This is a genomic window from Kribbella ginsengisoli (genome assembly GCF_039537185.1).
GTDB lineage: Bacteria > Actinomycetota > Actinomycetes > Propionibacteriales > Kribbellaceae > Kribbella > Kribbella koreensis.
On record NZ_BAABAA010000013.1, the window covers coordinates 115,203 to 171,729 of the forward strand.

The 56,527-nt window shown below is 68.5% G+C and carries 57 protein-coding genes (2 of these 57 only partly in view); 30 read left to right on the forward strand and 27 right to left on the reverse strand.

Features of this window, described 5'->3' with window-relative positions:
• Nucleotides 1-1,820, forward strand: the 3' portion of a protein-coding gene (locus ABD768_RS33695) for a choice-of-anchor D domain-containing protein (RefSeq protein ID WP_344847611.1). 1,216 nt of this gene lie to the left of the window's left edge; only the last 1,820 of its 3,036 coding nucleotides appear in the window; the start codon falls outside the window, past its left edge; its stop codon occupies nt 1,818-1,820.
• Between the two features lie 46 nt (nt 1,821-1,866).
• Here the strand turns inward: ABD768_RS33695 and ABD768_RS33700 are convergent, their stop codons facing one another.
• A complete protein-coding gene (locus tag ABD768_RS33700) occupies nt 1,867-2,682 on the reverse strand; it encodes an MBL fold metallo-hydrolase (RefSeq protein WP_344847613.1) in 816 nt (271 codons plus the stop codon).
• 171 nt (nt 2,683-2,853) lie between these two features.
• Between ABD768_RS33700 and ABD768_RS33705 the strand changes: the two genes are divergently transcribed.
• From ABD768_RS33705 to ABD768_RS33740, 8 genes are all read left to right on the forward strand, one after another.
• Nucleotides 2,854-3,450 carry a CGNR zinc finger domain-containing protein gene (locus ABD768_RS33705; protein ID WP_344847615.1) on the forward strand — a complete coding sequence of 199 codons (597 nt, stop codon included), beginning with the start codon at nt 2,854-2,856 and terminating at the stop codon, nt 3,448-3,450.
• Nucleotides 3,447-4,277, forward strand: a complete 831-nt coding sequence (locus ABD768_RS33710) for an alpha/beta fold hydrolase (protein ID WP_344847617.1) — start codon at nt 3,447-3,449, stop codon at nt 4,275-4,277. Before ABD768_RS33705 ends, ABD768_RS33710 begins: the two co-directional genes overlap by 4 nt.
• Before the next feature lie 180 nt (nt 4,278-4,457).
• Nucleotides 4,458-4,838, forward strand: coding sequence for a succinate dehydrogenase, cytochrome b556 subunit (sdhC, locus tag ABD768_RS33715; protein WP_328334359.1), 381 nt, complete (start codon nt 4,458-4,460; stop codon nt 4,836-4,838).
• A gap of 2 nt (nt 4,839-4,840) precedes the next feature.
• Nucleotides 4,841-5,296 carry a succinate dehydrogenase hydrophobic membrane anchor subunit gene (locus ABD768_RS33720; RefSeq protein WP_343969008.1) on the forward strand — a complete coding sequence of 152 codons (456 nt, stop codon included), beginning with the start codon at nt 4,841-4,843 and terminating at the stop codon, nt 5,294-5,296.
• A gap of 12 nt (nt 5,297-5,308) precedes the next feature.
• Entirely contained in the window at nt 5,309-7,051 is a 1,743-nt protein-coding gene (sdhA, locus tag ABD768_RS33725) for a succinate dehydrogenase flavoprotein subunit (RefSeq protein WP_344847619.1), read from the forward strand.
• Nucleotides 7,051-7,755: a succinate dehydrogenase iron-sulfur subunit gene (locus ABD768_RS33730; protein WP_343969012.1), complete on the forward strand. Its 705-nt coding sequence runs from the start codon at nt 7,051-7,053 to the stop codon at nt 7,753-7,755. The genes sdhA and ABD768_RS33730 overlap by 1 nt, the downstream gene beginning before the upstream one ends.
• A gap of 61 nt (nt 7,756-7,816) precedes the next feature.
• Nucleotides 7,817-8,329: an RNA polymerase sigma factor gene (locus ABD768_RS33735; RefSeq protein WP_343969013.1), complete on the forward strand. Its 513-nt coding sequence runs from the start codon at nt 7,817-7,819 to the stop codon at nt 8,327-8,329.
• Nucleotides 8,322-9,494, forward strand: coding sequence for a beta propeller repeat protein (locus tag ABD768_RS33740; protein ID WP_344847622.1), 1,173 nt, complete (start codon nt 8,322-8,324; stop codon nt 9,492-9,494). The genes ABD768_RS33735 and ABD768_RS33740 overlap by 8 nt, the downstream gene beginning before the upstream one ends.
• Here ABD768_RS33740 and ABD768_RS33745 read toward each other — a convergent pair.
• Together ABD768_RS33745 and ABD768_RS33750 are read right to left on the reverse strand one after the other, a co-directional pair.
• Nucleotides 9,491-9,916 carry a DUF2000 family protein gene (locus tag ABD768_RS33745; protein WP_344847624.1) on the reverse strand — a complete coding sequence of 142 codons (426 nt, stop codon included), beginning with the start codon at nt 9,914-9,916 and terminating at the stop codon, nt 9,491-9,493. The genes ABD768_RS33740 and ABD768_RS33745 overlap by 4 nt on opposite strands.
• 45 nt (nt 9,917-9,961) lie before the next feature.
• Nucleotides 9,962-10,363, reverse strand: a complete 402-nt coding sequence (locus tag ABD768_RS33750) for a MarR family winged helix-turn-helix transcriptional regulator (protein WP_343969019.1) — start codon at nt 10,361-10,363, stop codon at nt 9,962-9,964.
• A gap of 54 nt (nt 10,364-10,417) precedes the next feature.
• On the opposite strand from ABD768_RS33750, the gene ABD768_RS33755 reads away from it, so the two are divergent.
• Nucleotides 10,418-11,158 (forward strand): alpha/beta fold hydrolase, encoded by a 741-nt coding sequence (locus ABD768_RS33755; protein ID WP_344847626.1) that lies wholly within the window; start codon nt 10,418-10,420, stop codon nt 11,156-11,158.
• Here the strand turns inward: ABD768_RS33755 and ABD768_RS33760 are convergent.
• On the reverse strand, nt 11,114-11,944 hold the full coding sequence (locus ABD768_RS33760; RefSeq protein ID WP_344847628.1) for a M55 family metallopeptidase: 831 nt from the start codon (nt 11,942-11,944) through the stop codon (nt 11,114-11,116). The two genes, ABD768_RS33755 and ABD768_RS33760, sit on opposite strands and share 45 nt — an antisense overlap.
• Nucleotides 11,945-11,967: 23 nt before the next feature.
• Between ABD768_RS33760 and ABD768_RS33765 the strand changes: the two genes are divergently transcribed.
• Nucleotides 11,968-12,762 (forward strand): helix-turn-helix domain-containing protein, encoded by a 795-nt coding sequence (locus ABD768_RS33765; protein WP_344847630.1) that lies wholly within the window; start codon nt 11,968-11,970, stop codon nt 12,760-12,762.
• On the opposite strand, the gene ABD768_RS33770 is transcribed toward ABD768_RS33765, so the two are convergent.
• The 8 genes from ABD768_RS33770 to ABD768_RS33805 all read right to left on the reverse strand — a co-directional run bounded on the left by ABD768_RS33770 (nt 12,734) and on the right by ABD768_RS33805 (nt 22,756).
• A complete protein-coding gene (locus tag ABD768_RS33770; RefSeq protein WP_343969023.1) occupies nt 12,734-12,970 on the reverse strand; it encodes an SCO4848 family membrane protein in 237 nt (78 codons plus the stop codon). The two genes, ABD768_RS33765 and ABD768_RS33770, sit on opposite strands and share 29 nt — an antisense overlap.
• Nucleotides 12,971-12,974: 4 nt before the next feature.
• Nucleotides 12,975-15,734, reverse strand: coding sequence for a helix-turn-helix transcriptional regulator (locus tag ABD768_RS33775; protein WP_344847632.1), 2,760 nt, complete (start codon nt 15,732-15,734; stop codon nt 12,975-12,977).
• Between the two features lie 387 nt (nt 15,735-16,121).
• Entirely contained in the window at nt 16,122-17,636 is a 1,515-nt protein-coding gene (locus tag ABD768_RS33780; RefSeq protein WP_344847634.1) for an amino acid permease, read from the reverse strand.
• A gap of 94 nt (nt 17,637-17,730) precedes the next feature.
• Complete coding sequence (locus ABD768_RS33785; RefSeq protein ID WP_344847636.1) at nt 17,731-18,447, reverse strand: FadR/GntR family transcriptional regulator; 717 nt, start codon at nt 18,445-18,447, stop codon at nt 17,731-17,733.
• 95 nt (nt 18,448-18,542) lie between these two features.
• Nucleotides 18,543-19,319 carry a 3-oxoacyl-ACP reductase gene (locus tag ABD768_RS33790; RefSeq protein ID WP_343969027.1) on the reverse strand — a complete coding sequence of 259 codons (777 nt, stop codon included), beginning with the start codon at nt 19,317-19,319 and terminating at the stop codon, nt 18,543-18,545.
• Between the two features lie 17 nt (nt 19,320-19,336).
• On the reverse strand, nt 19,337-20,689 hold the full coding sequence (locus tag ABD768_RS33795; RefSeq protein ID WP_344847639.1) for an aldehyde dehydrogenase family protein: 1,353 nt from the start codon (nt 20,687-20,689) through the stop codon (nt 19,337-19,339).
• Nucleotides 20,686-21,411 (reverse strand): gamma-glutamyl-gamma-aminobutyrate hydrolase family protein, encoded by a 726-nt coding sequence (locus ABD768_RS33800; protein ID WP_344847641.1) that lies wholly within the window; start codon nt 21,409-21,411, stop codon nt 20,686-20,688. Before ABD768_RS33800 ends, ABD768_RS33795 begins: the two co-directional genes overlap by 4 nt.
• A complete protein-coding gene (locus tag ABD768_RS33805) occupies nt 21,392-22,756 on the reverse strand; it encodes a glutamine synthetase family protein (RefSeq protein WP_343969030.1) in 1,365 nt (454 codons plus the stop codon). The genes ABD768_RS33800 and ABD768_RS33805 overlap by 20 nt, the downstream gene beginning before the upstream one ends.
• A gap of 167 nt (nt 22,757-22,923) precedes the next feature.
• Here ABD768_RS33805 and ABD768_RS33810 point away from each other — a divergent pair, with 167 nt between their 5' ends.
• The 4 genes from ABD768_RS33810 to ABD768_RS33825 all read left to right on the forward strand — a co-directional run bounded on the left by ABD768_RS33810 (nt 22,924) and on the right by ABD768_RS33825 (nt 27,867).
• On the forward strand, nt 22,924-24,567 hold the full coding sequence (locus tag ABD768_RS33810) for a hypothetical protein (protein ID WP_343969032.1): 1,644 nt from the start codon (nt 22,924-22,926) through the stop codon (nt 24,565-24,567).
• A gap of 25 nt (nt 24,568-24,592) precedes the next feature.
• Entirely contained in the window at nt 24,593-25,543 is a 951-nt protein-coding gene (locus tag ABD768_RS33815; protein WP_344847643.1) for a hypothetical protein, read from the forward strand.
• 161 nt (nt 25,544-25,704) lie between these two features.
• Entirely contained in the window at nt 25,705-26,646 is a 942-nt protein-coding gene (locus tag ABD768_RS33820) for a zinc metalloprotease (RefSeq protein WP_343969036.1), read from the forward strand.
• 33 nt (nt 26,647-26,679) lie between these two features.
• Entirely contained in the window at nt 26,680-27,867 is a 1,188-nt protein-coding gene (locus ABD768_RS33825) for a D-alanyl-D-alanine carboxypeptidase family protein (protein WP_343969038.1), read from the forward strand.
• Here the strand turns inward: ABD768_RS33825 and ABD768_RS33830 are convergent.
• From ABD768_RS33830 to ABD768_RS33865, 8 genes are all read right to left on the reverse strand, one after another.
• Nucleotides 27,864-28,940: a YihY/virulence factor BrkB family protein gene (locus tag ABD768_RS33830; RefSeq protein WP_344847646.1), complete on the reverse strand. Its 1,077-nt coding sequence runs from the start codon at nt 28,938-28,940 to the stop codon at nt 27,864-27,866. The genes ABD768_RS33825 and ABD768_RS33830 overlap by 4 nt on opposite strands.
• A gap of 28 nt (nt 28,941-28,968) precedes the next feature.
• Nucleotides 28,969-29,481 (reverse strand): 2'-5' RNA ligase family protein, encoded by a 513-nt coding sequence (locus tag ABD768_RS33835; RefSeq protein WP_343969042.1) that lies wholly within the window; start codon nt 29,479-29,481, stop codon nt 28,969-28,971.
• Between the two features lie 6 nt (nt 29,482-29,487).
• The gene (gene trpS / locus ABD768_RS33840) at nt 29,488-30,552 is read right to left on the reverse strand and encodes a tryptophan--tRNA ligase (RefSeq protein WP_343969044.1); all 1,065 of its coding nucleotides are present in this window, start codon (nt 30,550-30,552) and stop codon (nt 29,488-29,490) included.
• Nucleotides 30,553-30,623: 71 nt separating this feature from the next.
• Nucleotides 30,624-30,917, reverse strand: a complete 294-nt coding sequence (locus ABD768_RS33845; RefSeq protein WP_344847649.1) for a hypothetical protein — start codon at nt 30,915-30,917, stop codon at nt 30,624-30,626.
• Between the two features lie 231 nt (nt 30,918-31,148).
• Entirely contained in the window at nt 31,149-32,039 is an 891-nt protein-coding gene (locus ABD768_RS33850; protein ID WP_343969048.1) for a carbohydrate ABC transporter permease, read from the reverse strand.
• The gene (locus tag ABD768_RS33855) at nt 32,036-33,028 is read right to left on the reverse strand and encodes a carbohydrate ABC transporter permease (RefSeq protein WP_343969050.1); all 993 of its coding nucleotides are present in this window, start codon (nt 33,026-33,028) and stop codon (nt 32,036-32,038) included. The genes ABD768_RS33850 and ABD768_RS33855 overlap by 4 nt, the downstream gene beginning before the upstream one ends.
• A gap of 2 nt (nt 33,029-33,030) precedes the next feature.
• Nucleotides 33,031-34,449 (reverse strand): N-acetylglucosamine/diacetylchitobiose ABC transporter substrate-binding protein, encoded by a 1,419-nt coding sequence (gene ngcE / locus ABD768_RS33860; RefSeq protein WP_343969052.1) that lies wholly within the window; start codon nt 34,447-34,449, stop codon nt 33,031-33,033.
• A 23-nt stretch (nt 34,450-34,472) separates the two neighbouring features.
• Nucleotides 34,473-35,273, reverse strand: coding sequence for a sugar isomerase domain-containing protein (locus ABD768_RS33865; RefSeq protein ID WP_343969054.1), 801 nt, complete (start codon nt 35,271-35,273; stop codon nt 34,473-34,475).
• A gap of 257 nt (nt 35,274-35,530) precedes the next feature.
• On the opposite strand from ABD768_RS33865, the gene ABD768_RS33870 reads away from it, so the two are divergent.
• Nucleotides 35,531-36,520 (forward strand): N-acetylglucosamine kinase, encoded by a 990-nt coding sequence (locus ABD768_RS33870; protein WP_343969056.1) that lies wholly within the window; start codon nt 35,531-35,533, stop codon nt 36,518-36,520.
• A gap of 93 nt (nt 36,521-36,613) precedes the next feature.
• On the opposite strand, the gene ABD768_RS33875 is transcribed toward ABD768_RS33870, so the two are convergent.
• A complete protein-coding gene (locus ABD768_RS33875) occupies nt 36,614-36,991 on the reverse strand; it encodes a YciI family protein (protein ID WP_343969058.1) in 378 nt (125 codons plus the stop codon).
• 89 nt (nt 36,992-37,080) lie between these two features.
• Here ABD768_RS33875 and ABD768_RS33880 point away from each other — a divergent pair, with 89 nt between their 5' ends.
• From ABD768_RS33880 to ABD768_RS33895, 4 genes are all read left to right on the forward strand, one after another.
• Complete coding sequence (locus ABD768_RS33880; RefSeq protein ID WP_344847653.1) at nt 37,081-37,908, forward strand: alpha/beta fold hydrolase; 828 nt, start codon at nt 37,081-37,083, stop codon at nt 37,906-37,908.
• Between the two features lie 39 nt (nt 37,909-37,947).
• Entirely contained in the window at nt 37,948-39,219 is a 1,272-nt protein-coding gene (locus tag ABD768_RS33885) for a serine/threonine-protein kinase (protein ID WP_344847655.1), read from the forward strand.
• Between the two features lie 66 nt (nt 39,220-39,285).
• Nucleotides 39,286-39,900 (forward strand): helix-turn-helix domain-containing protein, encoded by a 615-nt coding sequence (locus tag ABD768_RS33890; protein ID WP_344847657.1) that lies wholly within the window; start codon nt 39,286-39,288, stop codon nt 39,898-39,900.
• The gene (locus ABD768_RS33895) at nt 39,897-41,162 is read left to right on the forward strand and encodes an MFS transporter (RefSeq protein ID WP_344847659.1); all 1,266 of its coding nucleotides are present in this window, start codon (nt 39,897-39,899) and stop codon (nt 41,160-41,162) included. Before ABD768_RS33890 ends, ABD768_RS33895 begins: the two co-directional genes overlap by 4 nt.
• Here ABD768_RS33895 and ABD768_RS33900 read toward each other — a convergent pair.
• Nucleotides 41,159-42,478, reverse strand: a complete 1,320-nt coding sequence (locus ABD768_RS33900; protein ID WP_344847661.1) for a hemolysin family protein — start codon at nt 42,476-42,478, stop codon at nt 41,159-41,161. The genes ABD768_RS33895 and ABD768_RS33900 overlap by 4 nt on opposite strands.
• 178 nt (nt 42,479-42,656) lie before the next feature.
• Here ABD768_RS33900 and galT point away from each other — a divergent pair, with 178 nt between their 5' ends.
• A complete protein-coding gene (gene galT, locus ABD768_RS33905; RefSeq protein WP_343969068.1) occupies nt 42,657-43,706 on the forward strand; it encodes a galactose-1-phosphate uridylyltransferase in 1,050 nt (349 codons plus the stop codon).
• On the forward strand, nt 43,703-44,833 hold the full coding sequence (gene galK / locus ABD768_RS33910) for a galactokinase (RefSeq protein ID WP_343969070.1): 1,131 nt from the start codon (nt 43,703-43,705) through the stop codon (nt 44,831-44,833). The genes galT and galK overlap by 4 nt, the downstream gene beginning before the upstream one ends.
• Here galK and ABD768_RS33915 read toward each other — a convergent pair.
• Entirely contained in the window at nt 44,789-46,036 is a 1,248-nt protein-coding gene (locus tag ABD768_RS33915) for an MFS transporter (RefSeq protein ID WP_344847664.1), read from the reverse strand. The two genes, galK and ABD768_RS33915, sit on opposite strands and share 45 nt — an antisense overlap.
• Entirely contained in the window at nt 46,033-46,839 is an 807-nt protein-coding gene (locus tag ABD768_RS33920; protein WP_343969074.1) for a DeoR/GlpR family DNA-binding transcription regulator, read from the reverse strand. The genes ABD768_RS33915 and ABD768_RS33920 overlap by 4 nt, the downstream gene beginning before the upstream one ends.
• A gap of 110 nt (nt 46,840-46,949) precedes the next feature.
• Between ABD768_RS33920 and ABD768_RS33925 the strand changes: the two genes are divergently transcribed.
• The 6 genes from ABD768_RS33925 to ABD768_RS33950 all read left to right on the forward strand — a co-directional run bounded on the left by ABD768_RS33925 (nt 46,950) and on the right by ABD768_RS33950 (nt 52,602).
• Nucleotides 46,950-48,086: a GNAT family N-acetyltransferase gene (locus ABD768_RS33925; protein WP_344847666.1), complete on the forward strand. Its 1,137-nt coding sequence runs from the start codon at nt 46,950-46,952 to the stop codon at nt 48,084-48,086.
• A gap of 114 nt (nt 48,087-48,200) precedes the next feature.
• Nucleotides 48,201-48,860: a GNAT family N-acetyltransferase gene (locus ABD768_RS33930; protein ID WP_343969078.1), complete on the forward strand. Its 660-nt coding sequence runs from the start codon at nt 48,201-48,203 to the stop codon at nt 48,858-48,860.
• 226 nt (nt 48,861-49,086) lie between these two features.
• Nucleotides 49,087-49,944, forward strand: a complete 858-nt coding sequence (locus ABD768_RS33935) for a CAP domain-containing protein (RefSeq protein ID WP_344847668.1) — start codon at nt 49,087-49,089, stop codon at nt 49,942-49,944.
• Between the two features lie 175 nt (nt 49,945-50,119).
• Nucleotides 50,120-51,112: a CAP domain-containing protein gene (locus ABD768_RS33940; protein ID WP_344847670.1), complete on the forward strand. Its 993-nt coding sequence runs from the start codon at nt 50,120-50,122 to the stop codon at nt 51,110-51,112.
• Nucleotides 51,113-51,319: 207 nt separating this feature from the next.
• Complete coding sequence (locus tag ABD768_RS33945; RefSeq protein WP_344847672.1) at nt 51,320-52,201, forward strand: hypothetical protein; 882 nt, start codon at nt 51,320-51,322, stop codon at nt 52,199-52,201.
• A 140-nt stretch (nt 52,202-52,341) separates the two neighbouring features.
• Nucleotides 52,342-52,602, forward strand: coding sequence for a hypothetical protein (locus ABD768_RS33950; protein ID WP_343969086.1), 261 nt, complete (start codon nt 52,342-52,344; stop codon nt 52,600-52,602).
• On the opposite strand, the gene ABD768_RS33955 is transcribed toward ABD768_RS33950, so the two are convergent.
• Nucleotides 52,599-53,534, reverse strand: coding sequence for a GlxA family transcriptional regulator (locus ABD768_RS33955; RefSeq protein WP_344847675.1), 936 nt, complete (start codon nt 53,532-53,534; stop codon nt 52,599-52,601). The genes ABD768_RS33950 and ABD768_RS33955 overlap by 4 nt on opposite strands.
• A 70-nt stretch (nt 53,535-53,604) precedes the next feature.
• Between ABD768_RS33955 and ABD768_RS33960 the strand changes: the two genes are divergently transcribed.
• On the forward strand, nt 53,605-54,387 hold the full coding sequence (locus ABD768_RS33960) for an MBL fold metallo-hydrolase (protein ID WP_344847677.1): 783 nt from the start codon (nt 53,605-53,607) through the stop codon (nt 54,385-54,387).
• A gap of 120 nt (nt 54,388-54,507) precedes the next feature.
• Entirely contained in the window at nt 54,508-54,969 is a 462-nt protein-coding gene (locus ABD768_RS33965) for a lamin tail domain-containing protein (protein ID WP_343969092.1), read from the forward strand.
• Nucleotides 54,970-54,980: 11 nt separating this feature from the next.
• Here the strand turns inward: ABD768_RS33965 and ABD768_RS33970 are convergent, their stop codons facing one another.
• Nucleotides 54,981-56,210: an MFS transporter gene (locus tag ABD768_RS33970; protein ID WP_344847679.1), complete on the reverse strand. Its 1,230-nt coding sequence runs from the start codon at nt 56,208-56,210 to the stop codon at nt 54,981-54,983.
• A gap of 1 nt (nt 56,211) precedes the next feature.
• Nucleotides 56,212-56,527, reverse strand: partial view of an MOSC domain-containing protein gene (locus ABD768_RS33975; RefSeq protein ID WP_344847681.1) — the 3' end only. Its footprint extends 551 nt past the window's final position; only the last 316 of its 867 coding nucleotides appear in the window; its start codon lies beyond the right edge, outside the window; it ends in the stop codon at nt 56,212-56,214.

The following is a 56,527-nucleotide window of genomic DNA, read 5'->3' on the forward strand; positions in this document are numbered from 1 at the left end:
ACGCCGGTTCGAGCTGGGCGGGGTGGATCACGGTCACCGAGACCGTGCCGAAGCCAGGGACGGAGTACGCGCTCTCGGTCGTCAACGAGATCGGCGACGGCCCGATCGGGGCCCGGGTGAAGGCGGCTCGCCCGACAGCGCAGATCGCCCTCACCGAGGGACCTGCCGGGACTCGCGAACTGACGGCTGCCACCCTGGACGGCACTGTCGTCGGGTTCGCGGTCGGCCCCGACTCGGTCACGCCGAAGGCGGCCCTCGCCAGTGCGCCGGACGGCCGTTCGCTCGCCTTCGTGACGAGCAACACGGACAAGGTTTTGTGGGCCCAGCGGGTGGCTCCGGGCGGAATCGGCGTGCCGCTGAAGTTGTGGACGTCCCAGGCAGCGATCACCCATCTGTCCTGGTCCCCGGACGGCACTCGGATCGCCTTTCAGACACCGGAGAACGGCACGCCCTGTGTCTCCGTCATCTCGGCGGCCGGTGGTACGCCGGAGAAGGTCGCGTGCGACGTCACCAGCCCGAGCTGGATGCCGGACGCGCAGACCCTGATCGTCGTCGACCGGCGGCTCGCTGGTGACGACCGGTTCGCCCGGATCCAGGCGAAGGCGGGCGGCGCGCGGGTGGCGACGTTGGCGGCGCCGACGGCGGCCGCGGACGGTATGCCGGTCCGGGTCTCACCCGATGGCAGGTTGGTTGCCTTCGGCTCCGGCAGCACCGTGAGGCTCATCGACTTCACCTCGGCGTCGGTACTGACGAGCCCGCCGCTACCTGCGCCGATCCGCTCGCTCAGCTGGGACCCGGACGGCGAGCAGTTGCTCGCACTCGGTGTCGACGACCAGGTCCACAGGCTCAACCCCGGGCGGCTGGAGCAGACTCCGACCAAGCTGCCCGGCGGCCCCGCGGGCCATCGGCTGGATATCGCCTGGCAGCGGCTCGGACTGACGATCGCGCCGACAGCAGGTGTCCTCGGCCCTCAGGTCTCCATCGGCTTCGACGCTTCGGCCTTGTTGCCGGGGACGACGTTCACCTGTGCTGTGGACGGAAGTACGCCGGCCGCGTGCACCTCGCCGTATGTGGCGACGAACCTGCGCTCGGGAGAGCAGACCCTGACGATCACTGCCACAGAACCCGACGGCCGGGTGACCAAGGCGTTCCGGACGTTCACCGTCGACGCCACTGGTCCGGTGGCGCGGACGCTGGCGCCGGCGTACCAGGGGTCGACGGCCACGACGGCCGCGGTGAAGGTGACGGCCACGGATGCCAACGGGGTCGCGACGTACGACGTGCGGTACCGCCGGGCGTCGTACGCCGGGGCATACAGCGCGTATGTGCAGCCGTGGACGAACACGACCGCGACCTCGATGAACCTCGCGATGGCGGCGGGCTACGAGTACTGCGTCTCCGTCCGGGCGAAGGACAAGCTCGGGAACGTCGGCCAGTGGAGTGCGGAACGGTGTTTCTCACGGCCGATGGACGACCGGTTGTTGACCTTGGCAACGACTGGCTGGACGCGGGCCTCGGGGTCGGCGTTCTACCTCGGCACGACGACGCAGACCTCGGCGTACGGGAAGGCTCTCACCCGGAGCGTGCAGGGCAAGCGGTTCTTCCTGGTCGCGACCCGATGCCCGACCTGTGGGTCGGTCGCGGTCTACGCGGGCAGCAAGTACCTGACCACGCTCAATCTGGCCTCTCCGACCACACAGCGGCAGGTGCTGCTCGGACTGCCCGTGCAGACCACGCTCTTCAGCGGCACGCTGACCTTCAGTACCCGCTCGACGGGCAAGCTCGTCCAGATCGACGGTCTCGCGGTGGGCCGCACCTGACCAGGCGCCGGAGGCCCCGTCGTACGGCGGAGCCTCCGGTCAGCACTCAGGTCAGGTGGTCGTAGTGGCCGCGGGCCCAGGCTGCGTGCCGGTCCGCGGAGAAGCGGACGACCGCGCGGGCGTCGACAGGGATGGATGCCCCGAAGTTGCCGTACAGCCGGTCGTACTCGAAGACGTCGAGGGCCTTGGCGACCCGGTCGACGACGGCGCCCGAGAGCGGGATGCGGTTCGGGTAGCTGCGCATGAAGCTCACCGACGTACGGTCCGGGTTGGCGAAGATGGTGTCGCCGGCCAGGATCACTCCCTTGCCCTCGGCCCCTTCCGCCCAGTGCACGACCGCGCTGCCCGGGAAGTGCCCGCCCGGCTGGATCAGCGTGACGCCCGGCAACAGGTCCAGGGTGCCGGACCAGAGCTTGATCGCCTCGTCGTCGCGCGCCACCCACTGCTTGTCGGCCTCGGACACATACACCGGTACGCCGCCGAGCCGCTTGCTCCACTCGACCTGTACGCCGTACATGTGCGGGTGACTCGCGATGATCGCCTTGACCTCGCCCAGCGCCCGCACCTGCTCGACCGCCTCGTCATCCAGGTACCCGATCGGGTCCCACAGCAGGTTGCCCTCAGCGGTCTGCACAACCATCGACTGCTGCCCGATCCCCGCACTGGGCGTCGAGGTCACCCCGTGCAACCCGGGCTCAACCTCCTTGACCTCCACCTTGTACCCCGCCGCGGACAGCGCCTCGAGCGTCGTCCAGTGCTGCCCATCAGCAGGCACCCACTGCCGCTCGTCCGCGCAGATGGCACACACCTCGACCTGCTCGGAATGCTCCACCGCACAGGTCTCACAGATCCAGAAACTCACTGTCGTCCCCTCTCCTGTTGTCACCGATGCCCACGCTAGGCCCGAAAAGGTTCGCCGGCACGGGCCAATCCGCCTCCCGGAGCGCGGTCCACTGGATCGTCGAGCTTCAACCACGCTTGAGGTCAATCGCTCCTCTTGCCTGTAACCTGCTCAGCCGGTTACATTGCGGAGATGAACGCGCTGGAGTTCCGGTTCCAGACCGGCAGCCTGTCCACGGATCTCGTGGCGACCGTCGGCCGCCGGCTCGCGGGCGGGCTCGAGCGCCTCACGAGCACGACCCGCCTGACCGACTGGCTGACGGAGGCAGAGCTGCTCGAGGCCGGCCCTGTCGCCGCCAGCTCCGAGCGGCGGCAGGTCGTTGGCACCGAGCTCCGGCAAGCCCAAGAGCTGCGCGAGGCGACGTACCGGCTGATGCTCAGCCGGATCACCGGTCAGCCCGCCACGGCGGCTGACTGCCGCGTGCTCAACGGGTGGGCGCGAAAGCGTCGACCGCCACCTCAGCTGCGCGAGGACGGGTCACTCGCTCCGCAGCGGGCTGCCACCGACGATGTCGCGATGGCCCTCGGAGTCATCGCGCGCGACGCGATCGACGTGCTGACCGGCGACCGCGCACAGTACCTGCGGGCCTGCGAGGCGGGCGATTGCGGGATGCTCTACCTCGACCACTCTCAAGGCCGGACCCGGCGCTGGTGCTCGATGAAGGAGTGCGGCAACCGAGCCAAGGTCGCCGCCCATCGGGCCCGCCAACGGGAAGGCGCCACCTCATGATCCAGCATCTGCGAGTGACAGTCTCCAGTACTACGTTGCACACCGTCATCGCCGGCGACGGCGATCCCGTCGTACTCCTGCACGGCTGGCCGGTGACCTGGTACCACTGGCGCCACCTCATTCCAGTGCTTGCCCGCAAGCACACCGTGATCGCCCCAGACCTGCGCGGACTGGGTGACTCCGACCGTCCACTCGGGGCCTACGGCAAGGAAGCGCTCGCCGCGGACATCGCCGAACTCACCGACCAGCTGACTATCGGGCGGTTCGCGCTGATCGGCCATGACTTCGGCGGCTCCGTCGCCTGCGCACTGGCTGCCGCCCATCGGGACAAGGTGAGTCGACTGGTGATCGAGGAGGAACTGCTGGCGGGGTGCCCAGTCGACCCCGATCTGGTCAGCCTGCGGTACCCGCGCTGGCATAACGCGTTCCACGCCGTTCCCGACGTACCGGAGTTGCTGATCACGGGTAAGGAACGTGAGCATCTGGGCCTCTTCTGGAGCCTCACCGGGAGTGGCAGACCGTTCTCGCGGTCCGTGATCGAGGAGTACGAGCGGACCTACCTCACCCCCGGCGCTCTGCGGGTCGGACTGTCCTACTACCGATCAGGCTCCGAGGACGCCGAACTCAACCGCCGGACGGCCCTTCAGCCGCTGGAGTTGCCCGTGCTCGCGATCGGTGGGGACGAGGGCATGGCGACCGCGGTCGAGGCTTCCGTGCGGCAGATCGCCTCCGACGTCTCAGGGGTGGTCGTCGACCGTTGCGGCCACTATCCGGCCGAGGAGCATCCGGACCAGGTCGCGGGGCTGATCGAGGCGTTCCTGTCCTGAGGAGGCGGTCGAGAGCGATGTCACACGTGGGCGGCGCTGTGGTGGGGTGGGGCGGGGATAACATCAAGAACGGCCTGGTTCCCTGCCGGGTCGAGCCGATCGCGGCCCCTTTCGCTGAACTGACGCCCCGGAGTCGCCGCGCCTACCGGCTCTGGTCTGTCGTCCGATCGGAGGATCGGTTTGCCCAGCAAGCCAGTCGGCACCCTGTACCGCGGCCACGAGGGCATGTGGTCGTGGGTGGCGCACCGGATCACCGGCGTCGGGATCTTCTTCTTCCTCCTCGTGCACGTGCTGGACACCGCGCTGGTCCGGGTCTCCCCGGAGGCGTACAACGAGGTCATCGGCACCTACAAGAACCCGATCGTCGGCCTGATGGAGGTCGGGCTGGTCGGGGCGATCCTGTTCCACGCCTTCAACGGCATCCGGCTGATCCTGATCGACTTCTGGGCCAAGGGCCCGCGGCACCAGCGCAAGCTGATGATCGGCGTCGGCGTGGTCTGGGTGCTGCTGTTCGTGCCGTTCGTGATCCGGCACCTGAGCCACGTCTTCGGCGGGGAGTGACCATGTCAGAGATCGCAGCCCCACGCTCCTCCAGCCGGTCCCGGTCACTCAAGGGCGGCGGCCGCAACCGGTCCGGCCAGACCAACTTCGAGCTCTACAGCTGGCTGTTCATGCGGCTGTCCGGCATCGCCTTGGTGGTGCTGGTGCTCGGCCACCTGTTCACCAACCTGATGCTCGGCGGCGGGATCACCGCGCTCGACTTCGGCTTCGTGGCCGGCAAGTGGGCCAACCCGCTGTGGCAGGTCTGGGACCTGCTGATGCTCTGGCTGGCGATGCTGCACGGCACCAACGGGATGCGCACGATCATCAACGACTACGCCGAGAAGGACCAGACCAGGTTCTGGCTCAAGTCGCTGCTGATCACCGCGGCGATCGTGATCGTCGTGCTCGGCACCCTGGTCATCTTCACCTTCGATCCCTGCCTAGACCCGGACAGCACGCTGTCGGTCTGCAAGTAAGGACAGTTCAAGATGCAGCGGCATCAGTACGACGTAGTGATCGTGGGCGCGGGTGGCGCCGGTATGCGCGCCGCGCTCGAGTCGAGCAAGCGGACCCGGACCGCGGTGCTCACCAAGCTCTACCCGACCCGGTCGCACACCGGCGCGGCCCAGGGCGGCATGTGCGCCGCGCTGGCCAACGTCGAGGAGGACAACTGGGAGTGGCACACCTTCGACACGGTCAAGGGCGGTGACTTCCTGGTCGACCAGGACGCCGCCGAGGTGATGTGCCGCGAGGCCGTCGACGCGGTCCTCGACCTGGAGAAGATGGGCCTGCCGTTCAACCGGACGGCCGAGGGCAAGATCGACCAGCGCTTCTTCGGCGGTCACACCCGCAACCACGGCGAGGCGGTCGTCCGCCGGTCCTGCTTCGCGGCGGACCGGACCGGCCACATGATTCTGCAGACGCTGTACCAGCAGTGCATCAAGCAGAACGTGGAGTTCTTCAACGAGTTCTACGTGCTGGACCTGCTGATGGTGGCCGGCAAGGCGACCGGCGTGGTCGCGTACGAGCTGGCCACCGGTGAGCTGCACATCTTCAACGCCAAGTCGATCGTGTTCGCCTCGGGCGGCTTCGGCAAGGTCTTCCGGACCACGTCGAACGCGCACACGCTGACCGGCGACGGGATGGGCATCGTCTGGCGCAAGGGCCTGCCGCTGGAGGACATGGAGTTCTTCCAGTTCCACCCGACCGGCCTGGCGGGCCTCGGCGTACTGCTGTCGGAGGCCGCTCGTGGTGAGGGCGGCATCCTGCGCAACAGCGACAACGAGCGGTTCATGGAGCGGTACGCGCCGACGGTGAAGGACCTCGCGCCGCGCGACATGGTGGCCCGCGCGATGGCGAACGAAGTACGGGAAGGCCGTGGCTGTGGGCCCGACAAGGCCTACGTGATGCTCGACCTGACCCACCTCGAGCCCGCGCACATCGACGCCAAGCTGCCGGACATCACCGAGTTCGCCCGCACGTACCTGGGCGTCGAGCCGTACACCGAGCAGATCCCGGTGTTCCCGACCGCGCACTACGCGATGGGCGGCATCCCGACCAACATCAAGGGCGAGGCGCTGGCCAACAACGACGACGTCATCCCCGGCCTGTACGCCGCGGGCGAGGTCGCCTGCGTCTCGGTGCACGGCGCCAACCGGCTCGGCACCAACTCGCTGCTGGACATCAACGTGTTCGGCCGGCGGGCCGGGATCGCGGCCGCGGAGTACGCCGAAACCGTCGACTACGAAGAGCTGCCGGACCGCCCCGAGACCTTCGTGGTCGAGCTGATCGAGGGCATGCGGAACGCGACCGGCACCGAGCGGGTGGCCGCGATCCGGGCCGATCTGCAGGCGACGATGGACATCAACGCGCAGGTGTACCGGACCGAGGGCTCACTGAAGCAGGCGCTCACCGACATCGAGGCGCTGAAGGTCCGGTTCGCGAACGTTTCCGTGCAGGACAAGGGCAAGCGGTTCAACACGGACCTGCTGGAGGCCGTCGAGCTGGGCTTCCTGCTCGACCTGGCCGAAGTACTGGTGGTGTCGGCGCTGGCCCGCAAGGAGTCCCGGGGCGGGCACTTCCGCGAGGACTACGACAAGCGCGACGACGTGAACTTCATGCGGCACACGATGGCCTACCGGTCGATCGATGCCGAGGGCAACGTCAATATCCGGCTGGACTACAAACCCGTCGTACAGACCCGTTACAAGCCGATGGAGCGGAAGTACTGATGGACGTCAAGGTCAAGATCCTTCGGTACAACCCCGAGGTGCTCGACGAGACCGAGTGGGTGACGTATGCGGTCACCCTGCAGCCGGGCGACCGGGTGCTGGACGCGCTGCACAAGATCAAGTGGGAGCAGGACGGCACGCTGACCTTCCGGCGGTCCTGCGCACACGGCGTCTGCGGCTCGGACGCGATGCGGATCAACGGCCGCAACCGGCTGGCCTGCAAGACGCTGATCAAGGACCTGAACCCGGACAAGGAGATCACCGTCGAGCCCATCAAGGGCCTGCCGGTGCTCAAGGACCTGGTCGTCGACATGGAGCCGTTCTTCGACGCGTACCGCTCCATCATGCCGTTCCTGGTCACCGACGGGCACGAGCCGAGCCGGGAGCGGATCCAGTCGCAGTCCGACCGGGAGCGCTTCGACGACACCACCAAGTGCATCCTCTGCGCCGCCTGCACCACGTCCTGCCCGGTGTTCTGGTCCGACGGCCAGTACTTCGGCCCGCAGGCGATCGTCGGCGCCCACCGGTTCATCTTCGACAGCCGCGACGAGGGCACCGAGCAGCGGCTGGAGATCCTGAACGACAAGGAAGGCGTCTGGCGCTGCCGGACCACCTTCAACTGCACCGAGGCCTGCCCGCGCGGCATCGAGGTCACCAAGGCCATCCAGGAAGTGAAGCGAGCCCTGATCTTCCGCCGGGTCTGATGCAACCGAACCCACTCCCCGGGAGTCGTGCTGACAAAGGGGTCCGAACTGGGGAGTGGTGATGGTTGACGACGAGACGACGGTACGGGAGCTGTACGAGGGGTGTTATCGGCGGCTGGTAGGGCAACTGTTCGCCGTCTGCGGGAATCTCGGTGAGGCCGAGGACGCCGTCCAGGAGGCGTTCGTCAGGGCGGTCGAGAAGCCGCGGCGGTTCGCTCAGGTCGACAACCCGGAGGCGTGGCTGCGGACGGTCGCGCTGAACGTAGTACGCAGCCGCTACCGCCGCGCCACCCGCTTCCACGGGCTGCTCTCGCGACAGGTCGTGCCACCGACGACCACCGCCGGTATGTCCGCCGACCGGGTCGCCCTGGTCGAGGCGCTCCGGCAACTCCCGTACGAGATGCGCGAAGCGATCACCCTGCATCACATCGCCGACCTCCCGATCCGCGAGATCGCGGCCCAGCTCGGCGTCGCCGAGGGCACCGTCAAGGCCCGGCTGTCCCGCGGCCGGGCGCGCCTCGCCCCACTGGTGCAGGAGTTCGCCGACGAAGCCGAGGAGGTCAACCATGTCTGAGCTCAAGGAACTGTCCTGGGAGATCCAGGAGGACGTCCAGCCGCTGCCGTTCGAGCAACTGGAGCGCCGCGGCCGCCGCCGCCGTCGCCGCAACCAGACCCTGGCCGGTACCGGAGTCGCCGCGGCAGTAACGATCGCCGTACTGGCCGCCTTGCTGCCGCTCCGCAACGTGACCGGCACGGAGAAGCCCCCGGTGGCCACCCAGACCGTGCCGATCGCCGTCGACAAGGCAGCCGAAAGCCTGGTCGGTGGGCACGCGAAACTGTCGGAGACCGTCTTCGCCTCCCCCACCCGCTGGGTTGCTTCCTGGGACGGCTCCGGCGAGAAGCAGCGCTACGCGGCGGTGCTGAGCCGGGACGGCGTACGGACGACCACCCCGGTCCGGGACATGTGGTTCTCGGCTCTCCGGATCGGTGGCGACCCGGCCGCCGTGTCCGGGCCCAAGGGCACCGGTGACAAGTTCGATCCGAGCTGGGCCCAGACGCTGCTGGTCCGGCTGACCGCCGACGGCAAGGTCGAGAAGAAGCTGCACTGGGCCGCGCCGACGACGACCTTCGGCAAGAACGAGGTCCTCACCTATGACGTGATCCACGACCACGTCCCGCTGATCCTCGATCCGGACGCCGGCACGTTGCGCAGACTCGTGATCGACGGGACGGAATACCTCTCGTCCCCGGTTCAGGACGGCACCGGACGCTGGTGGCTGGTGGGCGGGAAGTACGAGGGAACGAGCTACATCTTCTGGACCGACGACGGCGGCAGGACGTGGGGCAAGACGGTCATGGATCCGAAGTCCCAGGCCGGCGACATCCACGTCAGCGCTGATGGCAACACCGCCGTCGCCTACTCGACGGGCGGGGGCGCGGGCTCGCTGCTGAGGGTGTCGACCGATCGCGGGGCGACCTGGACGACCGTCGGCCCCAGGGAACGCACCTGGGCCAGGGGGCCGGTTGCGTTGAACGGCGGCCGCGTCCTGCTGCTGGAGGGCGAACTCGTCCTGCTGGGCGGCGGCCGGCTCGGCACCGCGCCACCCAAGGACTCGTACGAGCTACGCGGCGACGACAACCTCCTGTACGTGACGATCTCGCGCCCGGACGGAACGCAGCAGTCGATCGCGACCAGCACCGATCTCGGCAAGACGTGGAAGGAGTTCGAGCCCCGCTAGGGGTGCATGCGGGCGCCCTTGAGGATCTTGTCGACGGCGTTCTTCGGTCCGTGCAGAGCCAGTCCGACCAGGTCGAGCTGGCTCTGCTGGACTGCTTTGACGGCTGCGCGGTTGTCGCGGTCGTTGCCGGTGGCAAACAAGTCCTGGGTGAAGACGGAGATGGTCAGGCCGCGGCTGAGGGCCCGTTGGTGGGCGGTCGGCATGAACTCCTTGGCCGCCTCGAAGACCAGCACCGGCTGGCGGAACATGGGGAGGTACCGGGTCCCGTCGGCGTCCTCGTAGGGCTCGCCCACCAACTCGGGGCCGGTCGCGGCGATACCGCTGACCAGGAACGCGGTGACGTTCAGCCGTTGCCAAGTGGGGAGGTCGTCCCGGAGCAGGACGGCGAGCTTGGTGTCGAAGCGAATCGGTTCGTTGTCCACAGACCCCAATCTGCCGTCGCCGGCGTACCGGGGTCTTGTACGTTCCTAACCGAGAGCCTTGGTCAGCAGGCTCAGCAGGGTCTCGCGTTCGGCGGCCGAGAGCGAGCCGACCGACGCGGTGAGGACCGAGTCGAGGGCGTCGGCGCCTTGGCGGCGGATCTGCTCGCCTTCCGGGGTGGGTTTGTGGCGGATGGCTCGGCCGGGGCCTTCTACTCGGGTGATCAGGCCTCGGGCGATCATCCGGGTGGCCAGGGAGCCCATGGACTGGTCGGTCTGGAAGGTCAGTTGGGCGAGGTCGTGCAGGGATGCCTCGGGGTGTTCGTGGAGGCGGCGGAGGACGTCCCATTGGGGGAGGGAGACACCCAGTGGGGCCAGCAGCTTGGTGGCTTCGGTGTGGTGTTGCCATTGGAGGCGCTTCACGGCGATGCCGATCTCCTGCAGGGTCACAGAGGTCAGATTACCAGGTTGTTTATATAAGGATATTGATCTAAGGTTCCTTATATGACTTCCTTTACGGCTCTGGGCACTGGTCCGAATGTTCTGCTGTTGCACGGTGGGGGTGGGCCGCAGACGGTGGCTGGGTTTGCTGAGTTGCTCTCGGCGGACCACCACGTGGTGACGCCTACTCATCCTGGGTTCGGAGGTACGGCGCGGCCGACCGGGCTGACTACCATCGCTGGGCTGGCTGCGGTCTACGCGGAGCTCCTGGATGAGCTGGAGCTCGACGAGGTGACCGTCGTGGGCAACTCGATCGGTGGGTGGATCGCGGCGGAGCTGGCGTTGCTGCGGGCCGATCGGCTGAAGGCCGTTGTGCTGGTCGATGCGGTGGGGATCGAGGTGGACGGGCATCCGGTGGCGGACTTCTTCGCGCTGGACTTCCCGACGATCGCCAGGCTGAGCTACTTCGCCCCGGAGAAGTTCCAGATCGACCCGGAGGCGCTGCCGCCGGCGGCGCGGGAGGTGCTGGCGGGCAACCGGGCGGCGCTGGCCGTCTACGCCACCGAGATGACCGACCCGACGTTGCGCGGGCGGCTGGCTGGGGTCAAGGTGCCTACCCACGTCATCTGGGGTGATTGCGACCGGATCGTCGATCCCGAGTACGGGCGCGCGTTCGCCGAGGCGATTCCGGGGGCGACTTTCGAAGTACTGGAGAACACCGGGCATCTCCCCCAGCTCGAGAGCCCGGAGCTGCTTGCGTCAGCAGTACGGCGGGTTGCTGGTGATCGCGGTCGCGACGCGTAGGAAGAGGTTGAAGAGGCGGTAGAGGTCAGGCATCGGCGCCTCGACCAGAACCGTGCGATCGTCGGTGCGGGTGACGCCCGGGATGGCCGGCAGGTGCGAGGCGACCGACGCGTTCTGCCAGCGCACGGCCAGCCGGTGAGCACTCCGGCTCACCGTCGGCGTCGTGCGCGGCGTACGCACGGCGGCCTCGACCCCGGCCTCGATTGCGGCGCGAGCCTCGGCGACCGGCACCAGCTGAGCAGCGAAGCGATCCTTCGCGAACTTCACCGGCACGACAGTCACCGACGAGTCCCACTCGGTCATCTCCGCGCAAGCACTGTCATCGCCGGTCAGAGCAGCCACCGGTACGCCGTACGCCGCGGCCGTCGCCTGCAGCAGCCCGATCTCCCCGACCACCCGATCGTCGAGCCAGATGTCCTCGATCTCGTGCCCCATGAAGCTGTGGCTGAGCACCCCCAGCACCCCGGCCCGGGCATGGAACCCGACGCAGACGACCGCGTCGTACCCCGGGGTCAGCCCCTCGATCATCCCCATCGGCTTCGGCCGGCCCTTGATCAGCGTGACCCGGGGATCGAGCTGGTCAGGCAGCAGATTGCGCATCGGCCCGTGCGCGTCGTTGACGAGCACCGACGACGCCCCACCCGCGAAGGCCCCGCGGACGGCCGCGTTCACATCCTCGGTCATCATCACCCGGCCGCGCTCGTAGTCCCGCCCACCAGGCTGGACGTCCTCCGCGTCGACCAGCCCCGTGACGCCTTCCATGTCCGCGCTGACGTAGACCTTCATACCCCGAGCGTATGTTGGATGCTGTGAGTAGTGGCGCGCAGGTGAAGGCCTGGCGACCCGCCATGGACGGGGTCGTCGAGGTGTTGCACGCCTACTTCCCGTCGCACGCGTACCCGAGCCACACGCACGACGCCTGGACCGTACTGATCGTCGACGAGGGCGCTGTCCGGTACGACCTGGACCACCGCGAGCACGGGCTGGCACAAGCGCAGGTGTCGCTCCTGCCGCCCAATGTCCCGCACGACGGCCGATCCGTGCACCCGGAGGGCTTCCGCAAGCGCGTGCTCCACCTGGACCCGGATCGCCTCGGCGGAGCCGGCCTGGTCGGCGCAGCGGTCGACACCCCGGAGTACGTCGATCCTGTACTCCGGCAGCGCATCCACCAGCTCCATGGCGTGCTGGTGGACGGCCGCGAAGACCTGGAAGCGCAGAGCCGACTCACCCTGATCGAGGAGCGCCTGCAACAGCACCTGCGCCAGCAGGTCATCGACCCACCGGACCGGCGGGACGCAGCCGTCGCGACCAAGCTGAGGGAGGTGCTCGACGGGCACCTGCTCCAAGGGATCACCCTCGACGAGGCGTCGAAGCTGGTGCACGCGCACCCGGTCCACCTGGTCCGCGCGTTCAGCCGGGAGTACGGCATGCCGCCGCACCGCTACCTGACCGGGCGGCGGGTCGAGCTGGCCCGGCGCTACCTACTCGAAGGCCGCCCAGCCGCGGAGGTCGCAGTACTGGCCGGGTTCTACGACCAGTCGCACCTGAACCGGCACTTCCGCAAGATGCTCGGGGTCAGTCCGTCGCGTTTCGCGCGTCCGTGAGCGCCTTGCTCTTGAGCGCCTGCACGCCCCACTTGCCGAGCACGGCCGCGATCACCAGGTTCACCACGATCAGCACGGTGTGCGCGATGTAGTACCCCTTGGGACGGCCTTCCGTGCCGGCCAGGTTCTTGATGAACGTCACGTAGGTGACGACGTTCCAGACGGCGATACCGATCAGGACCAGAGCATGCTTGCGTTCTAGCTTCACCCGACTAGTGTCCGTTGCGGTCGACAGTGCGCAGCAGTTGGGTGCGGTTGGCGACGCCGAAGCGGCGGTACAGCCTGGTCAGTTGGGACTCGACCGCCTTGACGCTCAGGTAGAGCGCCGCCGCGATCTCCCGGTTGGTGGAGCCGTCCCGGACCATCGCGACGATCTGCAGCTCGTTGTCGGTCAGCTCGGACGGCTGCCGGCTCCGGCTCGGTACGTCGAGACGCGCCAACTCCGTCTCGGCCACCTCACGCCAGGCGGGCGCGCCGTACGCCTCGAACTGCTCGATCGCGTCCAGGAACGCCGTCCGCGCCACCGACCGGCGACGAGCCTGCCGGGCCACCCGGCCACGGGTCAGCTCGCAACGAGCCAGGTCGAGCGGGTAGATGTGGTCCCCCGCCGTCGTGATCGTCTTCTCCAGCAGCTCCAGCGCCGCGGCCGGGTCGCCCTGCTTGGCGATCAGCAGCGCCTCGGAACGCGCCAGCCCGAGCAACACGACCGACCGGTCGAGCGTCTCGGCCCGCTCCCTGATCTCGGCGATGAGAGCGGCTGCGTCATCGAGTCGACCTGCAGCGACCAGTGCCTCGGCGTAGTCCGCGTGCCAGGGGATGATGGCCGGGTCGTACGGCATCGCGCCCTCACCCGAGTCCGCGATCGCATCGAAGGCCTCGACCGCCCGCTGCGGATCACCCATCAGTACGCCGATGATGCCGACGCCCATGAGCGCCGGGCCGGTCCACTCCTCGTTGCCGACGAGCTTGCAGCCCTCGAGTGCCGCATCGGCCAGCTCACGCGCCATCGTCGCCGTTCCGCCCGCCCACTCGGCGCGGCAGGCGACGACCAGACCCACCTCGGGCTCGTCGCCCAGATCCTGCATCAGCTGGTAGCACTCGTGACCCGCGACAAGCGCGTCGGCCCCACGGCCGCTGCGCTCGTAGATGGCCGTCGCGGAGATCAGCGTCGAGGCCAGCCAGCGGACCGCGCCTGCCTCCCGCACCTCGTCGACCAGCGCGCTGATCTGCTCGATCGCCGCACTCGTCCGGCCACCGAACAACTCACGCATCGCCGCCATCTGCCGCGCGTTCACCACAGCCATCGACAGCGGCAGCGCACGGGCCAGCTCAGCCGCCTGCTCCAGCAGTGCATCGGACGAGCCCTGCTCGCCACCACGCGCCATCCGGATGTTGCTGGCCGCGCTCAAAGCCTCGATCAGGACCTCGGTATCGCCGCACTCCCGCGCCAGCCTCTCGGCCACCTCGGCGTCCTCCTGGGCGTCGTCGAACCGCCGCTCGAAGTACGCGCTGTTGCTGCGCAGGATCCGCACCCGTGCCTCGAGCTGCGGGTCACCCACTGCCGCCTCGAAGGCTTCCGCCAGCAGTGCGATCCGCTGCTCCCGCTCGGGCCATGCAGCGTCCGCCAGGAGCAGGAGTGCCGCCACCTTGGTCTCTGGACGAGTCGCAGCCTGTACTGCGAGCCGCGCCATCTCGGCCGACTCGACCAGGTGCCCGGCCGCCGCGGCAGCATCTGCCGCACTGGTCAGCCGCATAGCCCGGTCGTCTTGCTCGTCAGCAGGCGTGCGCTCGGCAGCGAGGCGCCAGAGCGTCGCAGCAGCTCCAAGCGCTCCACGGCCGCCCGCGACGACAGCAGCCGCCTCGATGGTGGCCGCGAGACCAGTGTCAGCCTCCTGCGTCGCCAGAGCCCGGTGGGTCGCGTTCTCGACCGGCTCGTCTACCACCAGGGCCAGCTGGGCGTGTGCTTGTCTGCGGGCGGCAGAGGTCGCCTCGGCGTACACGAACTCCCTGAGGAGGGGGTGAGAGAAGCGCAGCCGCTCGGACGAGACATCGATCAAGCCGAGCGCTTCTGCCTCGGCCAGGCCGACATCGACCGGGCGGTTGAGGGACTGGGCCAGCTGGCTGGTCGTCGGGCGCGGCGAGGAGGCTGCGTGCAACAGCAGCTCGTACGTCGCCGGAGTGAGGTCGGCGAGCCGGTCCCCCAGCAGCGTCTTCAGCCGACTCGACACTGGCAGCGGGTCGTTGGGCGAGACGCCTTGCGGGTGGCGGAGGATGGCCCGGCCCAGCTCCAGTGCCATGAACGGGTTGCCTGCGCTCGCGGTGAAGATGCGGCGCGCAGTACGGACAGGTAGCGGGCTGGAGAGCCTGTTGCGGAGCAGGGCGAGTACGTCGGGCTCGGCGAGCGGTGGGACTTCCAGCTGCAGCACGGGCTCAGGGCAGGCCTCGGCCATCACCGGGAGGTCGCCGTCGGCCACCTGCTCAGTGGCGAGCATGTGGACGCCCTCGGTCAGGCGCCGGGCGCAGAAGGTCAGTACTTCGAGACTGGACGGGTCGACCCATTGGATGTCGTCGACAACCAGCAGGACCGGTCCAGAGGCCGCCAGGCGACGCAGTACGTGCAGCACTGCGAGGCGCACGGCCAGCTCGTCGCGGACCGTGTCGGGGGCACTCGACTTGAGCAGTGCCACCTCCAGCGGCTGGCGGAGGTGGTCGGGCAGCACCTGCCAGGCGAGCTCGAGCTGGTTGGACAACAGGTCGAGGAGGGTGACGTACGGCAGGCCGGCCTCGCTCTGGGAGGGGGCGGCGCTCAGTACGCGACAGCCGGCCCGGGCCCGTTCAGCGACCAGCGCCCGGCCGGTGGCGGACTTGCCGATCCCGGTCGGGCCGTAGAGCAGCACGCTGCCACTGGTCTCGAGCTGCTTCTTCGCACGCTCGACCAGTCCGGCGCGCCCGACCAGCTCGTCGTCAGTCATCGATCCACATTCTCCCCGAAGGATTACATTCGCCGACATCACAGTCGAGTGCCAATGGCCACGGCGAGTGTCACATATGGAGATCGCCCGGCCATCAGCTCGTTACCTCACTGTTTAAACGAGTAACCCGCACAAAAGTGCGCAATTCCCCGGCGCGGCGCTCAAAATTAGCCGAAATCACCCCCTGGCACAGCAGTGCCCCGACACGACTCCGTCACCCCCGACACGCCGCTTCCTGTCCAAGCCCCCCAGTAGCAGGCAGACCCGCCACTAGCGGGCAGACCCGCCAGTAGTGGGCTTGAACACCGAGCGGCGACCTTGAACACGAAATATCTTGTTCAAGGTCGCCGGTGGGTGTTGGAGCCCACCAGAGGTGGGCTTGTGGGGTCAGATGGATTCGAGGTCGCGTTCGATGGCGGCCAGTTCCTCGGCGGTGCCCTGGACCTTGGGGCCGGTGAACCACTTGCGGGCCGAGACCAGCCACCAGATGCCGGCGAAGCCGAGGACGACCAGGACGGCGATCGGGGTGTAGTTGAAGGTGCTCTTGGCGACCGGGCTGACGGTCGGGAGCATGAACAGGATGGTGATGAAGACGACCCAGGCCACCGCGATGATGCCGATCGGCCGGCTCCAGCGGCCCAGGTGCCACGGGCCCGGCTCGAACTTGTCGCCCTTGAGCAGCCGCAGGAAGGTCGGCATCACGTAGGCGATGTAGAGCCCGATGACCGCGATCGAGGTCACCGCGGCGTACGCCGTCGCGTTCCACAGGTACGGCAGGCCGAGCAGGAAGGCGCCGCCGCCGGCCAGCCAGATCGCGTTGGTCGGCGTCCGGGTCTTCGGGTTGATCTTGTGCCAGAACTTCGAGGCCGGCAGCGCGCCGTCGCGGGAGAAGGCGTAGATCATCCGCGAGTTGGCCGTCATCGACGACATCCCGCAGAACAGCTGGGCGCCGACCACGACGAGCAGCAGGATCTTGCCCAGCGAGGCGCCGACCGCGTCGATGAAGATCTGCGCGGGCGGTACGCCGGTGTCGCTGCCGAGCGCACCGTCGTAGCTCTGGATCGCGAACGTCAGGCCGATCAGCAGCACCCAGCCGGCCGCCAGCGAGACCAGGATCGACATCACGATGCCGCGCGGACCCGACCGGGCGGCGTCGTGCGTCTCCTCGGTCATGTGCGCGGACGCGTCGTACCCGGTGAAGGTGTACTGCGCGAGCAGCAGGCCGAGCAGCGCGACGTAGAAGGTCGAGCTCCAGCCGGTGTTGTTGACGAAGTGGCCGAAGACGAAGCCGGCCGACTGGTGGTGGTCGGGTACGAAGGCGAGCACCGCGACGATGAAGACGACGCCGACGATGTGCCACCAGACGCTGATGTCGTTGAGCCGGGCGACCAGCTTCACGCCGACCGAGTTCAGCAGCGCGTGCACGAGCAGGATGCAGCCGAACAGCAGGATCGTGTGCCCCGGCGTCGCACTGAAGCCGAACTGCAGGTCCAGCAACGCGTTCAGGAAGAACGCGGCGCCGAAGTCGATGCCGGCGGTGACGGCGACCTGGCCGAGGAAGTTGAACCAGCCGGTGAACCAGGACCAGGCGGCCCCGTTGGACGGCGCGAGCTTGGCCGACCAGTAGTACAGGCCGCCAGCGGTCGGGAAGCTCGAGCAGACCTCGGCCATCGCCAGCCCGACCAGCAAGGTCATCAGGCCGACGATCGGCCAGCCCCAGACGATCATCACCGGGCCGCCGGTGTTCATCCCGAAGCCGTACAGGGTCAGGCAGCCGGACAGGATCGAGATGATCGTGAACGAGACGGCGAAGTTCGAGAACCCCGACATCGTTCTGGACAGCTCCTGGGCGTAGCCCAGCTGGTGCAGGCGTTTTTCGTCGTCGGTCAGGTCGTTGCTCACGAATGCCTCCCAATGGTCTTCATACAGACCTTTGCGGACCATTGAGACATGCGCCACACCCGCTGTCAAGGAATCAGGTGAGGCTGTTCAGAAATCAGGTCAAGAAGGCGCGCAACAGTGCCGCAGTGCCGGACAGATGCTCCTGCATGGCCTGCCGGGCGGCGGCCGGATCACCGGCCAGGATCGCCGCGACGATCGCCTCGTGCTGGTGGTTGGAGTGCTCCAGATTGACCGCCAGCAAGGGGATCGCGTCGAGCAGCTCGTTCAGCCGCATCCGTACGTCGGCGGTCGCCGACGTCAGCGACGGCGAGCCGCTGACCTCCGCGATCGCCAGGTGCAGACGCGAATCCATCCGCCGGTAGTCGGCCAGCTTGGCGGCCGACGTCTCCGCCAGGCAGCTGCGGAGATGGTCGATCTCCGCCCCGGTGAGGTCGCGGGAGGCTGCCGCTTCGGCTGCTCCGGTCTCCAGGGCGGAGCGGAGTACCAGGGCGTCGTCGACGTCGGCGCCCTGCTCACGGGTGAACGGCTTCGCACTGACGCGCCGTGCCTTGGGCAGGCGCTCGTTGACGAAGGTCCCGCCGTACCGGCCGCGGCGGGACTCGACGTAGCCGGAGTCGGTGAGCGCCTTGATCGCCTCCCGCAGGGTCTCCCGGCTGACGTTCAGCCGGGCCGCCAGGTCGCGCTCGGCGGGCAGCCGCTCCCCCGGCCCGACCACCCCGAGTTTGATTGCCTGCAGCAACCGTTCGACGGTCTCCTCGAACGGGTTCCCGGCCCGTACCGGCCGGAACACCGCCTCGTCCGCGCCTGCCACCCTGCCACCCACTCTCCCCGTAGCTGCCGCCACCCTAGTTCCTTACGTCCGAAGAAGTGGGGTACGTGCCAGACACTTCTTCGGACGTAAGGAATTCAGAGGGGGGTGACGTACGCGCCTGAGATGCCTCCGTCGACGAGGAACGTGTTGGCGGTGATGAAGGACGAGTCGTCGCTGGCCAGGAAGGCGACCGCGGCCGCGATCTCCTCCGGCTCGCCGAACCGGCCCATCGGTACGTGCACCAGGCGGCGGTTGGCCCGCTCCTCGTCCTTGGCGAACAGCTCCTTCAGCAGCGGCGTGTTGACCGGGCCGGGGCACAGCGCGTTGACCCGGATGCCCTGCCGCGCGAACTCGACGCCCAGTTCGCGGCTCATCGCGAGCACGCCGCCCTTCGACGCGGAGTACGAGATCTGCGAGGTGGCGGCGCCCATCACCGCGACGAACGAGGCGGTGTTGATGATGGAGCCCTTGCCCTGGCGCTGCATGTAGGGGATGACGTGCTTGCAGCACAGGTACACCGAGGTCAGGTTGACCTCCTGCACCTTGCGCCAGGCCTCCAGGCCGGTCTCCAGGATCGAGCCGTCCTCGGGCGGCGAGATGCCGGCGTTGTTGAACGCGATGTCGACGCTGCCGTAGGTGTCGAAGGCCTGCTTGAACAGGTTCTCGACATCAGCGTCACTGGTCACGTCGGTCTGCACGAACAAGCCGCCGACTTCGTCCGCGGTCGCCTTGCCGGCGGCAGGGTCGACGTCGCCGACGACCACCTTGGCGCCCTCGGCCGCCAGCCGTCGCACTGATGCCAGGCCGATTCCGCTGGCGCCCCCGGTGACGACCGCGACGCGGCCCTCCAAGCGGTGTGCCTTGACGTCCATTCAGTCCTCCCGATATCTCACGCTGAGATGAAGATGTTCTTGGTCTCGGTGAACGCGTCCAGCGCGTCCGGCCCGAGCTCGCGACCGAGCCCGGATTGCTTGTAGCCGCCGAACGGCGTGGAGTACCGCACCGACGAGTGCGAGTTGACCGACAGGTTGCCTGCCTCCACCCCGCGCCCGACCCGCAGCGCCCGGCCGACGTCCCGGGTCCAGATCGATCCGGACAGCCCGTACTCCGAGTCGTTGGCGATCCGGATCGCATCGGCCTCGTCCTCGAACGGGATCACCGCGACGACCGGGCCGAAGATCTCCTCGCGCGCGGCCCGGTCGCCGGCGTCGACCGTGAGGACGGTCGGCGGGAACCAGTAGCCGGGGCCGCTCGGCGCGCTGCCTCTGAAGGCGACCTGCGAATCGTCCGGCACGTAGCCGGCGACTCGTTCGAGTTGCTGGGCCGAGATGAGCGGACCCATCTCCGTCGCGGGATCGCTGGGGTCGCCGACCTTGACGCCTTGCACGGCAGGCTCGAAGAGCTCCATGAACCGCTCGTACGCCGTCCGCTCGACCAGGATCCGCGACCGCGCGCAGCAGTCCTGCCCGGCGTTGTCGAACACCCCGTACGGCGCCTGCGCGGCCGCCTTGGCCAGATCCGAGTCGGCGAAGACGATGTTCGCCGACTTGCCACCCAGCTCGAGCGTCACCCGCTTCACCTGGTCGGCACACCCCGCCATGATCTGCTTGCCGACCCCGGTCGAGCCGGTGAAGACGACCTTGCGGACGGCCGGATGCGTGACGAACCGTTGACCGACCACCGTTCCGGCGCCGGGCACGATCTCCAGTACTCCCGGCGGGATCCCCGCCTCCAATGCCAGCTCACCGATCCGGATAGCAGTCAATGGCGTCAGCTCGGCCGGCTTGAGGACGACCGTGTTGCCCGCCGCCAGCGCGGGCGCGAAACCCCAGCCGGCGATCGGCATCGGGAAGTTCCACGGCACGATGATCCCGACCACGCCGAGCGGCTCGTGGAACGTGAGGTCGATGCCTCCAGCAACGGGAATCTGCTTGCCGAACAGCCGTTCCGGTGCCGCTGAGTAGTAATTGAGGACATCGCGCACATTGCCGGCTTCCCAGCGGGCGTTGCTGATCGTGTGCCCGGCGTTCTCGACCTCCAGTTGCGCCAGGTTCTCGAGATCGGCCTCGACCGCGTCCGCGAACCTGCGCAGGAGCCGGCCGCGATCGGCGGGCGTCACCGCACGCCAGGTGGTGAAGGCCTCGGCGGCCCGGGCGATCGCGGCGTCGGTGTCCTCGACCGTGGCCAGCTCGATGCTCCGGACGACCTTCTCGGTCGCGGGGTTGATCACGTCGTGCGTCACCGGCGAGTGCTCCTTTTCTTGCCTTCAGCAACGAGTGCGGCGATCAGCCGCAGGTCTTCGGGGTTCTCCTCGGGATGCCACTGGACGCCGACGGCGAAGTCCGAGCCGTCCACCTCGGCCGCCTCGACGGTGCCGTCACCGGCCCGCGCGGTGACCCGGAGGCCGTCGGCGACGCGATCGAGGGCCTGGTGGTGATAGCAGTGCACGGTCGTCTGCTCGCCGAAAATGCTGCCCACCTTGGTATCCGGCTCGATCTTGACCTCGGTCCGGCCGAAGATCGCGGGCGACGGACGGTGCTCGTCATGGGCCACGGCGTCGGGCAGATGCTGCTGCAGGGTGCCGCCGAGCGTCACGTTGAGCATCTGCAGTCCCCGGCAGATCGCGAGCAGCGGCAGGTCCGCGTCGAGGGCCGCCCTGATCAGGATCGCCTCGTGCTCATCGCGACCGGGCCGGGTGTCGACGGTCTCAGGGTGTGGCTCAGCGGCGTACGAGGCAGGATCGACGTCGCAACCACCCGCGATGATCAGGCCGTCCAGCAGGTCGAGGATCGACGCGTCCGTACCGACCGGCGGCAGCAGCACCGGTACGCCGCCCGCCGCGACCACCGAGTCGAGGTAGACGCGCGGCAGCAGCGCTGCGTCGCGGTGCCAGACTCCCCAGATGATCGGCTCGAGGTAGGTGGTGATGCCGATGCGTGGGCGCTCAGAGGCGTTCGAAGCCACGGATCCGCTCCCAGTCGGTCACCGCCGCGTCGTAGGCATCCAGCTCGACCCGGGCCGCGTTGACGTAGTGCTCGACGACCTCGTCGCCGAAGGCCTCGCGGGCGATCTTCGAGCCACCGAAGAGCGCGGCCGCCTCACGCAGGGTCGAGGGGACGTGCGGCTTGTCCGAGGTGTAGGCGTTGCCCTGCAGCATCGGCTCCATCTCGAGCTCGTTCTCGATGCCGTGCAGGCCGGCCGCGATCAGGGCCGCGACGGCGAGGTACGGGTTCACATCGCCGCCTGGCAAGCGGTTCTCGACGCGCAAGGACTCGCCGTGGCCGACCACCCGCAGCGAGCAGGTGCGATTGTCGATGCCCCAGGCAACGGCCGTCGGCGCGAAGCTGCCGGCCACGAACCGCTTGTACGAGTTGATGTTCGGCGCGAGCAGGTAGGTGAACTCCTCCAGGCACGCCAGCTGGCCGGCGATGAACCGCTCCATCAGGTCGGAGAAGCCGTACTCGTTGTCACCCGCGAGGACCGCGGTGCCGTCGTCGGCGCGGAAGCTGAGGTGGATGTGGCAGGAGTTGCCCTCGCGCTCGTCGAACTTCGCCATGAAGGTCAGGCTCTTGCCGTGTTTCGAGGCGATCTCCTTGGCGCCGCTCTTGTAGATCGAGTGGTTGTCGCAGGTCGCCAGCGCCTCGTCGTAGCGGAAGGCGATCTCGTGCTGGCCGAGGTTGCACTCGCCCTTGGCGGACTCGACGTACAGGCCGGCGCCCTCCATCGAGAGGCGGATGTCGCGCAGCAACGGCTCGATCCGGGCGGTGCCGAGCAGGGAGTAGTCGACGTTGTACTGGTTGGCCGGGTCGAGGTCCTTGTAGCCCTTGGTCCAGGCCTGCTCGAAGGTGTCGTTGAAGACGATGAACTCGAGCTCGGTACCGACGTACGCCTTCAGCCCGCGCTCGGCGAGCCGGTCGAGCTGCTTCTTGAGGATCTGCCGGGGCGAGGCGGGCATCGGGGTCTTGTCGAGCCACTGGACGTCGCAGAGCACGAGCGCGGTGCCTTCGAGCCAGGGCAGCAGGCGCAGCGTGGTGAGGTCAGGTGCCATCAGGAGGTCGCCGTAGCCGCGCTCCCACGAGGACATCTCGTAGCCGTCGACGGTGTTCATGTCCACGTCGACGGCCAGCAGGTAGTTACAGCCCTCGGTGCCGTGCGCGAGCACCTCTTCGACGAAGTACCGGGCGCCGCAGCGCTTGCCCTGCAATCGCCCCTGCATGTCGGTGATCGCGACCAGCACGGTATCGATCCGCCCGGCTCCGACCTGGTCCCGGAGTTCCTGCACGGTCAGTCTGCCGGTCTTAGAGCTCACGGTCACTCCCGGAGGGGTCCTATTGGTCTGCTGTCAGTCCATTGACGCAAGCCCGGGCCCGGATGTCAATGTGGGATGTCAAAAGCTGCAACTGTGGAAAACCTCCGTGGCCTGGTCTCGACATCCGGCAAGATGTGCCGGTACAAGTCACGAACGGGGGATCCGGCATGAAGCTGCGGTCGACTGAGGTGGACGGCGTCCCGGTCCTCTGGGCGCCGGGCCAGGGCACGCTGCGGGCCAGTCTGTGGTTCCGCGCGGGCATGGTCGACGAGACGATGCCGACCCGTGGCTGGCTGCACCTGCTCGAACACCTCGCGCTGCACGGGCGGGACTCCATCCGGACGCCCGTCAACGGGCACGTCAGCCTGCTGCACACGAGCTTCGATGTCACGGGCGAGCCTGAGGACGTGGTGGCCTTCCTGCGCGACGTCTGCCGCTGGGTCGGCGCGCCGGACCTCTCGGAGCTCGAGCACGAGCGCCGGGTGCTGCGCGCCGAGGGATCCGGCCGCGGCTTCGGCGAGGTCAGCGGCCACCTGCTCTGGCGGTACGGCGCCCGCGGCCCCGGGTTGGTGGGCGACGACGAGTTCGGTCTCTACACCGCTGACGAGGACCGGCTCCGTGAGCTCGCCGGGCGGGCCTTTGCCCAGGGCAACGCCGTCCTCGCGCTCTCCGGACCGCCACCGGCCGGGCTCGCGTTGCCGCTACCACCAGGCCCGCGGCTCCCCACACCGGTGGCTGTGCCTTGTGACCAGCCGCAGCAGGCGGGTATCGCTGGGCGGCCGAACAAGTTCGCCCTGTCCGGGACGTTGGAGCGGTCGTACGGGGCGACGGCGCTGCAACGGGCGCTGGAGCGCGATCTGCAGCGCGGTCTGCGGCACGACCAGGGCGTCGGCTACAGCGCCTGGTCCTCCTACGAGATGATCGACGCCCATCACGCGCTCGTGACAGCGGGGATGGACGTCGTCCCGGAAGCGGTGCCGGTCGTGGTGGCCGAGGCCACCGCCGTGGTGCGCCGGCTCCGCGACCGGGGTCCCGACCCGACCGAGCTACGCGACGATCTCGCCCTGCACATCCGGCGGATGAGCGAGGAGCCGGCCGAGCGGTGGCTGCCCTTCCTGGCCGCGAGCGACACGTTGCTCGACAGACCCGCGTCGATGAGCGTCGACGAGGTGGCCGCCGAGATCGACGCGACCACCGTCGCGGACGTCCAGCGAGCCGCCTACGACCTCTGGACGGACCTGCTCGTATCGGTGGATCCGGACGGCGCGGGCGACCCTCAGCTGGACTGGCTGGGCGCCGCTCCGGCCCCGCAGGGCAAGCCGAGCGGCCGCTCGTTCCGCTCGATCGACAGCCCGGAGAGCAACGATCTGCTGTTCGTCAGCGAGACCGGGGCCCGGCTCCAGACCGGCAGCCCGTCCGAGGCTAGGTACGACGAGCTGGCCGGAGTGCTCGCCTTCGAGGACGGCGGACGGCGGCTGGTCCGCCAGGACGGCTTCCAGGTGCCGGTCGAGCCGACGCTGTGGCGCAAAGGACGTGAGGCGGTCGCACTGGTCGACGCCGCGGTGCCTGAGGGGCTGCGGATACCGCTGCCTGCCCGGTCGCCTGAGCAGATCCCCTGGAAGCGAGTCAGGCGGATCGACAACTTCAGGAACTGGGTCCAGGCCCCCAAGGTGTGGGTTCCGGCCCTGTGGGTCTGCGTTGTGCTGCCCGGAGTCGTGGCGCTGAGCCTGCCGGGCTTCATCACCAAGATCCTCCTCGTCGGTAGCGCGGTCGGCGTCATCAACTTCGTCAGACAGCAGCGCGGCCAGTGATGACCGATCACGAAGGGATGGGTCGATGAGCCCACTACGGCGGGGCAAGGCCGGGTCAGTCCTCGAGATCGACCCCTGCATGGGCGATCAGCAGGCCCGGTCGCTGCGCGATGCCCTCAGCGCGCAGGACTGGCCGGCGGCTCGGGCAGTCCTGGTGGCTGCCGAGCATCCGGATGACAAGGCGTTCCTGCTCGAGACGTGTGGGGCCGTTCCCGGAGTACAGGACTGGATCGGGCCGCTTGCGGCCGACGATGTGCTGGCCCAGCTGGTCCGCGGTTGCCATGCCGTGGCGTGGGCCTGGCAGGCTCGCGGTAGGTACGGGGCGGAGCACACGGGGCGGGATCGGTTCGCTCTCTTCTTCGAGCGACTCCGGCTGGCCGAGGCCTACCTCTACAACGTCGTCGTGCGAACCCCGGACGACGTGACGGCCTGGGCCTTCCTGGTGCGGACGGCGCGCGGACTGCAGCTTCCGTTGGAGGACGGCGAGTTCCGCTTCGCGCAGGCGATCGAGCGGCATCCCACGAGTCTGAAGGCGCATGCCGAGTGGATGCAGACGCTGTGCAACAAGTGGTCCGGCAGCCACGAGTGGATGCACCAGTTCGCCCGGGACGGCGCGGTCCGCGGTGGAGACGGCAGCATGCTGCACGCCCTCGTCGCGCTGGCTCATCTGGAAGTGATGATCGACCTGAAGGGCGAGAAGCGCACGCAGTACATGGCCCGCGGGGATGTACGGACCGACCTGCTGACGGCCGCCGGACTGTCGATCTGGCACCCCGCAGCCGAGTTTCGGCCGGGCTGGCCGCTGTATCTCAACACCTTTGCGCTCGCCTTCAGCCAGAGCGGCGACCTGCCCTCTGCAGCCAAGGTCTTCGAGCGGCTGGGCGACAACCCCACCGAGTTCCCCTGGGGCTACCTGGGCGGCGACGAGATCAGCTCTTTCACCAAGGCCCGGACGACCGCCTTGGCCGCGCGGTGAGCGGCGAGAGGCTGCGCGCGACAGCGGTCGGGCCGGTGCTCCGGCGCAGTACTGCCGTGGCACCTATCTGACAGGGAACTTCTTTCCAGTTGCCGGGATGACGCTCAAAATCGGCTGATCCGGTCGCCCGCCCCGCGGCCAATGATCCGAGGAGCGCTTCTATGCGATCTCTCATCACCCGCCCCCGCGTACTGGCCGTGATGCTGGCCGGTACCGCACTCGCCTTCAGCCCGCTCGGTGGCCAGGCCACCGCGAAGCTGCCGGCGGACCAGTTGACCAACCCGTGTTTCCAGCCCTCCGAGGGCCCGTCCGCGCGTGGCGGCTTCGGCGCCGACCATCGCGAGCTGTCGGCCGCCGAGCAGAAGGCGATCGACGCGAAGACCGCCCAACTGCTGAAGGCCAAGCAGGCGCGCGGACTCGCGCCGAAGGCCGGCAAGCTGGCGGCCGCCACCGTGCCGGTCTACATCCACGTGATGCGCAGCAGCAGCGGCGCCGGTGACGTCACCGCCACCCAGATCAGCCAGCAGATCGCCGAGCTGAACCAGGACTTCGCCGGTGGCGAGTCGTCCGCCGCGGCGAACACCGGCTTCACCTTCACGCTGGCCGGCACCTACCGGTACAACAACGACACCTGGCACACCGACGGCCAGAGCACCACGTACCGCTCGCAGACCCGCAAGGGCGGCAAGAACGCGCTCAACATCTGGCTGGTCGACTTCTCCTACCTCGGCATCGCGACCTTCCCGTGGGACTACGCGAGCAACCCGAGCATCGACGGCATCCGGGTGCAGTACAGCTCGCTGCCGGGCGGCTCGGCGACCAACTTCAACCTCGGCAAGACCGCCACCCACGAGGCCGGCCACTGGTTCGGGCTCTACCACACCTTCCAGGGTGGCTGCACGAGCACGAACGACTCGGTCTCCGACACGCCGGCCCAGAGCAGCGCCAGCTCCGGCTGCCCGACCGGCCGCAACTCCTGCTCGCTGCCCGGCCTGGACCCGATCCACAACTACATGGACTACTCCTACGACTCCTGCTACAACCAGTTCACCCCGGGTCAGAGCACCCGGATCTCCAACGCGTGGACTGCCTACCGGGCGTGACTCTTGCCCCATCGGGCGTCTAGAGTCTCCGCGATGCGTGTCCTCCTGACGGTCTGCGTCACCGCGGTCGCCTCCACGGCGCTCGCGGTGGCCGGACCTCTTGCTGCGACCGCCGCCGGCCAGGGCCTCAACACCCCGGTCGGCGGCGACCAGCTGACTGCGGAGCCGACGGTTGTCGCCGATGGCGCGACGCCGCCGGCCGTGCAGGCGTCGGCGTACGTGGTCGCAGATGTGGACACCGGCGACGTATTGGCGGCCAAGGCGCCGCATGCCAAGCTACGGCCGGCCAGCACGCTCAAGACGCTCACTGCTCTGGTACTGCTGCCGCGGCTCAACAAGAGCGACCAGGTGATCGGCAGCGACGAGGATGCGTCGATCATCGGGAGCAAGGTCGGGGTCTACCCGGGTCTCCGGTATTCGGTCGATCTGCTGTTCCAGGGGATGTTCCTGGCGTCGGGCAACGACGCTGTTCACGCGCTGGTTTGTCATGACGAGGGTGGCGTGCCGGGGACGATTCAGCGGATGAACAAGAAGGCGGCTGAGATCGGGGCGCTGGACACGCATGTGACCGACCCGACCGGGCTGGACGCCGACGGGCAGTACTCGAGCGCTTACGACCTGGCGCTTTTCGCGCAGGCGGGGTTGAGTCGGCCGGACTTCGCGAAGTACGCGTCGACGAAGTACACGAACTTCCCGCTGGCGAAGAACGGCGGCAGCTACCAGGTCGCCAATCAGAACAAGCTGCTGTTCAACTACGACGGCGCGCTGGGCGTGAAGACCGGCTACACGACGCTGGCGCGGAACACGTTCGTCGGCGCGGCCCGGCGGAACGGGCACACCCTGGTCGTCACGATGATGAACTCGCCGCACGGCATCACCCAGGACGCCTCCAGCCTGCTGGACTGGGCCTTCAAGTCGTACTCCGCGCTGTCTCCGATCGGCACCCTGGTCAAGCCGGTAGCCGCCGCCCCACCCAAGACGGCCAGTACCACCCAGGGCGAGGGCCCCAACACCTCCAAGAAGGCCTCAGCCCTACCGCCCCTGCGCATCCGCACCGCGCGGGTCTCCAACGCACTGGTCCACTCAGCGGCCTACAAGGTCCCGGTGTGGGCCTGGGCCGCCCCACCCATCCTCCTGCTCCCCCTGTTCCTCCGCCGCCCCCGAGCCCTACGGGCCAAGGCAAAAACAGCCGCTAAAGCAAGACGCGCTCGGCAGGGCTAGCGCTTCAACGAGCGGGTGGCTCTGGCTAGTTGGACGGCTATGGCTGTGGCGGTTACGCCCAGGACGGCGCCGGCGGCTACTGCGACTGTGTCGGCCTTGCGGGCTGGGATGGGGACTACCTTGTAGCGCTTGCCGGGTGGGCCTGGGAGGAGGCCGACGTCGGCTGCTGGGATCTGGGTGGGGATCAGTTGCTCGGCCTCGGCTTCGACCTCGATGGCGTGCGGGTGGGCGTCGAGGGTGGCTTCCTTGGTCCAGGCGGCGATCAGCATGATCACCCGGGTCATCAGGTAGATCCACACCAGCAGCGCCAACGGGAGAGCCAAGGTCCCGTACGCCGCGTTGTTGCCGATCACGTTCTTGACGTAGGAGTTGCCCAGCCGCTGGGCCAGGTAGAAGACGATGCCACCGGCCAGCGCCGCGATCAGCATCACCTTGCGCGGCAGGATGATCCGCGGCAGCGCGGTCTGCAGGTACAGGAACAGCACCGAGCCGGCCGCGATGCCGACGACGATGCTGATCAGCTGGATGCCCCAGCCGGCCAGCCAGGTGCCGTCCAGGTCGAGCGCGTCGACGATCTTGTTCGACAGGCCGACCAGCAGCGACGAGGCGCCGGTGGCGATCAGGCCGATCACGCCGAGCCCGATCAGCGCGCCGAGATCGGTCAGCTTCAGCTTGACCGGGTTGCCCGGCTGATCGTCGAGCTCGTGCATCGAGCGGATCGAGGCGCGCAGCGAGTCGATCCAGCCCAGCCCGGTCAGCAGCAGCGACGCGCCCGAGATCAACCCGATCGTGCCCGCGTTGCTGATCAGCGAGTCCAGGTCGATCTGGTCGCCGATCCCGGGCAGGTTGGTCCGGATCGCGTCCTTCAGATCGCTGACCGCCTTGGCGTTCAGGAACTTCCCGGTCACCGCGGCCGCCAGCACGATCAGCGGGAACATCGACAGGAAGCCGAAGAAACTCGTTGCCCCCGCCAACCGGTTGCCGCGCCGATCGCCGTACCGTTTCCAGGCGCGCCACAACTGCGTCCGGCTGAAGCGTGCCCAGACTGCCTTGGCCCGATCCTTGATCCCCATGCGACTCCTGTACCCCTGGTAAGGAGTCCTACCCTGCCAGCGGGAACGACCGCTGCGGCCGCCACACGCCGTCGGCGCCGTGCTCGTACCGGCTGAAGGCCGCCACGTCGAAGGCCACGTCGTACTCCGAGAGCGCGTCGTACGCGCGGTCCAGCGCGTCCTTGTCCAGATCGTGGGCCACCGTCACGTGCGGGTGGTACGGGAACCGCAGCGCGACCTCCAGCGGGCCGGAGCGCACCTGCGACTGCAGCACCTCGCAGGACGAGATCCCCTCCGCCAGCGGGACGAACACCACCGGCGAGATCGGCCGGAAGGTCGCCGTACCGCGCAGCCGGATCCGGAAGCTCGGGAACCGGGCCGCCACCGCCAGCAGGTGCTCGTCGACCATCGCCAGGTCCTCGTCGGCCACCTCGGTCGGCGGCATCAACGTGACATGGGTCGGGATCGAGGCCGCCATCGGGTCGCCGAACTCGGCCCGGTACTTCTGCAGCTCGGTACCGTACGGTTCGGCGATCGGGATCGCCACACCGATCGTCGCCATCCGGGACTACCGGCCCTGCACTGGGCCGGGCACGAAGCCGAGCCGGTCGTAGACGCGCTGCAGGGTCGGCTCGGTGACGGCGCGGGCGCGCTCCGCCCCGGCGGCCAGGATCGCGTCCAGCTGCGCCTTGTCGTCCAGGTACTCCAGCGTCTTCTCCCGGAACGGGGTGACGAACTCGACCACCTGCTCGGCCAGGTCCTTCTTGAAGTCGCCGTAGCCGCGGCCGGCGTACTCGTCCTCGAGCTCGCTGATCTTCTTGCCGCTGAGCGCTGAGTAGATGGTCAGCAGGTTGGCCACGCCGGCCTTGTTCTCCGGGTCGAAGACGACGTCGCGGCCGGAGTCGGTGACGGCGGAGCGGATCTTCTTCGCGCTCACCTTGGGGTCGTCGAGCAGCTCGATGATGCCGGCCGGCGAGGACGCCGACTTGCTCATCTTCGCGGTCGGCTCCTGCAGGTCGGAGATCTTCGCGGTCTCCTTGACGATGTACGGCTCGGGCAGCCGGAAGGTCTTGCCGAACCGGTGGTTGAAGCGCTGCGCCAGGTCGCGGGTCAGCTCCAGGTGCTGGCGCTGGTCCTCGCCGACCGGGACCCGGTCGGCCTGGTAGATCAGGATGTCCGCGGCCTGCAGGATCGGGTAGGTGAACAGCCCGACGGTGGCCCGGTCCGCGCCGCCCTTGGCGGACTTGTCCTTGAACTGGGTCATCCGGCTGGCCTCGCCGAAGCCGGTGATGCAGCCGAGCACCCAGCCCAGCTGGGCGTGCTCGGGCACGTGCGACTGGACGAACAGGGTCGACCGCTCCGGATCGATGCCGGCGGCCAGCAGCTGGGCCGCCGAGCGGCGGGTCCGCTCGCGCAGGATCTTCGGGTCGTACTCGACCGTGATCGCGTGCAGGTCGACGACGCAGTAGAACGCGTCGTGGTCCTCCTGCAGCGCCACCCACTGGCGGACCGCGCCCAGGTAGTTGCCGAAGTGGAAGGAATCCGCGGTCGGCTGGATACCGGAGAGGACGCGCGGGCGTCGCTCGGATCCGGCGGCCTGCACAGGGGTGTCCCCAGGGACGGCTGCTGACATGGGCCCGATTCTGCCAGCGCCCGGGCTCTCTTCCACACCCGGGCGGGTTTCACTTCGTCATAACGTCGGAATTATGTGGTCGCCGGGTTGCCGTCGACGGCCCTGGTGAGCCTGGGCACCAGCTGGTCCAGCACCGTCGGCAGGCTCAGGATCGAGACGAAGCTGCTGGCGCTGTACAGGTCGTCGTCGTAGTTCTCCTCGATGTAGACCCCTCGGCCCTGCTTGGCCACGCCGAGGGCCTTGTAGACCGGGTCAGCGAGCAGTTTGTCGAGATCGGACGGCAGGGTGAAGCCCAGGCCGGTCAGCAGCCGCGAGCGCGGGTCCTGGCTGCCGTAGATGAAGTACCCCTCGTACGGCGAGGCCATGATCGCCGTCTTGCCCTTGAACCGGCTTGTCCCCGAACCACTCGGTCGTCGCCACCGGCGTCACCCCGAGGGCGAGCAGCGCGTCCTGCTCCACCAGCCCGACCACGACGACCCGCTTGGGCGCCGCCTTGATCTCCGCGGTCCCGAACTTGTTCTCGATCGACACCGGAAACGCGCCGGCCTCCGAACCCGCAGGGGGTCCGGAGGCGGTGTCGTCCTGGTCACTCCTGACTACTTCACGCTCCCCTGCGTGACGGAGACCTGCAGCTGACGCTGGAAGATGATGTAGACGACCAGCACCGGCGCCACCGTGATCACCACGGCCGCGAACAGGGCGCCGAAGTCGACCGCGTAGCCGGCCTGCGACGCGAACGACGCCATGCCCTGGGAGAGCACGTAGTTCTTCGAGTCGGTGTTCAGCGCGACCGGCAGCAGGAACTGGTTCCACAACCCGAGGAAGTTGAAGATGGCCACCGAGGCCATCCCCGGCCGGGCCATCGGCAGCATCACCGAGAAGAAGGTGCGCCACTCGCCGGCGCCGTCGATCTGGGCCGCCTCGTAGACCTCGCCCGGCAGTGCCTTGAAGAAGCTGTGCAGGAAGAAGACGGTGAACGGCAGCGCGAACGCGACGTAGGTGATGATCAACCCGGGCAGGGTGTTCAGCAGCGACAGGTTCTTCAGCACGAAGAACAGCGGCACGATCGCCAGGAAGACCGGGAAGGTCAGACCGGCCAGCATGCTGTAGTAGATCAGCCGGTTGCCGCGGAACGAGAACCTGGCCAGCACGTACGCGCACATGGCGCCCAGGATCATCACCAGGACCAGCGCGGAGGCCACCACGATCACCGTGTTGGTGAAGTAGCGGCCGATACCGGCCGTCGTCCAGGCAGTGGCGTAGTTGCCGAACCGCAGCTTGCCCGGCAGCGCCAGCGGGTTGCCCAGCACCTCCTGCGTCGACTTGAACGAGGACAGCACGGTCCACACCAGCGGCAGGATCACCAGCAGCGACCACAGAATCAGTGCGATGTGTGCGGTGGTGGCAACTCCCCGGCCTTCCCGGGCCCGCTTCTGCGGCGCTCGGGACGCGGACACGACGGCCCGGTCGGCGGTGGTTGTCGTCATCGGCGTACCTTCCGTTCACGTCCGCCGGTCAGGGTGTTCACCGTGAAGACCAAGAGCGCGAACAGCATCGTCACGGCGGCCAGGACCACGCCCATCGCCGTCGAGTAACCGAACTGCCCCTTGGCGAAGGCCGTGGTGAACAGTTGCTGGGGCATCACGAGGGTCGAGTTCTGCGGACCACCGCCGGGGTTCAGCGCCTGCATGTAGACGAACGCGTCCAGCGCGGCGATGCCCAGATAGATGTACGCCGTCTGCACGTTGTCGCGGATCAGCGGCAGGGTCAGCGAGATCGCCGTCCGGAACCGGCCGGCGCCGTCGATCCGGGCCGCCTCGAACACCTCGGGGTCGATCCCCCGGATGGCGGCGATGAACAGCACCATGTAGAAGCCGACGAAGCCCCAGATCATCACGAACATCGAGGCCGGCATCGCGGTCCGGGCGTCACCGAGCCACGCGTAGTCAGCGGCCCCGTGCAGCCCGATCTTCGACAGCACCGCGTCCAGGATGCCCGTACTCGGGGTGAACACCTGGGCCCAGATCAGGCCGATCACGATCGCCGGGATCACGTACGGGAAGAACGAGACGATCCGGTAGAAACCGGAGTTCTTCAGCCCGCGGACGGTTCCGGTGCCCGAGCCGCCGATGGTCACCAAGGTGGCGAGCGTCAGGGCCAGCACGATCGTCACGATCGGCACCACGATCGCCAGCTCGACGTTGTTGCGGACGGCCTTCAGGAAGATGTCGTCGTGGAACAGCTTGACGTAGTTGTCGAAGCCGACGAAGTTCATCTTCGAGCTGAAGCCGGACCAGTCGGTCAGCGAGTACCACAGCGCCTGGACGAACGGCGAGACCACGAAGATCACGAAGACCGCCAGCGGCAGGCCGAGGAACACGACCATGAAGCTGACCCGGTCGAAGGTCAGCGGGCGGCGGCGCCGCCGGACGGCGGGCCGCTGAGGCCCGCCGTCCGGCACAACATTTGGCGTCACGGTCACTTCGTGACCGGGATCTTCTTGACGGAACTGTCGTTCCTCACCTTGTCGGTGATCTGCTGCAGGCCCTTGGTCAGGCCGGCCGCGTCGGTCTGACCCGACAGGAACGAGTTCCAGACGACCAGCTGGTCGGTGTTCATGCCGTACAGACCGAAGACCTGGTAGTCGAAGATGTTGGTGCCGGCGGCATCCAGCATCGCGGTCTGCGACTGCAGCGCGGTCGAGCCGAAACCGTCGGCGGGCACCAGGCCCTTGACGATGGTCGGCGCGAGCCGGGTCTTGGCGAAGTTGGTCGCCGCCTCCTTGGACAGCATGGCCCGCAGGAGCTCCTTGCCGCCGGCAACGTTCTTGCCCTTCGACGGGACCACGAACGGCTCGCCGGCCGCGCTGCGCAGCGACTCGTACGGCAGCTTCGGGCTCTCGGTCAGGGTCGGCTCCGGGATGCCCTTCATCTGGAACCCGGACTTGGTGGCCTTCTTCATCTCGTTCTCGATCCACGAGCCCGAGGGGTAGAGGATGGCCTGCTGGTCGTTGCTCCACTTCGCCTGCGCGGCGGTGAACTGGGTACCGGCGCCACCGGGCACGAAGTACCCGTTCTTCACCATCTTCTCCAGGGCCGCGAAGATGCCCTGGAACTGCGGCATCGACCAGCAGTTCTCCTTCAGGTTCTCCAGCGCCAGCCGGACCTCGTCGCCACCCTCCTTGATGGCGCCGTCGACGGCCATCGTGTGGTAGTAGGTGGCGGCTTCCTTGCCCCAGACGAACAGGTACTTGCCCTTGGCCTTGGCCTTGGCGCCCAGGTCGAGCAGGGCGTCGTAGGTCTTCGGCGGCTCCCAGCCGTTCTCCTTGAACAGGCTGTCGGAGTACCACAGGCCGTACAGGGTCAGCACGTAGTTCATCGCGACGAACTTGCCGTCGAAGGTGCCGGGGATCTTCGCACCCGGGTACAGGGTGTCGGCGATCTTGGTGCCCTCGTAGTTGTTCGCCTCGAAGACGTCGTCCAGCGTCGCCAGCTGGTCCAGGATCGTGTTGAAGCCGATCTGGTTCGCGCCGGAGTTGTCGATCAGGTCCGGCGGGTTGCCACCGACGAAGCGCGGCTGCAGCTGCTGGGCGATCTGGGTGGACGGCGCGACCTTGAACGTCGAGCCGGCGAACTTCTTCTGCGCGATGTCGGCCGCGAACGTCACGTAGTCGAAGCCGTAACCGCCGTTGAAGATGACCGCGTCGACAGTGGCCTTGTCGGCCATACCGAACGGGTTGTCCGCGGTCTTGTCCGCGCCGCCACCGCTTGAACCGCTGTCGTCGCTGCCGCTACTGGCGCAGGCTGCCAGGAGCGTGCTGCCGCCGGTGGCCAGCAGGGTGCCGACCGCCGCGCGCTGCAGGAACAGCCGCCGCGACAGGTTGTTGGGAGTGGTCATTGGTCCCGCCTTCCGAGAGTGTTTCAAGCAGTACGACGGATCCGGCCGGCGTACTGTGCTTCAAGGGCGTGGTTGTGGTCGTCGCCGCCCGGGATGTTCGCGGACAGGTAGACCGGAGGCTTCTCGCCGGCCTCGGTCAGCCGGCGCAGAACCTCCGCGACCAGCATCTGCGCAATCAGGGCCGCGGTGATGGAAGACACGGCGCAAACCTTGCCCCCATCGGGTAGATCGAGTACGGAGTCGCCGTACGGGGCGTGGTTGTCGAGCACCACGTCGGCGAAGTCGATCAACTTCTTGCCCGACGGGTGCCGCGAGTCGACCCCACTGGTGTGCTGCAGCGAGGTGATCGCGATCAGGGGGTGGCCCTGCTCCTTCACCACCGAGGCGAGCTCGACGATCGAGCCGTTCACGCCGGAGTTGGAAGCGATCACGAACACGTCGCCCGATCGGGCCGCGGACAGTTCGTAGAGCTTCCGGGAGTACTGCGGGTCGCGCTCCAGCTCGGCGCTGCGGAGCAGCTCCGGCGGTTCGCCACCGAGCAGGACCAGATCGCGCAGGGCGATCCGGTTGGTCGCGATCAGGCCACCGGCGCGGCCGGCGATCTCCATCGCGAGCGCCTCGGAGTGACCCGAGCCGAAGGCCTGGATGACGCCGTTCGCGCGCAAGGAGGTGGTGAACAGGTCGGCCGCCTGCTGGATCGGGCCGTCGATCTGCGTGGTCACGGCGGCCATGATCGGAGTGAGCGCGTGAACAAAGGCCTGCGCGCTCAAACCACCCTCAATACCGCCTGCGGCATGCCTGCTGCCGTCTGCCGTGCTGGCCATCAGCGGCCCCACCCCTCGACTAAATTGATCGCCGCGACACACCTGATGCCGACAAGTGCGCAAGTTTGCGGTTTGCTGGACAGAACTTTTCTCACCTGGCAGCTAAAGTCAAGGCTCATCTCACTCTTCCTCCCAGATCGGGACCGTTGCGTGACCTTGTCTGTTGTTGTTCACGACTAGACTCTTTCGAGCAGTTTGGAGCATTGCTTATGTCGGTCGAACGCCCACTCGCGCAACCAAAGGAATCAGTGGTCTTGATGCCAGCATCCACACTGGTCCTGGGCGGCGACCTCGGCGGCACCTCCACCCGGATCGTGATCGCGGACCATGAGGGCAACGTAGTAGGCCGCGGGGCCGCGGCCGGCGGAAATCCGACCAGCCACCCGGCGACCGCCGCGGCCAACTTCGGCCAGGCCGTTCACGCCGCCCTGGAGGGCATCGATCCGGCTGCCGTCAAGGCCGCCGTGATCGGTACGGCCGGCGGCTCGGCCCTCGGCCGGCCGGATGTGAAGGCACAATTCGACGCCGCCTGGGCCGGCGCCGGACTGACGGTGATCCCGCGGTTCATCGGCGATCTCGAGGTCGCCTTCGCCTCCGGTACGCCGGAGCCGGACGGCACCGTGCTGATCGCGGGCACCGGCAGCAACACCGGTCTGGTCCGCGATCACGAACTGGTCCGGACCGCCGGCGGCCACGGCTGGCTGCTCGGCGACGACGGCTCGGGCTTCTGGCTCGGCCGGGAGGCAATGCGCAGTGTGCTGCGCGCCATCGATCTGGGCGAGCCGCTCGGCGTGCTCGGCGAGGCGGTCGTCGAGGCCGTCCTGCCGGACCGCGATCCAACCACCAGCGCGGAGCGTGAGGGCTACGATCTGCTCCGTGACGACCTGATTCGCACGGTGAACGCCCGTCCACCCGTGCTGCTGGCCGAGCTGGCCCGGCCGGTCGTGGCGGCGTACGAGCAGAACGACAAGACCGCCCACGCCTTGGTGAAACGCGCAGCCGAACTGCTCATAGAAACGGTCAGCCGGCTGTGGACAACGTCGGACAACGGCCCGCTGGTGCTGGCCGGCAGTGTCGCCGGTGAATCGTCGCCGGTCGGCCGGTTACTGCGGCAAAGCATTCACGACCACTTCGACGGCGAGGTGCTGACCGCGCACGACGGCGTCGGCGGCGCGACCTGGCTCGCGCTCGGCGTCCTCGACCCCGCTTTGGCGACCAACGACAACCACGCTCGGCTCGTCAGCTGAAGAATCCAGTACTACGGCCCGGTGGCTGTACATCTTCTGCCCCCACCCCAACCACCCCGGTCAGGCACGTCACCGGGCCGTACTGCGTCTGCTTTACATGGAGATCGGGCGGAGCTCGATCGCGTACTGCTGTGCCTCGGGGATCCGGGCGGCGACGTCCTCGGCGCGCTCGGGCGTGGCGACGTCGATGATGAAGACGCCGGCGAGTTGCTCCTTCGCCTCGGAGTACGGGCCGTCGGTCGTCGCACGGACGCCTTCGCGGACCCGGACCACCTTCGTCTCCCGCGGTGCGGCCAGTGGTGAGGCCGTGATCAGCTCGCCGCGCTCGTGCAACTCCTCGAGCAGCTGCTCGAGCTGTGCCGACAGCGCCTCGCGGGCCGCCTTGGGCAGCTTCTTGCCCTCCTCGGTGTGCAGGAAGGACGGATGTCCCCAGGTCACCGGGTTGCTGTGGATGAGCAACATGTACTTCATGGCTGTGTTCCCTTCGGTCGAGTGGATCCTCGCAGCACAGGTCGGAGGCTCGCCCGCGTTCTCGACATTTCGACCCTAAGGTGAACGCCATGAACGAGACCGACCTCCAGCTGAGCGACGGCCGGACCCTGCACGTCTACGACACCGGGCGGGGCGACCTGCCGGTCTTCTGGAACCACGGCACACCCAATCTGGGCGCGCCGCCGGAGCCGCTGTTCCCGGCGGCCGAGCGACTCGGGTTGCGGTGGATCTCGTTCGACCGGCCGGGGTACGGCGGCTCTACTCCTGCGCCGGGGCGGACGATGGCGTCCGTTGCGGGTGACGTGGAGCAGGTCGCCGACGCGCTGGGGATCGACCGGTTCGCGGTCGTCGGGTACTCCGGTGGCGGGTCCTATGCGCTGGGGACCGCGGCTGTACTCCGTGAGCGGGTCCGCGCCGTCGTCACGCTGGCGGCCATCGCGCCGTACGGAGTGGACGGGCTCGACTGGTTCGACGCGATGGTGCCGTCGGGCGTCGCGTCGCTGCGGGCCGCGCTCGGTGGGCGTCAGGTGAAGGAGGCCTGGGAGGCTTCTGGGGTCGAGTACGACCCGGAGTTCACCGCTCAGGACCATGCGCTCTTCGAAGGTCCGTGGGGCTGGCTCGGCAAGGTCGCTGGTGGCGGGCTCACCGCCGGACCGTACGGGCTGATCGACGACGACATCTCCTACGTAACGCCTTGGGGCTGCGACCCGGCGACGATCATTGCGCCGACGCTGCTCCTCCATGGCGACCGGGACGGCATCATCCCCAGCTCACACGGCCGCTGGCTCGCCGCCCATTGCCCGACCGCTGAGCTCCGCAGCTTCCCCACCGACAGCCATTTCACTATCGTCGAGCAGGCCGACTCCGGACTGGATTGGCTGGATAACCTGCCGTAACCGCGCTTCGCGGTCTGTCTGGATGGGTACGGGGCCGGGATGAGGTCACCTGGAGAACTCGGCGAACTGGTAGCCGGGCGCTATCGGCTCGGAGACCCGGTGGGCCGCGGCGGGATGGGTGCGGTCTACCGCGCCACGGACGAGGTGCTCGGCCGTGACGTCGCCATCAAGCTGTTGCTGCCCACGAGAGAAGGGCCCGAGGCCCAGGAACGGTTCAAGCGCGAGGCCCGGGCCGCGGCGATGATCTGCGATCCCTACGTGGTCGCCACCTACGACTTCGGTCCACATCAGGACGGCTACTACCTCGCGATGGAACTGGTCGAGGGGCACACGCTCAGCGTGGAGCTGAACTGGCGGGGCCCGCTCGAGCCCCACTGGGCGGTGGAGATCGTGCGGCAGGCGGCCGCCGGGCTGGCTGCCGCTCATCAGCACGGCCTGGTGCATCGCGACATCAAGCCCGGCAACCTGCTGGTGACCGACGACGGCCTGGTCAAGGTCGCCGACTTCGGCATCGTCCGGATCCTCGGCGACACGACCACGACCCTGACCGCGACCGGGCAGGTCGTCGGTACCAGCCACTACCTCGCGCCCGAGCGGGCGATCGGGAAGCCGGCCGGCGCCGCATCGGACGTGTATGCCCTCGGGTGCGTGCTCTACCAGTTGCTCACCGGCCATCCGCCCTTCCAGGCGGAGGATGCCGCGTCGATCATGTACCAGCACGTGCAGGTCACCCCGACTCCGCCGAGCGAACTGCGCCCGCAGTGCGCGGGTGAGGCCGAGGCGTTGCTGTTCTGGATGATGAACAAGGATCCCGCCCAGCGTCCGACCGCCGCGCAGGTCGCCGCGGGCGTGGAGCCGCCGGCTCTTGCTCTGACCTCCGTGGAGCAGGTCCTGCCGGTACGCCGCCGGCCGTCCCGCAACCTGCTCGTCGTAGCCGGAGCCGTGCTGGCGGTCGCCGCCACCTCGACCGTCGGCATCCTGATCGATTCGAACTCCACCAAGTCGCCGGGCCCCAATGACCTCCAGCCGTCGATACCGGCCGCCGGATCGCCGTCTCCCGCCAACACGACGTCCGGCGTCCCGGTCGCCCGCGCCTCGACGCGCCCGCCGACCGTCGCGTCGAAGACCACCGCACGCGCCGGCGAACCAGTCCGGACGGCCGGCACCTCGGTCGACGCCACCGCAGCCGCCTCCGCGGCGCCCTCGGCCGCGCCGACCACGACGGTGCAGCCGACCAGGACCAAGAAGCCGAAGCCGACCAAACCGACGAAGACCCTGAAACCGCACACCACCGGCAAGCCCACCGGCTGACCTCCTCTCTCCCCCTATTCCAAGCAAGGGCTTGACATCGGTCAGCCGTCGGCGGATATTCCAAGCATGTCTTTGGAATCTTCGGAGGATCCTCGCCGGCGGCGGTTGCTGGATGACCCGCTGGCGATCAGGGCGATGGCTCATCCGGTGCGGCTTGATCTGTTGTCGCTGCTGGGGCGGGAAGGGCCGTTGACCGCTGCGGATGCGGCGCGGCGATTGGGGATCAGTCAGGCGTTGGCTTCGCATCACCTGCGGCAGCTGGCGAAGTACGACTTCGTGGAGCCGGCTCAGGGCAAGGACAACCGGGAACGGCCTTGGCGGGCCGTGTCGACGTCGCAGACCTGGGCAGATGCTGATCTTTCGCCGGAGGCGGTGGCTGCGGCCGAAGTACTGGAGCAGTTGATGGCCGAGCGTGCGCTGGACGAGCTCGCGGTCTGGCAGAGACAGCGAGCGGATGAGGAGCCTGCCTGGCGTCAGAACGCCGGGATCGGGCGGACCGGGATCTATCTGACCCGCGACGAGTTCGTGGAGCTCGAGGAGCAGGTGCAGGCGTTGGTCATGCGGTACGTCGACGAGCGCCCGATCGACGACAAGTCCACCCGGCCGCCGGGAAGCCGCCTGGTCGAGATCACCCGGATCGTCGTCGTACACCCCGAGGACAGGGCGCTGGAGGAGGAATGAGAAATCTGTGGGAAGTGCTCGCACGGCGGCGGGACTACCGGCTCGTGCTCGGTGCCGGGCTGGTGTCGCTGACCGGTGACTGGATCCTGCGGATCGGGCTCGCCTTCCACGTCTATGCGTTGACCGGCTCGACGCTCGCCTCCGGTGGACTGCTGCTGGCGTCGTTCCTGCCATTGGTGCTGCTCGGCTCGCCGGCCGGCGTGTTCGTCGATCGGTGGGACCGGCGGCGGACGATGGTCGTCACGAATCTCCTGCACGCGCTGGTTTTGCTGCCGTTGCTGCTGGTCCGCGACGGCGACACGCTCTGGCTGATCTACCTGGTGATCCTGGCGCAAAGTTGCCTTCAGCAATTTTTCCGGCCGGCCGAGCAGTCGCTGATCCCGGCGCTGGTCGAGGCTCCGCAGCTGGTCACCGCCAACTCGTTGAACAGCCAGGCCAACGACATCTCGCGACTGGTCGGCGCCGGGGCCGGCGGCATCCTGGCCGCGGCCGGTGGGCTGCCGCTGCTGGCCTTGGTCGATGCGGCGACCTACCTGATCGCGATGACCTTCCTGCTCGGTGTGCGGCATCGCCCGGAGCGGGTGAAGGCCGAGCGGGTCGGTGGGGTGCGGGTCGCGGTACGAGGGATCAAGGGTGAGTGGGTCGAGGGGATCGGGGTTTGCCTGAGTGGGCCGGCACTGCGGCTGGTGTTCGTCTTCGGGCTGGTGACCGGGGTTGGGGAGGGCGTGATGAGCACGTTGTTCGCGCCGTTCGTGTCGGCGGAGCTGGGCGGTGACGGTACGGCGTACGGGCTGATCACCTCGTCGCAGGCCGTGGGCGGGATCGCGGGCGGGCTGATCGCGGCGGCCGTCGGGTCGCGGTTCCCGGCGGCGAAGCTGTGGGGCTTCGGGGCGGTCGCGTTCGGGCTGATCGACCTGGCACTGTTCCTGTATCCCTTGTTCTGGAAGGGTTTGGCGCCGGCCTTCGCCTGCATGATCGTCGTCGGCGTACCGGGAGCGTTCATGGTCGCCGGGTTGATGACGGTGATCCAGCGGCTCACCGACGACGCCTCACGCGGACGGGTCTTCGGGGCGCTGTTCGCGACCGAAGGGCTCGCGGTGCTGGTGGGCATCGTCGGCGCGGGGGCGCTCGGCGACGTCGTCGGCATCATCCCCCTGCTGGTCGTGCAGGGGCTCGGCTTCTCGATCGGCGGGGTGGTCGTGCTGAGCCGGCTGCGAATCCTGACGCCGGCGCCGGCTGAGCCCGTCCCCGCCGTCGTCTAGTCGGTGGCCGGCTCGGCGGTCGACTGCTCGGCGTCGTCGGCCGCGACGCGGTGGACCCGGACCCGCGCCACCCGGCGGCCGTCCATCTCCTTGACGGTGAGTTGGTAGCCGCCGACCGAACCCTCGTCGCCGACGGACGGAACCCGGCCGAGCTGGGCGGCGACGAAGCCGGCCACCGTCTCGTACGGGCCGTCGGGCAGCTCGACGCCGGTCTCGTCGGCGAAGTCGTCCAGGTTGAGCAGGCCGTCCACCTCGACGTCGCCACTGCGCAACCGGGTGGTCTCCGGCGACTCCTCGTCGTACTCGTCCTTGATGTCGCCGATCAGTTCCTCGACCAGATCCTCGAGCGTGACGATGCCGGCGGTGCCGCCGTACTCGTCGAGCACGATCGCCAGGTGGGTGCTGCGCCGGCGCATCTCGGTCAGGGTGGGCAGCAGCTTGGCGGTGTCGGGCAGCATCAGCACCTCGCGGGCGAGATCGCCGACGCGGACCGAGCGGGTCGCGACCGCCGGGTCGAACAGGTCGCGGACGTGCACGAACCCGACGATGTCGTCGGCCGAGCCGTTCATCACCGGGTAGCGCGAGTGCGGCCGCTCCGCGGCGAACTTCACCGCCTTGTACGCCGGCATCTCCGCGTCGACGAAGTCCACCTCGGTCCGCGGCAGCATCAGCTCGCGCAACTGCCGGCCGCCGGCCTCGAAGACGTCGTCGACGATCCGGCGCTCCTCCTCGCCGAGCGACTCGTGCGCGGAGACGATCTCGCGCAACTCCTCGTCGCTCATCACCTCGCGGTTCGCGTTCGGGTCGCCGCCGAGCGCGCGGACCACCAGGTCGGTCGACTTCGACAGCAGCCAGATCACCGGCCGGGCGCCGGACGCGATCCGGTCGACCAGCGGCGCCAGGCCGAGCGCGAAGGTCTCGGCCCGCTGCAGCGCGAGCCGCTTGGCCGCCAGCTCGCCGATCACGATGGACACGTACGAGATGGCGATGGTGATCAGGATCAGCGCGACGGTGTTCGCGACCGACTCCGGCAGGCCGAGCCTCTGCAGGTGCGGCGACAGGCTGTCGGCCAGCGTCGCGCCACCGAAGGCGGCCGACAGGAAGCCCATCAGGGTCACGCCGATCTGGACGGCGGACAGGAAGCGGTTCGGGTTCGCTGCCACCCGGGCGACCGTCTCACCGCGTTTGCCGCGCTGGGAGATCGACTTGAGCTGGCTGTCCCGCAGCGACACGAGCGCCATCTCGGCGGCGGCGAAGACGCCACCGATGAGCACGAAGACGAAGATCAGGACGATGTTGAGCAGGGTGTCGTTCATGACTTGGGGGTTCCTAGCGTCCTCTCCGAGTAGACAGGAGAGGACGCGAGCGTTGGGCGACGTCCATCGATCAAGAGTAGCGGTGGCGGGTCTCACGATGCATGTTCGAATATGTTGGTTTACGATGGTTGATGGCTGAGAGTGTCGATTCTCGGCGTACTTCGGGAAAGGTCGGTCGATGAACACCACCCCTCGCGGCGCTCGCCGGACGGACACCACACTGTCCGACGGCCGGCAGCTGATCTACTACGACCCCGCCGACGCTCCCGTCCGGGTGCCGCTCGAGGACAGCCGTGGCCTGCCCGCGCCCAAGCCGCTGGCCGAGTTCCGGATCGACCCGCTGACTGGCGACACGATCACCTTCGCCACCCACCGCAACACCCGGACCTACCTGCCGCCCGCCGACCAGTGCCCGCTGGACGCCAGCCGGCCCGGCAACGCGACCGAGATCCCGGACCACGACTACAACGTCGCCGTCTTCGAGAACCGGTTCCCGTCGTTCTCCGGACCCGGCCGGTGCGAGGTGGTCTGCTTCACCAGCGACCACAACAAGTCCTTCACCGAGCTCTCCCAGGGCCAGGCCCGGCTGGTCGTCGAGGCCTGGGCCGACCGGACGGCGGAGCTCAGCGCCCGTCCCGACGTCGAGTACGTCTTCCCGTTCGAGAATCGCGGCCGGGAGATCGGCGTCACGCTCAGCCACCCACACGGCCAGATCTACGCGTACCCGTTCCTGCCGCCGCGGATCAAGACCCTGATGGCACGCGCCCGCGAACACCAAGAAGTTGCCGGGAGCAACCTCTTCGCCGACATCCTGGCGGCCGAGCGCAAGGACGGCCGCCGGATCGTCGCGGAGAACGGGAACTGGACGGCCTTCGTCCCCCAGGCGGCTCGCTGGCCGGTCGAAGTACACCTGTATCCGCATCGCCAGGTCGCCGACATCTCCGAGCTGACGACCGAGGAACGGGACGACTTCACCATGCTGTACCTCGACGTACTGGGCCGTTTCGACGGACAGTACGACGACGACCTGCCCTACATCGCGGCCTGGCACCCGGCTCCGGTGCGGGTGGATCGCGAGCTCGGCTACCTGCATCTGGAGTTGTTGTCGATCCGGCGGGCGCAGGACAAGATCAAGTACCTCGCGGGGTCGGAGTCGGGGATGGGCGCGTTCATCTCGGACACGCTGCCCGAGGACGTCGCCGAGACGCTGCGGAAGGTGGGCTCGTGAGCAGGTTCGTGGAGGTCTTCGGCGTCGAGGCCGACGGGGTCTGGCGCGCGCCCGGGCGGGTCAACCTGATCGGCGAGCACACCGACTACAACGACGGCCTGGTGCTGCCGATCGCGCTGCCGAACCAGATCACGATCACCGCCTCGGCCCGTACGGACGGCGTGATCGCGGTGGCGTCGTCCGGGCAGCAGGACGTGGTCGAGTTCTCGCTGGACTCGTTGGCTCCTGACTCGGTGAAGGACTGGGCGGCTTATCCGGCGGGGGCGGCTTGGGTGCTGCTGCAGGACAAGTACGAGATCGGCGGCGCCAACTTGCTGGTCGAGTCGGACCTGCCGACCGGTGCCGGGCTCTCGTCGTCGGCAGCTCTCCTGTGTGCGACAGCCGTCGCCTTGCTGGGACTGCACTCGATCGAGGTCGACCCGGCCGAGGTCGCGCGGCTGGCTCAGCGGGCCGAGAACCAGTACGTCGGTGCGCCGGTCGGCCTGATGGACCAGATGGCGTCGATGTGCTGCACGGCCGGCCACGCCCTGTACTTCGACATCCGCGCGATGTCGACGGCCCAGATCCCCTTCGACCCGCCCGCCGACGGCCTCGCCCTGCTGGTCGTCGACGTGAAGGCGCCGCATCGGCACGTCGACGGTGAGTACGCAGCCCGCCGCAAGTCCTGCGAACAGGCCGCGGCCGAACTCGGCGTACCGGCCCTCCGCTCGATCGCCTTCGAAGACCTCGACGACACGTTGGCCCGACTGACCGACGAGGTCACCCGGCGTCGCGTCCGGCACGTGGTCACGGAGATCCGGCGGGTGGAGGACGCAGTCGCGCTGATGCATGCGGGCCGGCTGCGCGATGTCGGCCCGCTCTTCACCGCGTCGCATGCCTCGTTGCGCGACGACTTCGAGATCACCGTGCCCGAGCTCGACGTGGCGGTGGACACCGCACTCGCCGCCGGCGCGCTGGGCGCGCGGATGACGGGCGGCGGCTTCGGCGGCTGCATCATCGCGCTGGTCGAGGCGTCCGCGACGAAGACCGTGCTGGACGCCATCGACAAGGCCTTCGAGGAGAACGGTTTCAGCGCTCCCAGCTCACTCGATGCCACTCCCTCCGCCGGGGCCTCCCGCATTTCGTGACAGTTCCCGGCGGATGGTCGGGGCGAAGACGAGGGTCGCTGCCAACTGGAGCAGGCCCATTACGACGTACGGGGTCTTGAGGTCGGTGCGGTGTGCCAGGAAACCGGCGGCCACCGCACCGAGTGGGCCTGCGCAGAAGGCGACCATCCGGTACGCCGAGGTGACTCGGCCCAGCAGCGCGGGTGGGACCAGGCGTTGGCGGAGGCTGATGGTCAAGACATTCCACCAGGTGCCGCCGAGGCCGAGGATGGTCGCCGCGATGGCGACGAGGGTGAAGGTGCTGACCACCCCGAAGGCGATGACGGCCAGGCCGGAGATCAGCATCGAGGCGAGCAGGCCGGCGAAGAGCGGGATGCGCTTGGACAGCCGCGGGGCGAGCAGGCCGCCCAGGATGCCACCGACCGCGTAGATCGCCACCAGCCAGCCGAAGCCTGCTTCGGGCAACTCCAGTACTTCGAGGACGTACAGCACCAGAATCGCGACGATGCCGGAGCCGACCGCGTTGACCACCAGGAGCAGCAGGCAGAGCGAGCGCAGGAGTTTGTGCCGCCACAGATAGCTGAGGCCCTCCTTGAGCTCGCGACCGAGGTGCCGGTCGGCAGCCTGCTCGCGTGGCGGTGAGGCGTGCCGGATCGACCAGACCAGGGCCGCGGCGACCGCGAACGAGACGGCGTCGATGAGGATCGGCAGGCCGTGGTCCAGGACGAAGAGGGCGGCGCCTAGCGGCGGGCCGATCAGGCTGGACAGGAGCAGCAGGGAGACCTGCTGGTAGCCGTTGGCGCGTTCGAGCGCGTCGCCGGCGACGAGGTCGGGAACGATCACCGACGACGCGTTGTCGAAGAAGGGCGAGAGCAGGCCGAGCACGAAACCGGCGATCAGCAGAGTCGGGATGTTCGCCCGGTCCAGCAGGATCAGGACGGCGAACGCGCCGGCGACGACCGCGCGGATGGCGTCGACGATCCACATCGTCGAGGTCCGCCGCCAGCGGTCGACCATCACGCCGGAGACCAGCCCGAGCAGCAACCAGCCGGCCCCCGCGACCGCTTCACTGAGCGAGACGATCCGTGGATCGCGGGTGAACGACGCCGCCAGCAACGGCAGCGCCCCGAAGGTGATGCCGTCACCGGCGAAGGAGACCGCCCCTGCACACCACACGACCCAGAACGGCCGCCCCAGTGGGACGGCCGTTCCTTGCTTGGTCACGAGGCGATTATCAGATCACAGCCTGTTTCCCGCATGGACTTTTTGGCCGATGCAGGTAGTCCGGAGTCGGTGACGACCAGATCGAGGTCGGACCAGGTGGCGAAGGTGCTCAGGCCGACGGTGCCCCACTTCGTATGGTCGGCGACCAGGACCACCTCGCGGCTGGCCGCGATGAAGGAGCGGTTGGTTTCCGCTTCCATCAGGTTGGGGGTGCTGAGGCCGTGTTCGGCGTCTACGCCGTGGGCCCCCAGGAAGAGGAGGTCCAGGTGCAGGGACTGCAGGGCCGCTGTGGCGATGGGACCGACCAGGGCGTCCGAGGGTGTGCGGATGCCGCCGATCAGGACGACTGTGCGGTCTGAGCGGGCGTTGCCGTGGAAGACGTCGGCGATGCGGGCGGAGTTGGTGACGACCGTGAGGTTCTCGACCCGGAGCAGCTGACGGGCCAGCGCGTATGTCGTCGTACCGGCGCCGATGCCGATCGCGCTGTCGGGCTGGACGCGGGCGGCCGCCTCGATCGCGATCGCCTGCTTGGCGGCGGACTCCTGGGTGAGCTTGGCGTCGAACCCCGGCTCGTGCGCGCTGCGCAGGCCGACCGACGTCGCGCCGCCGTGCACCTTGTGCAGCAGACCGCTGGAGTCGAGGGCATCCAGATCGCGCCGGATCGTCATGTCGGACACGCCGAAGCGCTCGACCAGCTCGGCGACCGTGATCGCGCCCCGGCTGTTGACCTCGGCAACGATCGTGGCCTGCCGCTGGGCGGCCAGCTGGCCACCGCGGCCGCGGGACGGTTCGGAGACGTTCACAGCTGACAGCCTAAGGTCTGGCCTGCCCGATCGCAGTGGGAAAGTGTTCATTTGTGTCGCGCTCCGTGAAATACCGTTGCCGCCCGGCGCGCGGGTTGTCAGGCTGAGCTATGCGATTCCCCGAGGACGTGCCCACCCTGGCCGACGATGTCGTGACGCTGCGTGCCCACACGGTCGCGGACACGCGGCCGGCGTACGAGGCCTGCCAGGACCCGGAGATGCAGCGCTGGACGACGATCCCGGTGCCGTACGAGCTGGGCAACGCCGAGCACTTCCTGACCGAGTTCGTGCCGGCCGGCTGGCGCGACGGCAGCAATTGGGCCTGGGCGATCGAGTACGACGGCCGCTACTCGGGCACCATCGATCTGCGCCCCGGAGACGGCGACGTCGGCGAGGTCGGGTTCGCGATCGCGCCGTGGGCCCGGGGCAACGGCGTGATGACGCGGGCGTTGCGGCTGGCCGTGGCGCACGCGTTCGAGCAGGGCTGGGAGCGGGTGACCTGGCGGGCGTACGTCGGCAACTGGGGCTCCCGGCGGGTCGCCTGGAAGGCCGGCTTCCGGAATCTGGTGACGATTCCAGCCGGCGGGGTCCAGCGCGGCGTCCGGCGGGACGAGTGGGTCGCTTCGATCGCGCGCGACGACGTACCGGAGCCGCAGGGCAACTGGTGGCGGGTGCCGGTCATCGAGCTGGACGGGGTGCGACTGCGAGCGTTCGAGGGTTCGGACGCCAAGCGCCTGATGGAGGCCTGCAACGACCCGCGCACCCAGCAGTGGCTGGCCGGACTCCCGAAGCCTTACCAGCTGGAGGATGCCGAGGGATTCATCGAGAGCCGGCTGGAGAACCTGGCGTCCGGTGAGGGCGTCTCCTGGGCGATCGCCGATCCGGACACCGACGAGCTGCTCGGCAACGTCAGCGTGTTCGACCTGCGGAACCGGATCGACAAGACGATGGGCGAGGTCGGCTACTGGGCGCACCCCGACGCACGCGGCCGGGGCGTGATGAGCACTGCGGTCCGGGGCGCGATCGGGCACGCCTTCACTCCGGTCGAGGACGGCGGGCTCGGGCGGCGCCGGCTGGTGCTGTTCGCTGCCGACGGCAACACGGCCTCCCAGCGGGTTGCCGAGGTCAACGGGTTCACCCGGACCGGGCGCGAGCGCGCCGCCAGCCCGGACCGCGACGGCGGCTTCCGCGATCTGCACGCCTTCGACCTGCTGGGCACCGACCAGCGGCCGGGCTCGAACCGCTGAACGGCGCTGAAAAGTCGTTCACAGAGGTAACGAATCCGCCATCGAGCGACCAGATGGTGACAGCCGACACCGCTTCCTCTCGCCGTGGAACGTTCTGACTGCTTGAATCGACAGGTGAGAGATCGTGAGGAACTCGTCCGCCGCTGGCAGGCCGGGTGGTCTGTATCGCGGGGCTGGACCACAGTCGAGGATGACAACGACGGGATCCTGACCGTCCGCGCGGGCGAGGAGAACCGCGCGATGGAGTACGTCGTACTGGACGCCGACGACAAACCCGAGCGCGTCGAGCGCGCCGCCGAACTCGCCAGAGCCGCGGGCAGCGGCCGGGGCGCCGGCTGGGTGACGCTGGCCACCGACGACCGGGAGGCGCGGATCGAGCAGCTCGAGGACCTCGGGCTGGAGGTACAGCCGGACCAGGACTGGCTGATGACGATCCAGCTGTCCGAGCAGCCCGCGCTGAAGCTGAACGAGCGGTACACGCTGCATACCGAGCTCGAGGACGACCTGATCATCACCCGGGCGACGCTGCACGGTGGCGTCGTCTCGAGCGGCCGGATGGCGGTCGTCGGCCAGGACGCCGTCGCCGACCGGATCGAGACCGACCCGGCGCACCGGCGTCGCGGCCTGGGCAGCGCCGTGATGGCGTCGCTGGTGGAGACCGCGGCGGCTCAGGGCGCCAAACGCGGCATCCTGATCGCGTCGATCGACGGCCTCCGCCTCTACCGCAGCCTCGGCTGGAAGGTCATCGCCGACATCGTCATCGCCCGCTCCTAGCCACAACTGGTGACCTTGAACACCGAACGGTGACCTTGAACAAGTTATTACGTGTTCAAGGTCACCGTTCGGTGTTCAAGGTTCCGGCCCGCTCGTCGTAAAAGGTTCGTCAAAGCGGGCGTTGTCGGCCGTTCGGGGGTCGTCGTGTTACATCAAGATCCGATAACGTCCGTGCCGCACGGCCTGGGGACGACGGGGATCGACGACGAGAGGCTTGCTGGCTGCAATGAACGAAGTACCGAACGATCCCTTCTACGAGAGCAACCCCGAACCGCCCCGATCGCACGGCCGCCGCAAGCAGCGGCGTGGTGTCGCAGGGCCGATCCTGGGAGCGTTGGCGGTGCTCGCCCTGCTGGCCGGCGCCGGTTGGTACGTGACCCGCGACACCACGCAGGCGACCAGCCAGGACCAGCCGCTGACGGTCCGGAGCAGTTCCGACGACCCGATGGTCACGCCGACCGACGACGCGAGCAGCCCGGTGGCGACCCCCACCAGGACTCCTTCGGCCACTCCCTCCAAGACGCCGTCGAAGACGCCGAGCGCGACCCCGACGCCGACCCGCTCGAGCAGCGCGCCGAGCCGGCAGGGCACCCGCTCCCCCAAGCCGACGAAGCCGACGCCGCGCCCGACGCACACCGCGACGCCGAAGCCGTCGACCAAGCCGCCGACCACCAAGCCGCCGGCGCCGAGTGGTGGCGCGGAGGCGCAGGTGCTGCAACTGACGAACAACGAGCGCGCCAAGAACGGCTGTGGCCCGCTGCGGATGAACAGCGCGCTGACCAAGGCCGCTGACCTGCACGCGACCGACATGGTCGTGCACCACTTCTTCGACCACAACAGCCAGGACGGCCGGTCGCCGTTCGACCGGATGAAGGCAGCCGGCTTCAAGGGCGGCGCGATGGCCGAGAACATTGCCGTCGGCTACAAAACCGCCGCGGCCGTGGTGGACGGCTGGATGCACAGCGAGGGTCACCGCAAGAACATCCTGAACTGCGACTACACGATGATCGGCATCGGCTACGACTCCGGCCAGGTCAAGCCCGAATGGGGTAACGGAAGTTGGGTCCAGGACTTCGGCGGATGACGCCGGAACGCCCTGAATCTCAGGGCTTCGTTAAGACGTGACGCGGACCCGTAACAGTGACCTTGCGTGTCGGTTAGGGTCACTGTTCGGTAACCAGGGGGGCCTGGCAACGAACACGCACGGGGAACGACGGAACTTCCGGTAGTACGACGAACTGAAGAGGACTCGCCCACCCATGACGGACTCGCCTACCCCTGGGCGGCACCGCAGCAGAAAAAAGGCACCCCGACGCAGAGGCCTGATCGGCCCGATCGTCAGTGCCCTGTCCGTGCTACTCGCCATCGGGCCCGTGGTCTACCTGATGTCGGCACGTGACGGTTCGGCGGTCGCCGACGACGACGCCACCAAGGTTCTGAACGTCTCCGAGGACAACTCCGGCCCCGCCGCTGTCGAGGGCGAGAGCGCCGGAGCCGGCAAGCCGAAGGTCACCGTGACGAAGACGCTGCCGAACGGCAAGACCGTCGTCTCGGTCGGTACGCCGGCCCTCGGGTCGGCCGAGTCGACCATGAGCACCAGTACGTCGGCCACGCCAGGCGCACCCAGCACGGTGATCACCACCGGCCCGACCGGCGGCGTCGAGACGGTCACCGTGACGCCGACCGGCCCGGTGATGACGGAGAACGGCAACGGCGGTACGCCGACCCAGAAGCCGAAGCCGTCGAAGCCCACCAAGCCGGTGACCAAGCCGACGAAGACGCCGACCAGGACGGTCACCACGACCGAGCCGACCCCGGACGACCCGCCGCCACCGCCGTCGGGCGGCGGCGGTACCAGCTCGATCGAGCGCGAGGTCCTCGACCTCACCAACCAGGCGCGGCGCAGTCAGGGCTGCGGCAAGCTGCAGCTCGACGACGCACTGGTCGAGGCCGCCGGCTCGCACGCCTCCGACATGGTCCGCAACCACTACATGGACCACACGAACAAGGCCGGCGAGGACCCAGGCGACCGGATGGCCAAGGCCGGGTACCACGGCTCGGGCTGGGGCGAGAACATCGCGGCCGGCTACAGCAGTGCGCAGAAGGTCTTCAACGCCTGGATGAACAGCGACGGCCACCGGGCGAACATCCTCAACTGCAGGTTCACCTTGATCGGCATCGGGTACGACCCGGGGCAGGTCAAGTCCGACTGGGGCAACGGGAGCTGGGTGCAGGACTTCGGTCGTAACTGACCGCAGGACCGACCGCACTCGGCACTGTCCGCCGGGCACCGTGTTCGCCGCAACGACTGTGGCGAACCGACAACGGATGCCCGGTTGTCCCGAGATCAGCGCGGGTAGATCCGTCCTTGCTACACCATCGGGCGCTCCTCACAGCGCCGCGGTGAGACGAATGAGGCACGTCTTGGGGGCGCGACCGTGAAGGGAACACGCACTTAAATGTCACAGCGATCAGCCGCTGGGCGGCGACGGCGCAGCAAGCCGGCGACCGCCCGGCCGGAGTCCCGCCTGAAGCGGATCACGGTAGCGATGGGGACGGTGATCCTGGTGATCACGCCGATCTCCTGGATCCTGCTCCACCAGCCGCAGTCCAACGAGGCCGACGCGTCGGTCCCGTATGTCACCCGCGACGACGACACCTATCTGAAGTCGTCGACGAAGCCGGTCGTGGCGCGACCGACGGCCACCACGCCGAGCAGCACCCCATCCGGTACGCCGGCCGGTACGCCGTCCCCGAGCGACACCCCGTCGACCCCGGGCCGGACACCGACCGGCGACCCGAGCACCACGCCGACCGAGGGTCCCACCGACGGACCGACGGACCGCCCGACGACGACCGGCGCGACCGACGGCCCGACCAGCAGCACAACGACGAAGGCACCGGACAACCCGAACACCACACCGACCCACTCACCCAGCACCACCCCGTCCAGCACCCCACCCCCGCCCGCCGACGGCGGCAGCATGTCGGCCGAGGAGTTCGAGCTGTTCTCGCTGGTCGACAACAAGCGGGTCGAGAGCGGGTGCTCGCCGCTGCACCGCAACAGCAACCTCACCGGCGGTGCGCGGGCGGAAGCGGAAGACCGGGCCAGGACCGGGCAGATGGCCTCGGGCGGCTCCTCCGGCGCGTCCACGGGCGGCAAGGACATGACCGCGAAGGCAGCCTTCGACCGGCTGATGAGCTCCAACTCGAGGACCGTGCTCGACTGCGGGCTGGACGAACTCGGGGTCGGCCAGGGCGATGCGAAGTACTGCACGACACAGGTGCTGGTCTGTCTGAACACCGCGACGCGGTATGCGTGGGTTGTCGACTTTCAGTGACCGCAGAACTACCCAGGACGGCGGCTCGCGGGGTGCGGGCCGCCGTTTGTGGTCTGTGGGTGGGACGATGGGGCGAGGTGCTTGAGTCGGCCTCGGCAGCGGGGTTAGCTTGAGCCTCCACCGATCCTGCGGGAGGCCGGATGTACGGCGAGCGCGACGATCTCGATCCGCCCCGGCCTGCGTTGTACGGGATCCCGCCGGACGCGATCGCGGACGAGCGCCCGGACCGCCGGCCGGAGGACGCCAAGCGGATCGGGCTGAGCAGGCACACCGAGGAAGGCGCGGTCGTGCACTTCGCCGCCAACCTCGACCGGACCAAACCGGGTCACAAGATGATGGCCTGGATCCTGCTGATCACCTTCGCCACCCCGGCCCTCTACACCCTCTTCTTGTTGCTCTAGCCGAACTCCTGCCGATGGCGTTGCGGCGTCGTCCCGAGCACGTGGTGGAAGTGGTGCCGCAGCGCCGAACTGCTGCCGAATCCGCTCGCCGTCGCGACCCGCTCGATCGACTGGTCGGTTGTCTCCAGCAACAGCCGAGCTCGATCAAGCCGTTGCTGGAGCAACCAGGCCTGTCCGCTGCTCCCTGTCCGCGCCCGGAACTGCCTCGTGAAGGTACGCCGGGACAGCGCGACCGCTGCTGCCCACTCGTCCAGCGAGACCGGCTGGTCGAGCCGCATGCGGGCCCAGACCATGGCCCGCTCGATCACGTCGTCCGTAGGGTCCGGCGGGACAGGTACAGGGATGTACTGCGCCTGCGACCCACTCCGGTGTGGCGCAACCACGATCACCCGGGCCAACTGCTCGGCCCGCTCCACTCCGTGGTGAGTCCGGACCAGGTGGAGGCAGCAGTCGAGGGAGGCCGCAGTACCGGCTGAGGTGACCAGGTCGCCGAGGTCCGACCAGAGGACGTCCGCCCGCACGTCGACCTTCGGGTACTGCGCTGCCAGGCGCTCAGCCCACCGCCAGTGCGTGACCACGTCCCGGCCGTCCGCGATGCCACTGGCCGCCACCAGGAACGCGCCGATGCAGAGGCCGACCACTGTCGCCCCTCGAGCGTGAGCCGCGCGGATGGCCTCCACCAGCCGTCCGGACGGCTCCAGGTCGGGTTCCCAGCTCGGCAGGATGACCAGGTCGGCGTGCTCCATCACATCGAGCCCGCGTTCGACGTACAGGTCGAAGCCGGCATTGGTGCCGAGCCGGCCGGGGTGCTCGGCGCAGACCTGTACGTCGTACTCGACCTCGCCGCCGAGTCGATCGCCGAGCACGAGACAGGGCACGGACAGATGGAACGGACTCATCCCGTCGTACGCGAGAACCGCCACGGAGCGCATGGCCCGATCTTAAGGAACTATGTCCCCCGGGCCAATGGCCCGGCAGCTTCCGAGCTCGCAGGATGGGGGCATGAAGATCACACACGTGGGCGGGCCGACCGCCCTGATCAGCCTTGGCGGGCTGTCCTTGCTGACCGACCCTGCGTTCGACCAGCCGCGCGAGTACCAGCTGCCCGGCCGGGTGATGACCAAGCTGACCGGACCCGCGGTGGGCGTGGCCGAGCTCGGCCCGATCGACGCCGTGCTGCTGTCCCACGACCAGCACAAGGACAACCTCGACGAGAGCGGGCGGGAGTTGCTGGCGGATGTCCCGGTGGTGCTGTCGACGCCTGGCGCGGCGGAGCGGATCGAAGGCGTCCGCGGGCTGGAGAACTGGGAGTCCGTCGAGTTGCAGCGGCCGGACGGCGGCGTACTGGTCGTCACCGGATTGCCTGCCCGGCATGGGCCCGAGGGCTGCGAGTCGGTGACCGGCACCGTCACCGGCTTCTTGCTGAGCGGCGACGGCGTACCGACGGTCTACGTGTCCGGAGACAACGCGTCCGTCGAGCTGGTCGCCGAGATCGTCGACCGCTTGGCGGCCGGCAGCATCCCTGGTGTGACAGCTCGTTCCGTTGACGTCGCCGTACTCTTCGCAGGCGCGGCTCGTACCGCCCTACTCGACGGCGCACCGCTCACGTTGACCTCCGAAGCCGCGGTCGAAGCAGCTCGCTTGCTTGCGCCGGCTGTCATCGTTGCGGTGCACACGGAGGGTTGGGCGCACTTCTCCGAAGGGCCCGACGTCCTCGCCAAGACCTTCGCCGACGCCGGTCTGGAGCTGCGGATTCCGCCTGCGGGCGAGGCATTGTCACTCTGAGTGCTCCCACCCCTTGACGAACACGGAGGGTGACCCCTAGGTTCGACCCGCCGGGGGGAACCGGCAGTCAGCAGTTCATCGGGCCGGGGGGAAATCGGCCCACAGCCGGAGGGGAAATCCGTGTTCGTACGTCGCTTCAGCCTGCCCATCGCCGCCGCCGTCATCACCGCGGTGGTCGGCTTCGCCGTACCGCTGCCCGCGATGGCGGCGAGTTCGGTGGTCCTGACCGGGATCCAGTACGACCCGGCCGGCAAGGACACCCGGACCAACGCGCATCTCAACCTCGAGTACTTCAGCATCCGTAACGTCAGCACGAAGGCGATCAACCTGAGCGGTTACCGGGTGAAGGACGTCGCCAACCACACCTTCGTCTTCCCGCGCGGCTACGTCCTCAAGGGCCGGACGACAGCGGTCGTCCACACCGGCAAAGCCCGCAACACCGCGGTCCACCTGTACTGGAACCAGGGCAACTACATCTGGAACAACACCGGCGACACCGCCCGCTTCCAGACGCCCGCCGGCAAGACCTTCGACACCTGCACGTACAAGGCGGTCGCGGGCCGCGCTCGCGTCGCCTGCTAGCCCGCCGGCCGTCAGCCGCGCTCGTCGGGCATCGAGAGGTGCCCGCGGGCAGCGGCGGTTGCGATCCAAGGGACGGCCGACAGGGTGCCGATTCCCAGCAGCACCAAGCCGGGGCGTAGACCGAGAGTGGCGCCGAGCAGACCTCCGAACAGGCCGCCCAGGGGCCCGGCGCCCCACTCGACCAGGCGGATGACCGAGCCTGCGCGGCCTAGGAGTCCGGGCTCGATGGAGCGTTGCAGCATGGTCGAGCGAACGATGATCAGGAAGACCACGCCGAGGCCGAGGAGGAACTGGCCAAGGCCGATCGTGGCGATGACCAGGAGGTCCGGGCCCGCGGCCAGCGGCGTGAGGAGGTTGCCGCCGAGGAGGATGGCAGCGACGACCGAGGTCCAGGTCGTGCCGAATCGGCGGCTCACCGGGGTGGTGATGACGCCGGCCAGCAAGGGGCCGAGCGATCCCAGGACGGCGATGGCGCCGATCGCGGCGGGCGACAGGTGCAGCTCGCGGACGGCGTACAGGATGTAGAGCGCGATGACGGCCCACTGGAAGAAGTCGAAGCTGCCCTTGCCCGCGGTGATGGCGACGATGCCCGGCTGGCCGCGGAACGCGGCGAAGCCAGCTCGGACCGATGGCAGGAATCGGGTCTTCTCCGCGATCGGCGAAGGGTCGGGCCCTCGGCCGCTTGCTTGAAGGACCGCGGCGACCAGGAACGACGCGCTGTCGACAGCGATCGCTACGGGAGCCGTCAGTAGCTGGACGAGCAGGCCGCCGAGGCCCGGGCCGGCTACTGCGGTGACTGAGTCGGTCAGCGCGATACTGCTGTTCGCGGCGGTCAGTTGCCGGCGATCGGGTACCAGCACAGGGATGTAGGCGGTGTGGGCGAGGCTGTAGGCCAGCGCGAGTCCACCCACCGCGAAGGTCACCACGTAGAGCTGCGCCATCGTGAGCACGTCGAAGGCCGCTGCCAAGGGCACGGTGCCGATCAGTACTCCTTGGCCGATGTTGCACCAGAAGAGGAGGCGGCCGCGGCGGAGGCGGTCTACGAAGACGCCCAGGAACAAGGCGAGCACCAAGCTGGGCAGGGCTTCCAACGCCGTCAGGACACCCATCGAGGCCGGCCCGGCCGACAGGGTGAGCACCGCGATCAGCGGAACGGCGAGTTCGCTGACCTGCGTACCGGCGTTGGACAACAACTGCGCAACCCAGAAGAACGCGAACGGCCGGTTCCGCCGCAGCGACACCTCAGCGCGGCGAAGGCGCCGGGTCGACGCCTTCCGGCAACCATTCGTGGACCAGGATTTCGTCGCCCACGGCAACGACCCCGGAGGTCAGTACCGCGCCCTTGATGCCGAAGCTGACGCCGCCGCCGTAGTCAGGCTGCCGCCGGTACGTCGCCAGCGTGCGAGTCGGCTCCGGACCGCGCTTCTCCCCCGTCGTCTGGTCGACGGTCGGCACCGCGCACCGGATCCCCCGGGCCGAGTAGCCGAACTCGAGCGACCCCGCCGACGCCCGCAGCAAGCGATCCTCGGTATGCGCCTCAGGCCAGCCCTCGATGACG

Bases quoted from the DNA above. Each gene is read 5' to 3' on its own strand.
- ABD768_RS33735 (WP_343969013.1), top strand. From the start codon at position 7,817: ATGGTTGACGACGAGACGACGGTACGGGAGCTGTACGAGGGGTGTTAT.
- ABD768_RS33755 (WP_344847626.1), top strand. From the start codon at position 10,418: ATGACTTCCTTTACGGCTCTGGGCACTGGTCCGAATGTTCTGCTGTTG.
- ABD768_RS33830 (WP_344847646.1), bottom strand. From the start codon at position 28,940: ATGGGGATCAAGGATCGGGCCAAGGCAGTCTGGGCACGCTTCAGCCGG.
- ABD768_RS33940 (WP_344847670.1), top strand. From the start codon at position 50,120: ATGACGGACTCGCCTACCCCTGGGCGGCACCGCAGCAGAAAAAAGGCA.
- ABD768_RS33815 (WP_344847643.1), top strand. From the start codon at position 24,593: ATGAGCCCACTACGGCGGGGCAAGGCCGGGTCAGTCCTCGAGATCGAC.
- ABD768_RS33720 (WP_343969008.1), top strand. From the start codon at position 4,841: ATGTCAGAGATCGCAGCCCCACGCTCCTCCAGCCGGTCCCGGTCACTC.
- ABD768_RS33890 (WP_344847657.1), top strand. From the start codon at position 39,286: ATGTCTTTGGAATCTTCGGAGGATCCTCGCCGGCGGCGGTTGCTGGAT.
- ABD768_RS33825 (WP_343969038.1), top strand. From the start codon at position 26,680: ATGCGTGTCCTCCTGACGGTCTGCGTCACCGCGGTCGCCTCCACGGCG.
- trpS (WP_343969044.1), bottom strand. From the start codon at position 30,552: ATGTCAGCAGCCGTCCCTGGGGACACCCCTGTGCAGGCCGCCGGATCC.
- ABD768_RS33925 (WP_344847666.1), top strand. From the start codon at position 46,950: ATGCGATTCCCCGAGGACGTGCCCACCCTGGCCGACGATGTCGTGACG.
- ABD768_RS33865 (WP_343969054.1), bottom strand. From the start codon at position 35,273: ATGGCCAGCACGGCAGACGGCAGCAGGCATGCCGCAGGCGGTATTGAG.
- ABD768_RS33710 (WP_344847617.1), top strand. From the start codon at position 3,447: ATGATCCAGCATCTGCGAGTGACAGTCTCCAGTACTACGTTGCACACC.
- ABD768_RS33945 (WP_344847672.1), top strand. From the start codon at position 51,320: ATGTCACAGCGATCAGCCGCTGGGCGGCGACGGCGCAGCAAGCCGGCG.
- ABD768_RS33810 (WP_343969032.1), top strand. From the start codon at position 22,924: ATGAAGCTGCGGTCGACTGAGGTGGACGGCGTCCCGGTCCTCTGGGCG.
- ABD768_RS33760 (WP_344847628.1), bottom strand. From the start codon at position 11,944: ATGAAGGTCTACGTCAGCGCGGACATGGAAGGCGTCACGGGGCTGGTC.
- ABD768_RS33705 (WP_344847615.1), top strand. From the start codon at position 2,854: ATGAACGCGCTGGAGTTCCGGTTCCAGACCGGCAGCCTGTCCACGGAT.
- ABD768_RS33845 (WP_344847649.1), bottom strand. From the start codon at position 30,917: ATGGCCTCGCCGTACGAGGGGTACTTCATCTACGGCAGCCAGGACCCG.
- galT (WP_343969068.1), top strand. From the start codon at position 42,657: ATGAACACCACCCCTCGCGGCGCTCGCCGGACGGACACCACACTGTCC.
- ABD768_RS33935 (WP_344847668.1), top strand. From the start codon at position 49,087: ATGAACGAAGTACCGAACGATCCCTTCTACGAGAGCAACCCCGAACCG.
- ABD768_RS33960 (WP_344847677.1), top strand. From the start codon at position 53,605: ATGAAGATCACACACGTGGGCGGGCCGACCGCCCTGATCAGCCTTGGC.
- ABD768_RS33885 (WP_344847655.1), top strand. From the start codon at position 37,948: ATGAGGTCACCTGGAGAACTCGGCGAACTGGTAGCCGGGCGCTATCGG.
- ABD768_RS33790 (WP_343969027.1), bottom strand. From the start codon at position 19,319: ATGGACGTCAAGGCACACCGCTTGGAGGGCCGCGTCGCGGTCGTCACC.
- sdhA (WP_344847619.1), top strand. From the start codon at position 5,309: ATGCAGCGGCATCAGTACGACGTAGTGATCGTGGGCGCGGGTGGCGCC.
- ABD768_RS33880 (WP_344847653.1), top strand. From the start codon at position 37,081: ATGAACGAGACCGACCTCCAGCTGAGCGACGGCCGGACCCTGCACGTC.
- ABD768_RS33895 (WP_344847659.1), top strand. From the start codon at position 39,897: ATGAGAAATCTGTGGGAAGTGCTCGCACGGCGGCGGGACTACCGGCTC.
- ABD768_RS33740 (WP_344847622.1), top strand. From the start codon at position 8,322: ATGTCTGAGCTCAAGGAACTGTCCTGGGAGATCCAGGAGGACGTCCAG.
- ABD768_RS33775 (WP_344847632.1), bottom strand. From the start codon at position 15,734: ATGACTGACGACGAGCTGGTCGGGCGCGCCGGACTGGTCGAGCGTGCG.
- ABD768_RS33870 (WP_343969056.1), top strand. From the start codon at position 35,531: ATGCCAGCATCCACACTGGTCCTGGGCGGCGACCTCGGCGGCACCTCC.
- ABD768_RS33875 (WP_343969058.1), bottom strand. From the start codon at position 36,991: ATGAAGTACATGTTGCTCATCCACAGCAACCCGGTGACCTGGGGACAT.
- ABD768_RS33820 (WP_343969036.1), top strand. From the start codon at position 25,705: ATGCGATCTCTCATCACCCGCCCCCGCGTACTGGCCGTGATGCTGGCC.
- ABD768_RS33730 (WP_343969012.1), top strand. From the start codon at position 7,051: ATGGACGTCAAGGTCAAGATCCTTCGGTACAACCCCGAGGTGCTCGAC.
- ABD768_RS33955 (WP_344847675.1), bottom strand. From the start codon at position 53,534: ATGCGCTCCGTGGCGGTTCTCGCGTACGACGGGATGAGTCCGTTCCAT.
- ABD768_RS33900 (WP_344847661.1), bottom strand. From the start codon at position 42,478: ATGAACGACACCCTGCTCAACATCGTCCTGATCTTCGTCTTCGTGCTC.
- ABD768_RS33835 (WP_343969042.1), bottom strand. From the start codon at position 29,481: ATGGCGACGATCGGTGTGGCGATCCCGATCGCCGAACCGTACGGTACC.
- ABD768_RS33850 (WP_343969048.1), bottom strand. From the start codon at position 32,039: ATGACGACAACCACCGCCGACCGGGCCGTCGTGTCCGCGTCCCGAGCG.
- ABD768_RS33950 (WP_343969086.1), top strand. From the start codon at position 52,342: ATGTACGGCGAGCGCGACGATCTCGATCCGCCCCGGCCTGCGTTGTAC.
- ngcE (WP_343969052.1), bottom strand. From the start codon at position 34,449: ATGACCACTCCCAACAACCTGTCGCGGCGGCTGTTCCTGCAGCGCGCG.